The organism is Caballeronia sp. RCC_10, from assembly GCF_041360715.1.
In the GTDB taxonomy this organism is placed as follows: Bacteria; Pseudomonadota; Gammaproteobacteria; order Burkholderiales; family Burkholderiaceae; genus Caballeronia; species Caballeronia grimmiae.
On record NZ_JBFUPT010000003.1, the window covers coordinates 170,238 to 226,225 of the forward strand.

A 55,988-nucleotide genomic window follows, 5' to 3' on the forward strand; every position below is an offset into this window, starting at 1 on the left:
TGATCGCATCGACCTGATCTTCGGTGATGAGCTTCTTCGTGGTCTGGACGGCTTGCGTGGTGTCGGATGCGTCGTCGAGCACGATATAGTCGACGGGCCTGCCGCCCATTTCCTTCGGCAGGAGCGCCACCGTATCGCGGGCGGGAATGCCGAGCGACGCGGCCGGCCCCGTCAGCGACAGCACGAGGCCGATCTTCACATGCGGCGTCTGCGCGAACGATGCTGTCGCCAGAACCAACGATACGGCCGCCGCCATCCACTTTCCACCGCGCATCGACATCTCCTTTGTACGTGTTGTTGTCGTCGTGCGGCATGGGCGCCGCAACGCCCGGCAAGTGTACGGTGACGCGCGCCGTCGACGCATCGGGCGAAACCCGTTGCGCCCTCGTGCTCACTCGGTGCGCGCTCAGTGCTCCAGCTGCACGACGGCCTGATCGATCGCGCCGAAGACCGACTTGCCGGCCTCGTCGAAGATTTCGATACGCACGCTGTCGCCGAACTGCATGAAGCCGGTCTGCGCCGCGCCGTGCTCGATGGTCTCGAGACACCTCTTCTCGGCGATGCAGCAGTAACCGCGCGTCGCGTCCTTGTTGGAGATGGTGCCCGAGCCGACGATCGACCCCGCGCGCAGATTGCGCGTCTTTGCTGCATGCGCGATCAACTGGCCGAAGTGGAACACCATGTCGACGCCGCATTCCGGCTGGCCGACCTTCTTGCCGTTCCAGTGCACGATCATCGGGCGATGCACGCGGCCTTCGCGCCATGCGTCGCCGAGTTCGTCGGGCGTCACGGCCACCGGCGAAAACGCGGTCGCGGGCTTGCTCTGGAAGAAGCCGAAGCCCTTCGCCAGTTCGGCAGGGATGAGATTGCGCAGCGATACATCGTTGACGAGCATCAGCAGACGCACGCTTCGCAACGCTTCGTCGGGCGTGGGCGCCATCCCGACATCCGAGGTGATCACGGCCACTTCCGCCTCGAAGTCGATCCCATAGGACTCGGACGCGCACACGATATCGTCGGTCGGGCCGAGAAAATCGTCGCTGCCGCCTTGATACATCAACGGATCTGTCCAGAACTCGGGCGGCATCTCCGCGCCCCGCGCGCGCCGCACCAGCTCGACGTGGTTCACGTACGACGAGCCATCGGCCCACTGGAAGGCGCGCGGCAACGGCGCCATGCACGACTTCGGATCGAACGAAAAGGAATGACGGGCGCGGCCCTGGTTCAGCGTGTCGTATAGCTCGATCAGTTGCGGCGCGTAAAAGGTCCAGTCGTCGAGTGCGCGTTGCAGCGTCGTGACGATCCCGTCGGGGATGACTGCCGTGCGCAAATCGCGCGAAACGACGACGAGCTGGCCGTCGCGCGTGCCGTCCTTCAGCGTGGCGAGTTTCATAAAGCGGAGTCGGTGCGTGAGATGACGTTAAGGGAAATCTATTTTACGATGGTGAATCGCCAGCCATCCGGCCGATTTCGACGCTTTCCATGCCTTCGACCCTTTCCGCCACCACCGACGACGACATCGACGCTTCCGAAGAGAAAGCGCGTTCGGGCATTCAGTCGATCGAAGTCGGCTTCCGCCTGCTCGACGTGCTGACCCGCGAGCCAGGCGCGATGATGTTGCGCGACCTCGCACAGCGCGCGGGCATGAGCCCAGCGAAGGCGCATCGCTATCTCGTGAGCTTCGTGCGGCTCGGCGTCGTATCGCAGGATCCGGTTTCGGGACGTTACGAACTCGGCGGCTTCGCGCTGCAGATGGGACTGGCGCGCCTTGCTCGCGTGGATGGCGTGAGGCTCGCGCGCATCGCACTGGCCGAGCTTCGCGACCGGCTGGATCAGACCGTGGGCATCGCCGTGTGGGGCAATCAGGGGCCGACCGTCGTGCACTGGATGGAATCGAGCTATCCGGCGAAGGCATCGCTGAAACTGGGCGATGTCATGCCGCTGCTCTCATCCGCGACCGGCCTGCTGTTCGCCGCCTATCTGCCGCGCAGCAAGACGCAGGCGATGCTCGACCGCGAACTCGCTGCCAGCAAGCAGACCATCGCCGAAATCGAACCGCTGCTCGCCGATGTCCGCGAGCAGGGCGCGGCGCGTGTCGAAGGCATGCTGCTGCCGACCATCCACGCGTTCTGCACGCCCGTCTTCGATTCGACCGGCGATCTCGCGCTCGGGCTGATCGCGCTCGGTCACGAAGGCGCGTTCGATACGCGCTGGGGCGGCGAAATCGATGCCGCGCTCCGCGAATGCGCGCGGGGCCTGTCGTATGAACTGGGGTATCGCGCCAGCGACGCCCCGGCGCACTGAGGAACATCGAATCAGCGGCGCTTGTCATAACCCATTCTCCCGTCCTGCCACGCGCGCTCGCCTTTTCTCTCCCCCGTTTCGATGCCCTTGCCTGACTTTCGCCGTCCTCGTCCCGCGCCGGGCGGGCAGTCTTCTGCCGCCCCTCCGACCGCCGCGCCCCGCCGCTGGCCGCGATGGGTGCTGGCCGCGCTCGTCGTCGCCGGCTTGCATGCCGGCGGGTTACGCTGGCTGGAGCGCGCGAAGCAGCCGGCCAATCCGCCGCCGACGGAGAAGCCGCCCATGCAAGTGGAATTGCTGACGCCGAAGCCTGTCGCGCCGCCTGCGCCAGCCACGCCAGCCACGCCCGCGAAGCCGGTTGCCGCGCCGCCTAAGCCCGCACGTCCTGCGCCGCGACCGCATCCGGTGCCTGCGCCCGCGCCTGCTGTGAGCGCCGCGACGCCTGAGCCTGACGCGCTGGCCGCCGCATCGCCGGAAGTCACGGCTTCGAGCGCCGATGCGGCAAGCGCGCCGTCGTCGGCATCGGCGTCGGCGGCGGCGGCGCAAGCGCCCGCAGCCGCATCGGGCGACAGGATCAACGTCCCGCCAACCGGCGAGTTGCGCTACGACACGCTCGTCAATGGCGTGATGAATCAGACCGGCACGATCCACTGGACCAACGACGACCAGCGCTACGAGATGGTCGTCTCGATTCCGCTGCCGTTCGTCGGGCCGTTCGTGTATTCGAGCAAGGGCCATATCGATGCGTTCGGCATCGCCCCGGAACAGTATTCGGAGAAACGCGGCCGCCGCGCCGCCGATATCGCCGTCTTCAACCGCGATACGAAGCAGATCGTCTACACGCGCACGCCGAACAGCCAGCCGCTCGCCGACGGCGCGCAGGACCGCTTCAGCGTCGTCATGCAATTGACGAGTCTCGTGCGCGGCGCACCCGACGTGTACAAGCCCGGCGTCACGCGCCAGTTCAGCGTCGCGGATAACGACAGCAGCGAAATATGGCCGATGGAAACCGTCGGCGACGAAACGGTGCAAGCGCGCGGCGGATACGTCACCGCGCGGCATTTCATGCGCCTGCCGCGCCGCGAAGGCGACCGCCGCAAGCTCGATGTATGGCTCGCTCCCGCCCTTGGCTGGCTGCCCGTGCGGATTCTGCAAACCGAGCCGAACGGCATGGAGGTCGAAATGCTGTGGGCCGGCAGGCTCCAGACGCCGACCGCTGCCGTCGAGCCGGCTCCGGGCACGCGGGATGCATCTGAGGAAACCGCGCCCGCCCCGAATCCCGAAATCCGGCCCTGAGGCGGCGCGTCGAAGCACGCATCCACACGCGGACAAGCACTTTCACCGGAGCCGATATGCAGTTGAACATCAATGGCATCGACACGCGGTACGTACTCGACAACGAAGGCGGCGGCCCCTGGCTGACGTTCATCCATCAGCTTGCGGGCGATTTGTCGGTCTGGGACCAGATGGCCGGTTATTTTCGCAACAGTTACACCGTGTTGCGTTACGACCTGCGCGGCCACGGGCACACGGCGGTGTCGCCGGATGCCTCCACCATCGACGATCTCGCCGACGATCTATCCGAACTGCTCGACCGGCTCGGCGCGCCGTCGACGCATGTCGTCGGCTTGTCCATTGGCGGAATGGTCGCGCAGAAGTTCGCGATCAACCATGCGGACAAAGTGGATTCGCTGACGGTCGTAGGCGCGCCTGCCTTCATTCGTGAGGAAGCGCGCCCGACCTTCCTGCAACGCGCGGCGTCCGTGCGCGAAAGTGGAATAGCCGGTATCGTGGAACCGACGCTCGAGCGCTGGTTCACTGCGGAGTTCCGCAAGGCGCATCCGGAAGTCATCGAGCAGATTGCGGAGACGATAGCCCACACGCCCGCTGAGGGTTTCGCGCGTGCAGCCGAGGCGCTGAGCCGTTTCGATGCGCGCGCCGAGCTTGCGTCCATAGCGAAACGCACGCTCGTCGTGGCCGGTGAACAGGACAATGGCACGCCGCATGCTGAATCCAAACTGATCGCCGACACTGTGCCGGGCGCGCAATTCGAGTTACTGAATGCGGCACATCTGTCTCCGGTCGAGGTGTCACAACGTTTTTGCGCATTGCTGGATGCGTTCTTGCGCGGACCCGCCTGAGCTTGTATCACAAGAAATAGCCTCGATAAAACCGGCATCACGTCGAGGCCACCCCTTGAATTCCCACCCCGTCGCTCCACTTAGGATGCAGGTTTGCCAGGAGCAAAAGGAATAAGGAGTGTCGCCATGCAAATGATCTACAACAGCCCTAACTATTGCGTCGTCGAATTTCCGCCGCAGGACAACCATCTTGCGATGATGTCGGGCGGTTACGAAATCGTCGACAAGAACACGCAACGGGAGATCTTCATCGACGGTGCGCTCGCCGAAAAGTTTCGCGAGCATGTGCAGAAGCTGATCGAGGAAGAACCATCGCTCGAGGATGTCGATGAATTCCTCGGCCAGTTCGACATCTTGATGACGCAACCAGTCGTGCTCCACTGATCCGCCGCCCAGGCGCTTCGTGCGCCGGGGCGCCGCCACTGCTTGCCGGCGATCGGGCAAGCCATGAAGCAAGGCAAACAAGCGACACGCCAGAAAGACCCCGTCCCTCATCGGCGGGGTTCTTTTTTTGTGCGTCGTGCACGCGCCGCACGGTGTCCCGCGCAGAGCGACCGCCCTTCGCTGCGGCTACAATGACGGACTATTTCATCATCCGGTACAGGGCCTGTCCGTCATGAACCAGAACGCCAATCCGAGTCCGTCGGGCGTGAAATCGCCCAAGCGCGAACACACGCGCGGCGCCGCGCTGCCCGCGCTTTTGCAACGGCGCATCCTCATTCTCGATGGCGCGATGGGCACCATGATCCAGCGCTACAAGCTCGATGAAGCCGCTTATCGCGGCGAGCGCTTCAAGGATTACGACCGCGATATCAAAGGCAACAACGAGTTGCTGTCGATCACGCAGCCGCAGATCATCCGTGAGATTCACGACAAGTATCTGGCTGCGGGCGCGGACATCATCGAGACGAACACCTTCGGCGCGACGCGTGTGGCGCAGGCCGATTACGGCATGGAAGAGCTCGCGGCCGAAATGAACCTCGCATCGGCGAAGCTCGCGCGCGAAGCCTGCGATGCTTTCTCGACGCCCGACAAGCCGCGCTTCGTCGCCGGCGCGATCGGACCGACGCCGAAGACCGCGAGCATTTCTCCGGACGTCAACGATCCGGGCGCACGCAACGTCACGTTCGACGAGCTGCGCAATACCTATTACGAGCAGGCCAAGGCGCTGCTCGATGCGGGCTGCGATCTGTTCCTCGTGGAAACCATCTTCGACACGCTGAACGCCAAGGCCGCGCTTTTCGCGCTCGATGAACTGTTCGAGGACACTGGCGAACTCGTGCCGATCATGATTTCAGGCACCGTCACGGATGCATCGGGGCGCATTCTTTCGGGGCAAACGGTCGAGGCGTTCTGGAACTCGCTGCGTCATGCGAAGCCGCTCACGTTCGGGCTGAACTGCGCATTGGGCGCGGCGCTGATGCGTCCGTACATCGCGGAACTGGCGAAGCTGTGCGACACCTTCGTGTCGTGCTATCCGAACGCGGGCCTGCCGAACCCGATGAGCGATACCGGCTTCGACGAGACGCCGGACGTGACGTCGGGCTTGCTGAAGGAATTTGCCGAAGCCGGTCTGGTGAATCTCGCGGGCGGGTGCTGCGGAACGACGCCGGAGCATATCGCGGAGATTGCGAAGGCGCTGGCGGACGTGAAGCCGCGCGCCTTTCCCGCTCAGTACCGCGACGCCGCCTGACATCAAAGAGACAAGACAATGACCGATCACACGATGCGTCTTTCCGGCCTCGAGCCGTTCAACGTCACCGATGGTTCGCTTTTCATCAACGTCGGCGAGCGGACGAACGTGACAGGCTCGAAGGCGTTCGCGCGCATGATCCTGAACGGCCAGTTCGACGAAGCCCTTGCCGTCGCGCGCCAGCAGGTCGAAAACGGCGCGCAGGTCATCGACGTCAACATGGACGAGGCCATGCTCGATTCGAAAGCCGCCATGGTGCGCTTTCTGAATCTGATCGCCTCCGAGCCCGACATCGCCCGCGTGCCGATCATGATCGACTCGTCGAAGTTCGAGGTGATCGAAGCGGGCCTCAAGTGCGTGCAAGGCAAGGCCATCGTCAATTCCATCTCGCTGAAGGAAGGCGAAGATGCGTTCCGCCATCACGCGAACCTGATCCGCCGCTACGGCGCAGCCGCCGTCGTAATGGCCTTCGACGAGCAAGGCCAGGCCGACACCTTCGAGCGCAAGACGCAAATCTGCAAGCGCTGCTACGAGATTCTCGTGAAAGAAGTGGGCTTCGCGCCCGAAGACATCATCTTCGATCCGAACATCTTCGCCATCGCGACGGGCATCGAAGAGCACAACAACTACGCGGTCGATTTCATCAACGCGACGCGCTGGATCAAGCAGAACCTGCCGTACGCGAAGGTCAGCGGCGGCGTATCGAATGTGTCGTTCTCGTTTCGCGGCAACGATCCGGTGCGCGAAGCCATCCATACGGTGTTCCTGTATCACGCGATCCAGGCCGGCATGGACATGGGCATCGTCAACGCGGGTCAGCTCGGCGTGTATGCCGACCTCGACGCCGAACTGCGCGAGCGGGTCGAAGACGTCGTGCTCAATCGCCGCGAAGACGCGACCGATCGTCTGCTCGAGATCGCCGACAAGTTCAAGACCGGCGCGGCGAAGAAGGAAGAGAACCTCGAATGGCGCAATCAGCCGGTCGAGCAGCGTCTTTCGCATGCGCTCGTGCACGGCATCACGAATTTCATCGTCGTAGATACCGAGGAAGTGCGCGCGAAGATCGAGCAGGCTGGCGGCCGCCCGATCAACGTGATCGAAGGTCCGCTGATGGACGGCATGAACATCGTCGGCGACCTGTTCGGCGCGGGCAAGATGTTCCTGCCGCAAGTCGTCAAGTCGGCGCGCGTGATGAAGCAGGCGGTGGCGCACCTGATCCCGTTCATCGAAGAAGAGAAGAAGCGCATGGCCGATGCCGGCGCGGACGTGCGCTCGAAGGGCAAGATCGTCATCGCGACCGTCAAGGGCGATGTGCACGACATCGGCAAGAACATCGTGTCGGTGGTGCTCCAGTGCAATAACTTCGAAGTGGTCAACATGGGCGTGATGGTTCCTTGCGCGACCATCCTGCAGAAGGCGAAGGAAGAAGGCGCGGACATCATCGGCCTGTCGGGGCTCATCACGCCGAGCCTCGAAGAGATGGCCTACGTCGCGTCCGAAATGCAGCGCGACGAATACTTCCGCGGCAAGCAGACGCCGCTTCTGATCGGCGGCGCGACGACCTCGCGCGTGCATACCGCCGTGAAGATAGCGCCGCACTACGAGGGGCCGGTGGTCTATGTGCCGGATGCGTCGCGTTCGGTGTCGGTCGCGTCGAGCCTGTTGTCGGACGAGGGTGCGGCGCGTTATCTCGACGAACTCAAGAGCGACTACGAACGCATCCGCTATCAGCACGCGAACAAGAAAGCGCAGCCGATGGTCACCTACGCCGAGGCGCGCGCGAACAAGACGAAGATCGACTGGAACGCGTACACGCCGAAGAAGCCGAGCTTCATCGGGCGGCGCGTGTTTCGCAATTACGACCTCGCCGAACTGGCGAAGTACATCGACTGGGCGCCGTTCTTCCAGACGTGGGACCTCGCCGGCCCGTATCCCGCGATTCTCAACGACGAGATCGTCGGCGAATCGGCGCGGCGCGTGTTTTCGGACGGCAAGTCGATGCTCTCGCGCATCATCCAGGGCCGCTGGCTGACGGCGAACGGCGTCGTCATGCTGCTGCCGGCCAACACGGTCAACGACGACGACATCGAAATCTACACGGACGAATCGCGCTCGCAAGTGGCGATGACCTGGCGCAATCTGCGGCAGCAAAGCGTGCGTCCGGTCGTCGATGGCGTGATGCGTCCGAATCGCTCGCTGGCCGACTTCGTCGCGCCGAAGGAATCGGGCGTGAAGGACTACATCGGCCTGTTCGCGGTCACGGCCGGGCTCGGCGTCGACAAGAAGGAGCAGCAGTTCGAAGCCGATCACGACGACTACAGCGCGATCATGCTGAAGGCCCTCGCCGACCGTTTCGCGGAAGCATTCGCCGAAGCGCTGCATGCGCGCGTGCGTCGCGAACTGTGGGGCTATGCCGCGGACGAAACGCTCGACAACGAAGCGCTGATCGCGGAAAAGTACGTCGGCATCCGGCCCGCGCCGGGTTATCCGGCGTGCCCGGATCACCTCGTCAAGCGCGATATGTTCGAAGTGCTTCAGGCGGATGAACTCGGCATGAGCGTCACCGAATCGCTGGCCATGTTGCCGGCCGCCAGCGTGTCGGGCTTTTACCTCGCGCATCCGGACAGCACGTACTTCTCGGTCGGCAAGATCGGTGACGATCAGGTGCAGAGTTTCGCCGAGCGCATGGCGATATCGTCGTCGGATGCGGAACGGGCGCTCGCTCCGCTTCGTTGATTGCGCCCACGCAACATATTCCCCGCCTGATAGCCGGAAACAGGCAGGCTTTCGGCGGGAACATTTTGATTTCCGTAGACTGGTAGCCGCGATAGGCCGTCACGACGACGGCCACGCATTCTTTCGTCACGGAGAAAGTCGCATGAAGAAGATGACGTCCGCCGTAGCCGTTTCGATCGCCGCGGCTGTGTTCGCTGCGTCGGGTTCGGCTGCCTTTGCACAGGCCAGCAGCACCGAGGCTTCGTCCTACTCGCCGCCGCAAACGGAACACAAGAAGAAGCCCAAAAAGCCGAAGAAGCCCACGACGGCCAAGCCGGCGCCGGCTGAAGGCGGCCAGTCGCAGTAAGCGCACGCTTCACAGCAGAAGAAAAAAACCCGCATCGTCCGTTGCCGATGCGGGTTTTTTTCGCGCTGCTGAATGTGCAGGCCAGGCGTCACACGCCCCAGAGAATGTCCTTGTTCTCTTTCTGCGCAAGCCGAAGCATGTCCAGAAACGGATAGGCGCGCTGCGCGAGTCCGATGGGAATCTCATGCGGATCGTGGCCCGCCTCGCCTTCATGGAAATGCCCGTCGTGTTCCGCGCGCTCTCTCTTGTCGGTCACGATGGCCACTTCGAGCTTCTGAATGGCGACGGGCAGTTCGGCCGGCGTAATGACGCCCCGCTCCGACAGAGGCTTGCCGATGATGCCAAGCAAATACTCCGCGAGGTTATCGAGCATCATGACATCGGGTGCAGCCATGGTCTTGAATGTAATCAGCATGGGAAGGTCCTTTTCCTTTTGTTGGATGACAGCCGGCTTTCTATACAAATCCTGTTGCAAGCGCCGACGAGCCTGTTCTTCGCTGACAGCCACCCTCTTTAGACAGTTTAGCATTTGCTAAACTCCCGGTTTAGCAATGTCTCACGCCCGAATCGCGCGTGGTTTCACGTCGTTTCGCGTGGCTCTTCACCAGGCGGTTGGCTCCGAAGCCGCGTCGCACGGCGCCTCGCTTCGCCTTCATCCTTCGCATCCGCACCCGCTTCACCGGATCACATTCAGCATGCTGCCCGCACACAAAGAAATCCTGGAAACGCTCATCTCCGACGCGGTCAAGCAGGTCGCGCAATCCACGCAAGGCGCGACTGAAGCCGCCTTCATCGCACCTGCGATCGTCCTCGAAAGGCCAAAGGTTGCCGCGCATGGCGACGTGGCGTCGAATGTCGCGATGCAACTCGCGAAACCGCTGCGCGCGAATCCGCGTCAACTTGCGCAGCAGATCGTCGATGCCCTGCTCGCGCATCCGGACGCGAAGGGGCTGGTCGAGAGCGCCGAAGTCGCCGGTCCGGGCTTCATCAATCTGCGTCTCGCCGCGAAGGCGAAGCAAGACGTGATCCCGGCGGTGCTCAACGATGCCGCCGCCTTCGGCCGCTCGACGCGCGACGCGGGCAGGCACGTGCTCGTCGAATTCGTGTCGGCGAATCCGACCGGGCCACTGCACGTCGGCCACGGCCGCCAGGCCGCGCTTGGCGACGCGCTGTCGAACCTGCTCGCGACGCAAGGCTACGACGTGCATCGCGAGTTCTACTACAACGACGCCGGCGTGCAGATCGGCAACCTCGCGATTTCGACGCAGGCACGCGCGCGCGGCTTCAAGCCCGGCGACGCCGAGTGGCCCGAAGCAGCGTACAACGGCGAATACATCGCCGACATCGCGCGTGACTACATGGCGGGCGCGACCGTCGCGGCGAAGGACGGCGAGCCGGTCAAGGGCCGTGGCGACGTCGACGATCTCGAAGCAATCCGCACGTTCGCGGTCGCCTATCTTCGTCACGAACAGGACATGGACCTCACCGCGTTCGGCGTGAAGTTCGATCAGTTCTATCTGGAGTCGTCGCTGTACAAGGAAGGCCGCGTCGAAGAGACGGTGCAGGCGCTGATCGATGCCGGCAAGACCTACGAGCAGGACGGCGCGCTGTGGCTGCGCACCACCGACGACGGCGACGACAAGGACCGCGTCATGCGCAAGTCCGACGGCACGTACACCTACTTCGTGCCGGACGTCGCCTATCACGTCACGAAGTGGCGGCGCGGCTTCACCAAGGTCATCAACATTCAGGGCTCGGACCATCACGGTACGATCGCTCGCGTGCGCGCCGGCTTGCAGGGACTCGGCATCGGCATCCCGAAGGGTTATCCCGATTACGTGCTGCACAAGATGGTGACCGTCATGCGCGACGGTCAGGAAGTGAAGATCTCGAAGCGCGCGGGCAGCTACGTCACCGTGCGCGATCTGATCGAATGGTCGGGCGGCATGACGCCGGGCAGCGAAGCCGCGCCCGATCAACTCGACGAAGACACGATCCGCCGCGGCCGCGACGCCGTGCGCTTCTTCCTGATCTCGCGCAAGGCGGACACCGAATTCGTGTTCGACATCGATCTCGCGCTGAAGCAGAACGACGAGAACCCGGTGTACTACGTGCAATACGCGCACGCGCGCATCTGCACGATTCTGAGCGACTGGAAGGACCGCTACGCCGGCGACATCGCGCAAGCGGCGAAGGCCGACCTGTCGCCGCTCGCGAGCGATCGCGCGATGGCGCTGCTCAACAAGCTCGCCGAGTATCCCGAGATGCTCGCGCACGCCGCCGACGAACTCGCGCCACACGCCGTCGCGTTCTATCTGCGCGACCTCGCTGGCGAATTTCACTCGTTCTACAATGCCGAGCGCGTGCTGGTCGACGAAGAGAAAGAGCGCACGGCCCGCATCGCGCTGCTCGCGGCCACGCGCCAGGTGCTCGAAAACGGTCTCGCGACCATCGGCGTGTCCGCGCCACAGAAAATGTAAGCGCATCTCCGCTCCTGTCGCGCGCCCTGTAACTTTGTGACTACAGGGCGTGCGCGGACGCGAGCATGGCGCGGGCGCGCGTGACGCGACCGCTATAATCGTCGGCCAACTCGAAGACTTTTTTGCAGGTTATTCATACGATGGCAACACCACGCCGCACGTCGAAGCAGTCGCAATCGAAGCAAACGGGGGGAACCTTTCTCGGCATCGTGCTGGGTCTGATCGTCGGACTCGCGATCGCCGTGATCGTCGCGCTGTACATCACTCGCGCGCCGACGCCGTTCGTGGCGAAGGTCGCGCCGCCGGCATCGGAAACCTCGTCCGCGCCCGCTGCGCAGCCGTACGACCCGAACCGTCCGCTGCAAGGCAAGACGCCCGGCCAGCCGGTGCCGCAGGCCGCGCAACCGACGCCGCCGAACACCGCGCCCGGCCAGAGCAACAATCAGACGCAGTCGTCGGGCATGCTCGACGAACCGCAGATCGTCGAAGTCCCACCGACCATCGGCTCGACGGCTTCCGCGCCGAAGAGCGGCAGCGCGGCCATCGCGAGAAAGCCTGAAGCGGCGCCGGGCACGAACGGCTCGACGAGTTCGCCGACGGCCGCCACCACGCCGCCGAAGGCTGGCAGCGCCCCGCCCGCCACCGCGAAGACCACGCCGCCCGCTCCCGGCGATGTGAACACCGGCTACTTCCTGCAAGTCGGCGCATACAAGACGCAATCCGATGCCGAACAGCAGCGTGCGCGTCTCGGCTTCCAGGGCTTCGAATCGAAGGTGACGCAGCGTGATGCGGGCGGCGTGACGTACTATCGCGTGCGTATTGGTCCGTTCGCGAAGTTCGAGGACATGAACACGGCGCGTCAGCGCCTGTCCGATGCAGGCGTCGATACCGCCGTGATCCGCTTCTCGAAGCAATAAGGTCGTACATGCATGACCTCGCCCGCGCCGCCGCACGAAAGCTGCGCGGGCGAGACCAAGAGCGGCGTGCAGCCTTAAGCCTGGTTTAAGCGTCGTATGTCCCACTTATGGGCCTTTTACGCGGCTGCTACGTTGCCATCACCTGCTCCTTCGCTCTCTTTCCGATCATGAAAAAACTGTTCAGCGCCTTCGCCCTTTTCCTCGGCATCGCCGCCGCATCGTTGAGCGTCGCGGACGTGGCATCCGCCGCTCCTGCCGCAGGCAAGGACTACACGGTGTTGCAGGCGCCGCAGCCGGCTGGCGCCGAAGCGGGCAAGATCGAAGTCATCGAGTTCTTCTGGTACGGCTGCCCGCACTGCAACGAGTTCGAGCCGTATCTCGAAGCGTGGGAAAAGAAGCAGGGTCCGGATGTCGTGTTCAAGCGCGTGCCGGTGGCGTTCCGTGACGACTTCATTCCGCATTCGAAGATGTATCACGCGCTCGTGGCGCTCGGCGTCGCGGAGAAGGTCACGCCGGCCGTCTTCAATGAAATCCACGTGAAGAAGAACTACCTGCTGACGCCGCAGGCGCAGGCCGACTTCCTCGCGACGCAAGGCGTCGACAAGAAGAAGTACATGGATGCGTACAATTCGTTCTCCACGCAGAGCGACATCAAGCGCGACGCCAAGCTGCAGCAGGACTACAAGATCGACGGCGTGCCGACGGTCATCGTGCAGGGCAAGTACGTCACGGGCCCGGCGCAGACGAACAGCCTGGAAGGCACGACGCAGGTGATGGACTTCCTCGTACAGCAAGTCCGCGCCAAGAAAATGTAACTACGCAAAAGCCGGTATGAACGCAGGTTCTTTGAAGGTTTTCATTACCGGCGCGTCGAGTGGAATCGGCCAGGCGCTGGCCGAAGAATACGTGAAGCGCGGGGCCGTGATCGGCCTCGTCGCCCGGCGCGCAGACGCTCTCGCGGCATTCGCCGCGCGCCATCCCGCAGCATCCCTCTCCCTCTACCCCGCCGATGTCCGCGATCCGGAAGCGATCGCCGATGCCGCGCGCCGCTTCATCGCGGAGCACGGCACGCCGGATATCCTGATTGCGAACGCGGGCATCAGCGAGGGCGCGCTGACTGGACACGGCGAACTGGAGACGTTTCGCGCGGTAATGGACGTGAACTACTTCGGCATGGTCGCGACGTTCGAGCCGTTCGTCGCGTCGATGACGGCGGCGCGGCGCGGCACGCTCGTCGGCATTGCGAGCGTCGCCGGTGTGCGCGGGCTGCCGGGCTCGGGCGCTTATAGCGCGTCGAAATCGGCGGCGGCGAAGTATCTGGAATCGTTGCGCGTGGAACTGAGGCCGCACGGCGTTGCGGTCGTCACCATCGCGCCGGGCTACGTGCGCACGGAGATGACGGCGCGCAACCCGTATCCGATGCCGTTTCTGATGGACGCCGACCGCTTCGCCGCCAAAACCGCCGATGCGATCGCCCGCAAGGTGCGTTACGCGACGTTTCCGTGGCAAATGCGCATCGTCGGCATGCTGCTGCATGTGCTGCCGCGCTGGCTTTACGACGCGGTTTTCGAGCGCGCGCCCCGCAAACCGCGCGGGAATCAGTCGGCCCAGTAACCGGCTGAATGCTCGACCGGACGAAAAAAATCCGGCCTGACGGCCGGATTTTTTTCGTCCGCCGCACGGGGCGGCTCATTCAACGCCGCCCGCGCGGAGCCTCAGAACGCCACGTACGGCGGACTGTTCGGCAGGTCGTATCCGACGTAGACGTGTCGCCCGAAGAAGAACGGCAAGCCGAAGTCGAAGTATCCGGTCATTCCGAGACGACCCGCAAGGCTGTTGAACGCATACTTGCCGCCGCCCGAAGTCAGCGTGCGCGCGCTCACGACGCTGAACGGCACCGTCGCCGTGTTGCCTTCGCTTCCCTTCACCGTCGCGGAAAGCGACTGCTCCGAACTCGGGCAATAAAACACGCTCGAACTGGAACATAGTGTGAAGTTGTCCTGGAAGAACAGGCCGTTCGATCCCGAATCGAAGAACATCTGCAGCGTCGCGCCCTTGTACGTGCCGGTGAGGTCGCCGAACGTGTCGGTGCCGAGCTTCGTCACGCCGGTCAGCGCGTTGTTGCTCTGCGTGCCGATGCCGAAGACCAGCGTGCCGGTCGCGCTCGCCGCACCGGTATCCGGCACCGGCGGCAACTGGAGAATCACGCCGTTGTTGTCGACGGGAAACTTCGTGACCGGATTCGTGACTTGCTGCACCACCGGAACCGTCGTCCCCGTGCAGTTCGTGCCGTTCGCGCACGAGAAATACATGCTGTTCTGGGCGGTGGTTGCGCAGTTCCTGCCGCAATCGTAAGTTGCCGGCCCGATGCCCAGAATGCCGTTCGCGCCGATATCGGCAGTGGAGTTTTCGTCGTTGCCGGACGGACAGCCGTTCAAGCCCGTCGGCGCCGCCGATGCATCGAGATCGCCGATGATCTGCACCGGCACTGCGCTCGCCAACTCCGTGCCCATGCGCACGTCGGCCTGACGCACCGTGCCCCACGTAAAGCCGTCGGCGAAACCGGCGCATTCGGCCAGTTGCCCGCCGTTCGCCGCGCTGATCGTCGGCAGGCTGCCGATGACCGACTGCGCCGCCGAGTTCAGGATGCGCAGGCCGAACGACGCCGTATCGAGCTGGATATGGTCAATGGTCTGGCAAACATTGGTGCCGGGCGCGCACACCGTCACGGAGACGTTCGGGATGTTGACGAACTTGGCGACGCCCGCGTCGACCGTGATCGGCACTGCGTTCGTGCCGTTCGCGGCGGTGGGCTGTGCGTTCGCCGTGCTGGACGAGCCGCCGCCCGAACCGCCCGACGAGCCGCCGCTCGAGCTGGAATGATCGTCGCCGCCGCCGCCGCATGCGGCAAGCGTCAGCGCGAGAAACAGCGCGCTGAACCAGCGGACTGCATTGCCGGTGCGCGAGGAGGAAGCCGCGCCGGGGCCGAGTGTCGTTCTACGCATGTCGGATTCTCCGGTCGCTTACTGAATGTCGCTGGCGGATACGCCGGCGGGCAAAGACTGCGGGAGGTACGCGCTTCCCACGAACGCACCCATATGGCCGCCGGAATTCACGACGAGACCGGAGTCCTGGACGCTCACCGGGCCACGTCCGCCGCGTGCGGTGCGCTGCGCGAGCAGGCCCTGCTGATACTGCGGAAAGTAGCTGCCGAGCAGCGTCGCGAGGTCCGGCATCCGCGGCCCGCGCCAGGCGATGCCGAACACCGCGCCCGCCGACGACACGTATTCGTTGACGACCGTTCCGCTCGCGAGCGTGGTCGTGCGGACGGTGTAATCGGATGCGGCCGATGCGCCCGATGCGGCGGCATGCACGACCGCCTTCGCGGTGGTCGCGCCTTGCGGCGCGTTCAGCGGGTCGCCGCCGAGTCCCGCGTGCGCGGGCACGACGGCGCATACGCCGACCACCCCCGCGATCAAGGCCAACGACGCCTTGAGATGCCCATGACGAGCCTGCTTCAGTGCCTTCACTGGGCCTCCTGTCTGTTCCTGTGAATGTGTGCCTCGCGCGGCCCCTCGGGGCGGCGCGGCCATGACGTTTCGGCGACGTTTCCGCCGCTTTTCTGCGCACCGGTGATGGACGCTGTAGCCATCAGTATGCCAAACCCGCGAGATTGGCTTCCGGGCGGGTGTCGAGCGGTGGCTGAGAATGGAATCGTAAGACCAGGAAAAGTTCCGAGTATATCGATCGTTTGCGAAAAGCAACCATCGACGGAACGAGCAGACGCGACAAAGCGGAACGCATCGAACGATGCGCTCCGCTTGGCTCCGGCTACAGCCGGCAGGAAGCCTCAGAAGCCGAGGCTGGCGAGCAGATCGTCGACTTGCGACTGATCCTGCACGACGTCGCTGCGTCCCTGCGGATTGATTTGCGGGCCGTTCAGCAGCGATTCCGGGTTGCCGGCGCTCGCCGACACCAGCGCCGCCGCCGATGCCGCGAACTGCTCCCGGCGCTCCGGCGCGATGTTTTCCAGCAGAACGCCGAGCAATTGCTGCTCGATCAGATGCACGACATCCGTGATCTTCTTGATGACCTGTCCCGTCAAGTCCTGGAAATCCTGCGCGAGCATGATCTCCAGCAGTTGCGCGTTGGTCGCCTGCGTCTTTTCCGGCACGCCTTGCAGAAAACTGCGCGTCTGCGCGAGCAGCTCGGCTGCCTCGCCCTGCGCGAGCGGCGCGCCGTACCATTGCGCCCAGCGCGCATCGAGCGCCTGCGCTTCGGCCTGCATCGCTTCCTGCATCGGCTTGGCGAGTTCGATCGCATTCAGCGCGCGGTCCGCCGCCTGCTCGGTCATCGTCGCGACGTACTTCAGGCGATCGCGGGCGTCCGGCACGGCTTCCGCCGCCGCTTCGAGCTGCTTGTCGAGCCCAAGCTCGCGCATCGAGTCGCGCAGCGTGCGCGTCAGCTGGCCGATGCGCGCGAGAATGCGGTCGCTCGACTGATCGCCGTCACTCTCGACACTCGCCGCAGCGAATTCAGTGGTCAGATCGTTCACGATCAGCTCCCCGTTTTGGCCATCTTCTCGAGAATCTTGCTGAGCTTCTCGTCGAGCGTGGCCGCCGTGAACGGCTTCACCACATAACCATTCGCGCCCGCCTGCGCCGCCGCGATGATGTTCTCCTTCTTCGATTCCGCCGTGACCATCAGCACCGGCAGATGCGACAGCGCCGCGTCGGCGCGAATCTGCTGCAGCATCGAGAGGCCGTCGAGGTTCGGCATGTTCCAGTCGGAGATCACGAAGTCGAAACCGCCGCCGCGCAGACGCGCGAGGCCCGCTGCGCCGTCTTCGGCTTCGTCGACGTTCGAATAGCCGAGTTCTTTCAGCAGATTGCGCACGATACGGCGCATCGTCGGAAAGTCATCGACGACGAGGATCTTCATGTTCTTGTCCATCACTACTCCCTTGTGTTCTTCAACGCGGCGACGCCGCACATTCAATCGAAAAATCAGACGCGCTGTACGCGGTCGCCCATCGATGCCAGCCGCGCCATCACGCGGCGGCTCATTTCAGAAAGCGGCGCGATATCACTCGCGCCGCCCATTGCAATCGCTTCGCGCGGCATGCCGAACACCACGCAACTTGCTTCGTCCTGTGCAAGCGTGTACGCGCCCGCCTGCTGCATCTCCAGCAAGCCCGCCGCGCCGTCCCGGCCCATGCCGGTCAGGATCACGCCGATCGCGTTCTTGCCCGCGTGCTGCGCCGCCGAGCGGAACAGCACGTCCACCGACGGCCGATGGCGGTTCACCGGCGCCGCATCCGAAAGATGCGCGACGTAGTTCGCCCCGCTTCGCGCGAGCACCAGATGCGCGTGGCCCGGCGCGATATACGCATGGCCCGGCAACACCCGCTCGCCGTGCTCCGCTTCCTTCACCGTGATGCGGCACAGCCCGTTCAGGCGCTGCGCGAACGACTTCGTGAATCCCGGCGGCATGTGCTGCGCGATCATCACGGCGGGCGCATCGGGCGGCAACGGCACGAGCACTTCGCGAATCGCCTCCGTGCCGCCCGTCGATGCGCCGACGATCACGAGCTTTTCCGTCGAAACGAGCGGATTGTTCAGATGCGGCGTTACCTTCGGCGCCGCATGCGCCGATGCGGCGGCCACGTGCGTCATCTGCCGCACGCGCGCCCGGGACGCCGCGCGCACCTTGTCGGCGAGCTTTTCGGCGTAGTCGAGCATGCCGTCGCGGATGCCGACCTTCGGCTTGGTCACAAAGTCGACCGCGCCGAGTTCCAGCGCGCGCAGCGTGATTTCATTGCCGCGCTCCGTCAGCGACGACACCATCACGACCGGCATCGGCCGCAGGCGCATCAGCTTTTCGAGGAAGTCGAGGCCGTCCATGCGCGGCATTTCGACGTCGAGCGTCAGCACATCGGGGTTGTGCAGCTTGATCAGTTCACGCGCGACGAGCGGATCGGGTGCGGTCGCGCAGACGTGCATGTCCGGCTGCGCGTTGATGATCTCGGTCATCAGGCTGCGCACGAGCGCCGAATCGTCGACGCACAGCACCTTGATTTTTGGGGTGTTCGGCGTGCTGCTCATGCTTCCTCCGTCGTCTTGATGCCGCGCAGCGCGCCCGGCGCGCCGAACAGTTCCACGCGCGGCTTGCGCAGCGTGGCGCTGGACGCACCCGCCGTGCCGGCGCCGAACAATTCGACACGCGGCTTCCCGTTCGCCGGGGCCGGGGCCGCCGCCTTCGCGCGATCGACATTGAACAGCTCGACACGCGCCCGTGCCCGCGCGAGCCGGTCGGCGCGCTCTTCCGGCGTGCGCGTGACGAGCGCCTGCTCGCGTTCGACGACGACCGGATCGTGCTGCGTCTTCAGCTTCTTGACCATCACCTGTCCGGTGCGCGGCATGAACGCGACCTTGCGCGGGTACATGCCCTGCAAGTCTTCCGCGACGATGCGGATCTTCTCCAGCGCGAGATAGCGGCGCACGAATTCCGAATTGCGATCGCCGATGTTGATCGTCGTCATGCCCGCGAGCACCGCGCCGCCGCCGAACACTTTCGCTTCGAAACGCTCACGGCGTCCGCCGCGCTTGATGAGCTCGTTGATGAGCACTTCCATCGCGTACGCGCCGTAGCGCATCGAATCCGAAGAGGCATGCGACGGGTCCGAGCCGTCGTCGGGCAGCATGAAGTGGTTCATCCCGCCGATACCCGCCGTGCGATCGTTGATGCACGCCGCCACGCACGAGCCGAGCACGGTCACGAGCACCATGTCTTCGCTCGTCATGTAGAACTCGTTCGGCAGCAGCTTCACGCCCGGCTTCTTGAAATGATTGTCGAAATAGAGATTCGACGCGATCGGCAGTCCGCTCATGCCGGCTCTCCCGCGAGCGTGCGAGCGGGCTTCGCCGCGCCGGCCGGCTTCATGTCGCGCGTCAGTTCGTAGACGGTCTGTCCGCGCAGCCTGAACGCCTGCGACACATACGTGAAGTTCTCCGAATGTCCGGCGAACAGCAGCCCGCCCGGTTTCATCAGCGGCTCGAAGCGCGAGAGCACCTGGCCCTGCGTCGGCTTGTCGAAATAGATCATCACGTTGCGGCAGAAGATCGCGTCGAACGGGCCTTTCACGTCGTAGCGCGCGTCGGTCAGGTTGACGCGGCCGAACTGCACCATTGCGCGCAATTCAGGGCGCACCTTGACGAGGCCCGCTTGCGCGCCCTTGCCCTTCAGGAAGAAACGCTTGAGGCGCTCCACCGGCATCCCCTTGACCTGATCGAGCGAGTACACGCCCGCGTCGGCCTTGGCGAGCACCTGGCTGTCGATATCGCTTGCGAACACCGTGCAGTGGCGCGCGGCCTGTTCGCCGAGCGCTTCGACGAGCGTCATCGCGATCGAATACGGCTCCTCGCCCGTCGATGCCGCCGAGCACCATACCGACACCGGCTGCTGACGGCGCTTGACGAAGTCCGCGAGAATCGGAAAGTGATGCGACTCGCGGAAAAACGCGGTCAGATTGGTCGTCAGCGCGTTGACGAAGGCTTCCCACTCGGCGCTGTCGTCGTTCGATTCGAGGCGGTCCAGATATTCCTTGAAGGTATCCAGGCCGCATGCGCGCAGGCGTCGCGCGAGCCGGCTGTAGGCCATGTCGCGCTTGTGATCCGACAGGGAGATGCCCGCGCGGCGGTGAATCAGCTCGCGGATGCGAGCGAAGTCCGTTACGGTGAATTCGAAGTCGCGCTCGACTTCCGGACCGCGTATGCCCCCGGCGAGTTCGACGCGTGCCTTGTGTGCGTTCGGCGTTGCCATGATGATGTCTCGTGCTTTACTGGCGTCGTCATTGACGCTTGCTTGAGGCTTGCTCGACGCTCGCCTCTTTACCGCGCGCCGGGGTCATTCGCTTGCTGGCTGTCCAGCGGTGATATGCCTAGAAGGTTTCCCAGTCGCCGTCATCGGCGGTGGTGGCCTTCGCGCGCGGCGCGATTGCAGCCGGTGCGCTTGCTCGCGGCGCGGCTTTCGCGACGCTCGCGGGCTTGCTTGCTTCGCGGCTCTTATCCTTGATAACGGCCGTATCCGGCGCGACGTTAGGCTCTTCTGAAACTTTTGCGGCGACCGGCGCTTTCACCGGCTTTGCGGCCACGACGGGCGCGGACGCCGCCGACACCGGCTCCACGCGCGCTTCCTTCGTACCCTTGATGGCAGCCGATGCCAGCCGCGACGCCGCCACCGATGCGCTCGGACGCGCCGGTGCCGCCACCGCCGCGCCGTCGATGCGCCATTGCCCGACGACGCCCTTCAGCTGCCGCGTCTGCTCTTCGAGCGATGCCGCCGCAGCCGCCGCCTCTTCGACGAGCGCCGCGTTCTGCTGCGTCACGCTGTCCATCTGCGTGACCGCGCGATTGACCTGCTCGATGCCGTCGGACTGCTCCTCCGACGCCGCGCTGATCTCGCCCATGATGTCGGTCACGCGGCGCACGGCCTGCACGATCTCGCCCATCGTCTCGCCGGCGCGCGTGACCAGTTCCGATCCGCTTTGCACCTTGTCGGCCGAATCGCCGATGAGCGCCTTGATTTCCTTCGCTGCCGCCGCGCTACGTTGTGCGAGCGAACGCACTTCTCCCGCGACGACCGCGAATCCGCGTCCTTCCTCACCGGCCCGCGCCGCCTCCACCGCCGCGTTCAACGCGAGGATGTTGGTCTGGAACGCGATGCCCTCGATCACGCCGATGATGTCCACCACCTTGTTCGAACTGGAGGCGATCGCGTTCATCGTATCGACGACCTGCTCGACGACCTGGCCGCCGCGCGACGCGATATCCGATGCGTTCACCGCAAGCTGGCTCGCCTGACGCGCGTTGTCCGCGTTCTGCTTCACCGTGCTCGTGAGTTCTTCCATGCTCGACGCGGTTTCCTGCAGCGACGCGGCCTGCTCTTCCGTACGCTGCGACAAATCCGTGTTGCCGCTGGCGATTTCATGCGCGCCCACGTCGATGGATTCCGCGCCGCGATGCACCGCGCCGACCATGGTCGTCAGGCTCGCGCGCATGTGCTCGATGCCCGCGAACAGACGGCCGATTTCGTTCTGGCTGTCCGAATGTGCGGGCTTCGTCAGATCGCCGCGCGACATGCGCTCGAAATGCTCGACGGCTTCGTTGATCGGCCGCACGATGAGTCCGCCCAGCGCGTAGCGCGTGCCGAACAGGATCAGCACCGACAGGCCGAGCAGCCCGCCGATGACGCCGATCAGCGTCGAGTTCTGCGCCGACGCGCTCGACTGCGACTGCTCCGCATGCTTCTGCTGGAACAGGACCGCGGCGGTCACGGCCTGATCGAACGCGACGAACATCGGGCTGATCTTCGTGTCGGCGATCGCGTGATACGCGGCCATGTCGTTCGCGCGGATCGCGGCAAACTCCGGTTCGACGCCGCTCTTCACCAGCGTGTCGTGCTGCGCGACGAGCGCATCGAGCGTCTCTTTCGGCAGCATCGGCTTGTTCGTGTTCAGGTAGAGCTTCCAGTTCTCATCGCTCTTGTCGAGCAGATACTGGCCGCGGTCCAGCGCCTTCTTCGCTTCGGCTTCGTTACCCGCTTCGGCGAGCGAACGCACGCGGTCCAGCGTGATGCGCGCGCGCAGCAGATACGACGACGTTTCCGACAACGCGCGCATCGCAACCATGTCTTCATGCGCGAGCGACGCGAGCGAGGCGCTCGCGGAACTCAGGCCGACGAGCGACAGCGCGCCGATGACGGCCGCGCAACCGACGAACAACAGACCGACGAGCGTGAGCGTCGTGCGGATCGACAACTTCTTGAGCATGGCTTCCTTCCTTGGCCGGCGACGCGTGCGAGCGCTTTCTTAGGCGGCGACGGAGTCGATCAACTCCATCTCGCGGCTGGTCATCAGCTTTTCGATATCCATCAGGATCAGCATGCGGCCGTCCACCGTGCCGAGGCCGGTGAGATATTCCGAAGTGAGCGTCGCGCCGAATTCCGGGGCCGGCATCACTTGCTCCTGCGTGAGCGTGAGCACGTCGGACACGCCATCGACGACCATGCCGACCACGCGATGCGCGACGTTCAGGATGATGACGACGGTCTGGTTGTCGTACTCGACGCGGCCCAGGTTGAACTTGATGCGCATGTCCACGATCGGCACGATGATGCCGCGCAGATTGATGACGCCCTTGATGAACGCCGGCGCATTCGCGATGCGCGTGACGCTGTCGTAGCCGCGAATCTCCTGCACCTTCAGGATGTCGATGCCGTATTCCTCCGCGCCCAGCGTGAAGACGAGGAATTCCTGCCCTGCTGCTTCGGCGTGCTGTGCATCGCGGCGCGAAAGCGCGGCTTGAGTCGATTGGATGTCTGCCATGGGAATCCCCAAAGTCGGTCGTTGGTTTAGTGGGTATGCGAGTGCTGCGCCCGCGATTCGCGGTTGAGCGCGGCTACGTCGACGATCAGCGCGACGCTGCCATCGCCCAGAATGGTTGCGGCGGAAATGCCGTGCACCTTGCGGTAATTCGTTTCGAGGTTCTTCACGACCACTTGCTGCTGGCCGACGAGTTCGTCGATCAGCATGGCCATGCGCCGCCCTTCGGTTTGCAGGATCGTGACGATGCCCTGCGTCGGCTCGGTGCGCGCGCCTTCGACGTCGAACACGGAATGCAGCGCGACGAGCGGCAGGTATTCACCGCGCACGCGCACCACGCGTTCACCGTTGGCGACCGTGTAGATGTCCTCGGCGACGGGTTGCAGCGACTCCATCACGAAGTTCAGCGGCAGAATGAAGATCTCGTTGCCGACCTTCACCGACATGCCGTCGAGAATCGCGAGCGTGAGCGGCAGCACGATCTTCGTGGTGGTGCCCGCACCCTGCCGCGACATGATTTCGACGTGACCGCCCATCGACTGGATGTTGCGCTTCACCACGTCCATGCCGACGCCACGGCCGGAAATATCGGTGACTTGCTCCGCCGTCGAAAAACCCGGCATGAAGATGAGCTGCCACACTTCTTCGTCGCTCATCGATTCGCTGACCTGCATGCCCTGCTTCTGCGCCTTCGCGAGAATCTTGTCGCGGCGCAGGCCGGCGCCGTCGTCGCTGACTTCGATGACGATGTTGCCGCCGTGATGCGCCGCCGACAGCACGAGCTGCCCGGTCGCGGGCTTGCCGGCCGCGCGGCGCGCTTCCACGGTCTCGATGCCGTGATCGAGCGAATTGCGCACGAGGTGCGTGAGCGGATCGATGATGCGCTCGATCAGGCTCTTGTCCAGTTCGGTCGCCTGACCGAACGTGACGAGTTCCACTTCCTTGCCGAGCTTGCCCGCGATATCGCGCACGAGGCGCGGGAAGCGGCTGAATACGTAGTCCATCGGCATCATGCGGATGGACATGACGGCCTCTTGCAGATCGCGCGCGTTGCGCTCGAGCTGCGCCATGCCGTTGAAAAGACGGTCGTGCAAGGCGGGATCGAATGCGCTCGTGGTTTCCGCGAGCATTGCCTGCGTGATGACGAGCTCGCCCACCAGATTGATGAGCTGATCGACCTTCTCCACGCCGACGCGAATCGAGCTGCCTTCCGCCGATGCCGCCGCGGCCGGGCGCGCCTTCTTCTCGGCGTCGCCCGTTGCGGTCTTCTGTTTTTCATTCGATGACGGGATGGCGGCGGCCACGTTCACCGCCGCCTTCGCCGTGTCCTCGTCCTTCTGCTGAGCCGCGGATGCGGGCGCGTCCTGCGCCTGCGATACGACCGGCCGAGCCTGCGGCGTCTGTTGCTCCGGCGCCGGAGCCGCGCCTCGTTGCGCGTCGCCCCGGCCGATCGTGATCTGCGATTCATCGATCACGAAGCAGCAAACAGCCACGATGTCGTCGGCGGAGACGTCCGAATCGAGCCAAAGCACGAGTTCGGCGTCCGTCTTTTTCTCTCCGACGATGCTGCCCAGGTTCCCCAGCTCCTCGGTTAAGGTCGCCAGGTCCTTCTCGCCCACCCCCCGTAGCGTAATTTTCAGGTGGGGTCCTGCTTCCGCAGCCGACGCATCGGTTGCGGTTCCTTCGTTCTTTGCTTCAGTCGCGCCGTCGGCGATTTCGAATGCGCCATCCCAGTTGCCGTCGTCTTCGATGGCTTCGGCGGCCTGCGAGAGCACGTGCGCCGGCGGCGCGTTCGGGCCTTCGTAGGCCGGCGCCGGTGCGGCTGCGGCTGGCTTGATCACCGCCGGCGTCGCCGGCTCAGCGACCGCGACGGCCTGCTGCGCCGCGTCTTCGTTCTTGAGCCGTTCGAGCTTCGCGCAGATCGCGGCGGCGGCGGCTGCATCCGGTTCCTCGCTCGCGCGATACGCGGCGAGCTGATCGGAGAGGACGTCCTTCGTCGCGAGAAACGTGTCGATCATGTCGGGGCGCAGGACCAGCTCGTTGTTGCGTGCGCGATCCAGCAGCGATTCGAGGATGTGCGTCGTTTCGGTCAGCGCCGTGAAGCCGAAGGTCGCCGCGCCGCCCTTGATCGAATGCGCCGCGCGGAAGATCGCCGCGAGGTCTTCGGGATCGGGATTCGCGATATCCAGAACGAGCAGCAGTTGCTCCATCTGCGCGAGCAGTTCATCGGCTTCGTCGAAGAAGGTTTGATAGAACTGGGTAATGTCGAGTGTCATGCTTGTATCACCGCGAGAATGCTGTTGTGTTCCGTAATGCGTCGCCGCGTCCGTGCTTCAGTGCTGCGCCTGCTCTTGCGAGTCCGCGATCGCCGCGACCACTTCGGTCAGCAGGTCCGGATCGAGCGGCTTTTCGATCCAGCCGGTCGCGCCCGCCGCCCGCGCCGCGTCCTTGAACGGCTCGCCGTCTTCGGTCGTGAGGACGAGGATCGGCGTGGCCTTGTAGGCCGGATTCGCCCGCAATTCGACGATCAGGTCGAGCCCGCTCTTGCTGGGCATGTGATGGTCCGTGAGCACCAGATCGAAGCGCTCGGCGAGCGCCCATTCGAGTCCTTCGTTACCGTCCGACGCCACGGTCACCTCGTAGCCCGCTGTCGTCAGCGTGGCGGAGAGGATTTGCCGCATGGCGGCGGAATCGTCGATTGCCAGAATGTTCTTGATCATGTGTGTGTCTCGCGGTCTTGCCCTGATGACGGCCAAAACGTGTGCAGTCTTGAGCGTTTTTTTGACGCGATGCCGCTTAATTTGCGAGCTTGTTGAAAAGCGGCGCGGCGTCAGCCTTCACGGGCGCGTTGTCGAACACCGCGCCGCGCGTGCCGTCCTCGCGCAGCATCGCTGCTTCGGATCGCTGATTGAGCACGATCACGCTGATGCGGCGGTTCTCGGGATCGAGCGGATTCTGTTTGTTGAGGTTCTGCGTCGACGCGAGGCCGAGCACGCGCAGCACTTTCGCTTCGTCCATGCCGCCCGCGATCAGCTCGCGCCGCGACGCGTTCGCGCGGTCCGCCGACAGCTCCCAGTTGCTATAGCCCTTCTCGCCGCCGGCGTACTTCACGGCGTCGGTGTGTCCCTGCACGACGATGCGGTTCGGCACGTCGTTGAGCGTGCGGCCTATCTCGCGCAGGATGTCGCGCATGTAGGGCTGCACCGTATCGCTGGAGAGCGCGAACATCGGGCGCTTCTGCGTATCGACGATTTCGATGCGCAAGCCCTGTTGTGTCGACTCGATGCGAATCTGCTGCTTGAACTGCTGCAGCGTCGGGTTCGCTTCGATCGCCGCCATCAGCTTCACTTGCAGGTCGTGCAGGCGCACCTGCTCGCGGCGCTCTAGTTCGGTTGTCGCTTGCCTGAGCGCTTCGTCGTCGACTTCGTTGCGCGGGGTGCGCGCGTCGGTCATGCGGGTGGTGCCGGGGTCGGGGCTCGAAATGTCGCGCCCGCCGCCGGTGATGATGCTCGAATCCATGCCGACCGTTTTCCCGCCGACCATCGCGGCTTTCAGCGGCATGTTGAAGTATTCGGCGATGCCGCGGCGCTGCACCGGCGAGGTGGACGACAGCAGCCACATCAGCAGGAAGAACGCCATCATCGCGGTCATGAAGTCGGCATAGGCGAGCTTCCACGCGCCGCCGTGATGCCCCTTCGCGCCCCTGCCGACGACACGCTTGATGAAGATCGGCCGATCCTTTTCGCTGCTCATGTCGTCACTTCGCCTTCACGCGGCGCACGTGTTCTTCGAGTTCCGAGAACGACGGACGCTCGGTCGAGAACAGCACCTTGCGGCCGAACTCGACCGCGATCGCGGGCGCATAGCCGTTGAGGCTCGCGAGGATCGTCACCTTGATGCACTGGAACATCTTCGTCTGCTCGGCGACACGCTGCTCCGCGATGTTCGCGAGCGGCGCGATGAAGCCGTACGAAAGCAGGATGCCGAGGAACGTGCCGACGAGCGCCTGCGCGATCATCTCGCCGAGCACCGCGGGCGGCTGGTCGGCGGACGCCATCGTGTGCACGACGCCCATCACTGCGGCGACGATGCCGAACGCGGGCATCGCATCGCCCACTTTCGAAAGCGCCTGCGCGGGCGCTTCGCCTTCGGCGTGATGCGTTTCGATCTCCTCGTCCATGAGGCTTTCGATCTCGAACGCGTTCATGTTGCCGCCGACCATCAGGCGCAGATAGTCCGTCAGAAATTCGACGATGTGATGGTCCGCGAGAATCTTCGGGTACTGGCTGAAAATCGGGCTCTTGTTGGGATCTTCGATGTCGGCTTCGAGCGTCAGCGTGCCTTCCTTGCGCGCCTTGGCGAGCAGCACGTAGAGCAGCCCCATCAGTTCCATGTACACGTCCTTGTTGTACTTGGAGCCTTTGAAAAGCGTGGGGATGACGAGCAGCGTCGCCTTGATCGTCTTGATTCCGTTGCCGAGGATGAATGCGCCGATGCCCGCGCCCGCGATCATCAATATTTCGACCGGCTGCACGAGCGCGCCAAGGTGGCCGCCTTCGAGCGCGTAACCGCCGAAAACGGACAGCAAGGTCACGAGCGTTCCAACAAAGATCAGCACGGGCAAGTCCTCGGGTTTTGTTGCGGATGACCGGCCTGAGCGCGCGGTTAAGGATGTTTACGGCATGCGGGGAGAAAACTTTTAGGCGGGCGCCGTGGGGGGCTTGCGGCGTAATGGCGCAATGGCGTAATACCGCGCGCCGTCTTGCGGTCGACGCGGCAAAGCGTTCAGACGATCTGCGCGACCGGCACGTCGGCGGTTTGCGTGATTGCCGCCGCCTTGCCCTTGTCCGCGAGCGAGGAAAGAATCGCGTGATCGTCGAACCGGAAGCGGCACAGCAGATGGCTCGATGAAGCCACCCTCAGCGCCTGCGTCGGCGTCAGCGTAGACACGACTTCCGCGACGCGCTCGGACAGTCCGAGGCGGAACATCGCCGCAACGCGGTCTTCCTGCAACAAGCGCTGCGCGAGAAGCAAGTACGACAGATTCACCTCGCGGATTTCCGCGAGCACGCCTGTAATCGTGGCCGTCATCTTTCCCCCGAGTCGATTCTTGGCTGGTCAGGCCGTGCGGGAAACGTTTGCTCGAATGCGCCAAAAAAAGCCGCATTCGGCCCCGCATATGTCGGCTGATTGTCGCCCAGTGCGGTATGCGCGCCTATCGGATGAACACACCGACTCGCCGACGGAAATCCGCCCGCGGTCGTGTAGGAAAAAGTCGTACACGCGCCCGATGCCTGCTGCTCGGCAGAGGCTTTATCGGCGAAAAGTGGCGTGACTTTAGGAGCGACGCCGAAGGAACGATTTTTGCTGTGAAACGATTTACCGCGCTGATTGCGTGTCGGACGGTTCCGACCGTTTTCGCCCCGGTGCAATTTCTCACTTCGTAACAGCCGTTGTTTCGCGCTGTAACAACGTTAAGCGATTGAAAATTGACGTGTAATGCGGCTCTCGATCCCGATAATGAACGTAAGGGATAACCCGGTCGAGGGCCGGAACCGACCTTGGGCGGCCTGAGCGACGAACTCGCTGCACGCGCGCTGCCCGTCCGAATGGCATGCGTCGATCGTTCAACCGGCTTCACCGCATGTTCACACGAATGCTTTGCACAGGGCCGGAGTCACGTCAGAAACGCCGCTCCGCCGCTGAATTGCAAGGACCGCAAAGGCGTCGAACCGCCACTCGCGGACCACACTGGAGAACCACGTTATGCGAATCGCACAAATTGCACCGTTGCACGAAGCAGTCCCTCCGAAGTTTTACGGCGGCACTGAGCGCGTGGTGTCTTATCTGACGGATGCACTCGTCGATCTCGGCCACGACGTAACCTTGTTTGCAAGCGGCGATTCGCAAACCCGTGCGACTCTCGAAGCGGCCTGGCCACGCGCGCTGCGGCTCGACCCGACCATCCGCGATCCGCTCGCCCCGCACATGCTGCTGCTAGAAACGGTTCGCCGCCGCGCGCATGAGTTCGACGTGCTGCACTTCCACCTCGACTACATGCCGTTCCCGCTGTTCTCGCAAATGGATACGCCTTTCGTCACGACGCTGCACGGCCGTCTCGATCTGCCCGAACTGCAACCGATGTTCAACACGTTCACCGACGCGAACGTCATCTCGATTTCGAATAACCAGCGTGGCCCGCTGCCGCAGGCGAACTGGCTGAACACGGTCTACCACGGGCTGCCGGACGATCTGCTCACGCCGCAACCGGAGAAGAAGCCGGAATATCTCGCGTTTCTCGGCCGCATCTGTCCTGAAAAGCGCGCGGATCTCGCCATCAAGATTGCGGCGCAAAGCGGTCTTCCGCTGAAAATCGCGGCGAAGGTCGACAAGGCCGACCAGGACTACTTCAAGTCGACGATCGAGCCGCTGCTGTCGCAGGCGCACGTCGAATTCGTCGGCGAAATCAACGAGGCGCAGAAGCCGGAATTCCTGTCGGGCGCAAAGGCGCTGCTGTTCCCGATCGACTGGAACGAGCCTTTCGGTCTCGTGATGATCGAAGCGATGGCGTGCGGCACCCCGGTCATCGCGTTCAATCGCGGATCGGTGCCGGAAGTCATCGATCATGGCGTGACCGGGTTCATCTGCGAGGACGTGCAGGGCGCGGTGGGCGCACTGCATCGGATCGACGAACTGTCGCGCACCGAAATCCGCGCGCAATTCGAACGCCGCTTCAGCGCAAAGACGATGGCGCAAAACTATGTCGACACCTACACGTCGATGCTCCAGGCCGCGAAGCGCCCGGTGCTGCGTCAGGTTGCAGTGGGCTAATACCTTCCCTTCTCGCTGCCACTTTGGAATGCCGCCCAATCGGGCGGCATTTCTTTTTGTGCCGCCGAAGCTGCGCGCCCCGTGAAACGCGCAACGATCGACCATTTTTGACAGTTCAGGAAATGAGCCGCGCTTAAACTGCGCTCCGCAGAAGCAAACGGCTTTCTCGCGTCAAATCAACGATCTTCATCTTTTCTCGGGGCTGGATCATGCAATTGTCGAAGCGTCTCGGCGCTGAAATTTTCGGTACCTTCTGGCTCGTGCTGGGCGGTTGTGGCAGCGCGGTTCTGGCCGCTGGATATCCCGGACTGGGCATCGGGTTCGTCGGCGTTTCACTCGCCTTCGGCCTCACCGTGCTGACGATGGCCTATGCCATCGGCCACGTGTCCGGCTGTCACCTGAACCCGGCCGTGAGCATCGGGCTCACGGTCGCGGGACGCTTTCCGGTGCGCGATCTCGCACCGTACATCATCGCGCAGGTGGTCGGCGCGACGCTCGGCGCGTTCGCGCTCAAGCTGATCGCGACCGGCGCGCCGGGCTTCGACCTCTTCGCAAGCGGCTTTGCGGCGAACGGTTTCGGCGATCACTCGCCGGGCCACTACACGATGATCGCGGTGCTCGTCTGCGAAGTCGTGATGACGTTCTTCTTCCTGTTCGTCATCCTCGGCGCCACCGACGACCGTGCGCCGAAAGGCTTTGCACCGATCGCCATCGGCCTGTGCCTGACGCTCATCCACCTGATCTCGATTCCGGTCACGAACACGTCGGTAAACCCGGCGCGCTCGACGGGTCAGGCGTTTTTCGTCGGCGGCTGGGCGCTGGATCAGCTTTGGCTGTTCTGGATCGCGCCGATCGTTGGCGCGGCCATCGCGGGCATCGTTTATCCGCTGCTGACTTCCGAACCGCAAGCGCGCAAGGTCGCTGCCGTCACACAGTAAGCGGCTCTACGCAGTCAAAGAAACGGGCGCCTGATGCGCCCGTTTTGTTTTTCCGCGCCGCGTGCGCGCGCCCCGCATTAAAAACGCGCGACAGATGTAATGGCGCATTACGCAATCCGCTTAATAACGTCACTGCACCGATGGCGCTTCTCCGCTAAACCCTCGCCATATAAGGCTTTCCCGGTTTCACCACCGAGAGCATCGCCCTTACTGGCGGCTTGCACCCCGTAACAAGTCGTCGAAGCGTGTAAGACAGCGGGCGCTTACATTGGACTCATGCGACACACGTCGCCTTCCAGGAGAAACAGCATGAAGCGCATCGTCATTCAAACGCTTGTCGCGACCGGCCTTGTGGCAGGCGCTATCGGAGCGGCTCAGGCTCATACCGATCTGCACGTCGGCGTTTCGCTCGGCTCGCCGGTTTATGCGGCCCCGGCCCCGGTGTATGTGCGTCCTGCTTCGCCGGTGTACCGCTCGCCGGCGTGGCGGCATGAGGCGCCGCGCTGGCGCGGTGACTACGGCCCCTATGGCCACGACAACGGGCGCTGGAACCGCGCGCGCTGGGATCATGACCGCTCGGACAACTGGGGGCGTCGCGGCTAATCGCGCGAGGTCGGAAGCGGGCGGCGCGATGCCGCCCGCTTCCCGCAACATCAGCGCGGCGAAGCGATTTCGTCGCGAATATCGAACAGCTTGCGCAGTTGATGCGCGACGCCCGCCTCGAAGTTGTTGCCGATGAGCGGCACGTTCGGCAAGCGCGTGATGAGGTCCGGATTGGCGTTGTTCATCATGAACGGATGCCCGGCCGTTTCCAGCAGGTCGATGTCGTTCATGTTGTCGCCAAACGCGACGCAATGCGCGGGATCGATGTCCAGCCGCTCGAGCACGTAACGCAGCGCGCGGCCTTTCGATACATCCGACGTCATCACTTCCAGGCAGTCCGGCAGCGAGTACGTGACGTACAGCGAATCACCGAATTCCCGCTTCAGATTTTCGGCGGTGTACGCGAGATCCGCCGGCTCGCCGATATAGAGCACTTTCGCGATGTTCTCGCCATCGTGCTCGCACAGATCCATCACTTCGTACTTGAAGCCGGAGTCCTGATGGAAGACGAGCAGTTCCGGCGCGTGGCGGTCGATGAGCCAGGCGTCGTCGGCGAACAGGTTGACGATCACGCGTCCGTGCTCGCCCACGACGTCCGGCTGCACCAGACGGCGCACGAACGCGGGCGCGAGGTCGCGCGAGTAGATATGTTCGTCGCCGGGGGCGTGCACGCGCGCGCCGTTCGACGTGATCAGGTACGCGTCGACGCCGAGCAGGTCGCGAATGCCGGCGACATCGCGATAATGCCGCCCCGTCGCGATAATGATCGGTACGCCGCGCGACGCGAGCGTGCGCAGCGTGTGGGCGGTGAAGGGATCGAGCTGGTGGTCGCTGTTGAGGAGCGTACCGTCGAGATCAGTTGCGATGACCGAATACATGGCTGCCCTGTTTGAGCGCGAAGCTGCCTATTTTATCCCGGCGCGGTCGCCTGTCCGCGCAACCGCGCCCGGCGACGCCGACGCGCGCCGCGCCAGTTCCAGCGCTCCGGCGGCGGAATCGGCGCGTGGCTTGCGCAGACATTCGCGCACGGACATCGGCACGAAGGGTTCGTACGGCGCGGCCAGTCCGCCGCATAGCGCAACCGGTAGCACGCCCGCCGGATCGAGCGCGGCGACGAGCAGTTCGATCTCGCGCCCCGCCTGTTCCAGCAATGCAGCGGCAGCCGGATGACCGCTGTACTCGAATACGCTCGGCGCGAGCGTCGCATACGCCGTCTGATTCGACGCGCACAGCCAGACGACGAGACTGTCGCGGTCCGTTGCGCCGGTCAGCGCGAGCAGCGCGCGAGACCAGTCGTCGGCGGGCGCGCGGCCGTCCAGGACGCGCTGCAAGTGGACGACCGCACGCAGGCCGAGCCATGCGCCGCTGGCTTCGTCGCCACTCGGAAAGCCATAGCCCCCGGCGATCCGGCACACACCGTCCGCGTCCAGCGACGCCGCGATGCTGCCCGTCCCCAGCGCGACGACGACACCCGGCTCCCCCGCGTGCGCTCCGATGACGGTCGTGTACGCGTCGCTTTCGACGCTCAGCGCCTGAACCGGCGGCGCCATGTCGAGGAACGCCGATAGCCATTCCGCGTTGTTGACGCCCGCGAGCCCGCAGCCGAGCGCGCACGCCCGCCAGTCGAAGGGCAGCGCGGCGGCCTGAAACGCGCGCTCGCACGCATCGCCGATGGTTTGCCACGCCCGCTCGACACCGAGCCCCAGACCCGACGGGCCGCCGCTCGCGCGGGCCAGTTCGACGCCGTTCGCATCGGCGAGAATCACGCGCGTGCCGCTTCCGCCGCCGTCGATGCCGAGCAGAAAGCCGTTGAAATTCGAAGTCGTGAATGTGTTCATGGCCGCAAGGATAACGGTGCAAACGCGGCACGCCAATTAGCCGAATGGCAGAGGGTGGACGACGACGGCGTTCCGCTATGCTGGCGCATTCGAAATCGAGGATTCCCAATGACCGACACCGAACCGATCCGCTGCGCCTGGGCCACGACGCCGGCGATGGCGCACTACCACGACACCGAATGGGGCGTCCCGTCGCGCGACGACCGTCACCTCTTCGAAATGCTCGTGCTGGAGGGCGCGCAGGCCGGGCTTTCCTGGTCGACCATTCTCAACAAACGGGACGGCTACCGCACGCTTTTCGCGGGCTTCGACATCGAAAAGGTCGCGCACTTCACCGAGTCTGATGTCGAGCGGATCGTCGGCGACGCGCGGATCGTTCGCAATCGCGCGAAGATCCAGTCCGCCGTTCTCAATGCGCGCGCCGTGCAGCGCATTCAGGCCGACCACGGATCGTTTGCGGCGTTCGTCTGGTCGTTCGTCAACGGCCAAACGATCGACACCCCGCGCGATGCGAACAATCCGACGCCGGCATCCACGCCCCAGTCCGACGCCCTGAGCCGCGCGCTCAAGGCATACGGCTGCAAGTTCGTCGGCACCACCATTTGCTATGCCTTCATGCAGGCGACCGGCATGGTCAACGACCACGCCGCCAACTGCGTATCCCGCGCCACTCCCAAGACGAAACGCAAAGCGGCAGCGAAGGCGGGACTTTAAGCAGCCTCCGATGCCACAGATTTTTGCTTTTTGGCAACATGCAAGCCGCGTAACCGTGCTGATGCGGGAAAGTCCCGATACCAGGGAATTTATTGCAGTGAAGCACGGCGCAAGCCGCGTGCGATCAAGCGGTCTGCCTTCTTCTGCGGCGCTGCACGATCGTGCGTGCCGTGTAAAAATGGCGTCCTCGCGTGCGCTGCCGCACCTTTTTACCGAGCCGAACCGTTATAACTGACGGTGTGCGGATCGTTCACTGAGTGGAGAGATCCGCCGCGAGTACAGGACGCTGCCAGTCGTCAGTGTCCATAGGCCGGGAAAACCATCGTGCTCGAAGCAGTAGCCGGACGGCGAATTACGCCGCCGAACACCGCAAGTGCAGGTTGCTCGTAACTCAACGCATGGCCGCTGCGCAGGGGCGCAGGGGAGAAAGATCATGAGAAGCTTGAACTTCCTGACGCATCAGGAGATCTTCAACAACGCGGTAGCGCATCTTTTCGCGCAGGGGCAGGCCGCTTTGCTGCCCCACGGCGGCGGCGCTTACCGCGGATACTGCGGCGGCTGCCCGGTCGGCACCTACATCAAGCCGCGCGACTACGTCACGGCAATGGAAGGCGTTCCCATCCGCTACCTCGCCAAGCCGCCCGAAGCGGTGCCGGCCTACATGGACGTCGGCATCGTGGCGCTCAAGCGTGCGCTGCTGCGCGCGCGCATCAACGTCTTCGATCCCAATACCGTCGAACTTCTTTCCTGCCTGCAGAACGTGCACGACGTGTTCGGCAAATGGGAATGGCGCGAGCGCCTCGCGTCGATCGCGCGGCAATTCGGTCTGTCGGCCGAGCTTCTGAAAACCGCTGCCTAAGCGTACGGGTGCCGTATGTTGAGCCCAATCAGAATGCTGAGCCCGCAAGACATCTACGAACGCGTCGCCGCGCATTTGCTCGCGCAGCGGGCGGTATCGGAAGATGACAACGGCTCTTGCCGCCTGCGCAGCCCGCAAGGTCACAAGTGCGCGATCGGCTCGCTCGTCCGCGACGAAGTCTACGAGGCCGGCCTCGAAGGCGTCGGCATCTCGTACTATCGGCACGCGCAGGACGGCAAGCTGCTGCGCGCGCTGTATGCATCGAATGTGAATGCGTACGATCCCAACGTCATCGATCTGCTGATCGAACTGGAGCAGATTCACGACGACGCGAGCGTCGAAGAATGGCCGCATCTGCTCGCCACGCTGCGCAAGCGGCACGCGTTCGTCTAACGCGCTGAATCAAGCGCAAGACGCCGCAAAAACGAAACGGCGGTGCGCCCTCTCGGGTCGCACCGCCGTTTTGCCTTCCGGGGCCAGGCTACTCGCTCCGGCCCAGGCGATGACGCTTTAGTGCATCTTCTTCGGCAGCATCTGGCTACGCAGACGCTTGCGCAGACGCGAAACAGCTGCAGCCTTCTTGCGCTTGCGCGCGGTGGTCGGCTTTTCGTAGGACTGGCGCTCACGCAGTTCTGCGATCAGGCCGTTCTTTTCGATCGTGCGGCGGAAGCGACGAATCGCGACATCGAACGGCTCGTTTTCTTTGAGGACGATAGTGGTCATGTAAATCCTGTTTGCTAAACGTATTTTCAAGTGCGCAACGGAAATCCGCCGCGCGCCGGCACTCCGATCGTCCGCCGGACATGACGCACCTTGAAGGCGCGACGGGCGGACACGAGCAAAGCGGCCACGGAGGCCGGAAAAGAGAGAGTTGAGATTCGACCGCGAGAGCGGCATGCGTGTTCGCGAGAGACACCTGAACGCGCAATTCTGAGCCATTCGCCGCCAGCTTTTGACGTTGTCATATTTAGCGGCGAAGGCAAGAAACCGGGCACATTTCTCGATTCGGGCGCGATGTTACCAGAACATCGCGCCCCTGCCAACTCTTCGAGACACGCCAAGCCTTTGATGCAACAGATTTATTTCTGCCAGGCGCTGGCTTCGTCGAGGATTTTCAGGTCTTCGGCGGAAAGCTGGAGTTGCGTCGCGGCGGCAAGGCTTTCGAGTTGCTTCACCGATGTCGCGCTGGCGATCGGCGCGGTCACGCTCGGCCGCGCGATGATCCACGCCAGCGCGACGGTCGCGGGCGTCGTGCTGTTGCGCGTAGCCACTTCGACGAGCGCATCGACGATATTCAGCCCGCGATCGTTCAGATACTTCTCGACGCGCGAGCCGCGCGCCGCCTGCGTCGTGTCGTCTTTCGAGCGGTACTTGCCCGACAGAAAGCCGCTCGCCAGGCTGAAATAAGTGACGACCGCAATCTTGTGCTTCTCCACGACGGGCTCGAGATCGGTCTCATAGCCTTCGCGGTCATAGAGGTTGTACTCCGGCTGAAGAACCTGATACGCCGGCAATCCCGATTCCTTTGAGACCCGCAATGCTTCTTCCAGCCGCTCGCCCTTGTAGTTCGACGCGCCGATCACGCGCACCTTCCCCGCCGCGATGAGCTTCTGATATGCGTCGAGCGTCTCGTCGAGCGGCGTCTTGTCGTCGTCGAGATGGGAGAAGTAGACGTCGATGTAATCGGTTTTCAGGCGGCGCAGCGAATCGTCGACTGCAGCCGCGATGTTAGCCGCCGATAGCCCCGCGCGCGTACTGAGCATGCCGACCTTGGTCGCGAGCACGATCTTGTGACGCTTGCCGCTTTCCTTGAACCACTTGCCGATGATCGCTTCGGACTCGCCGCCCTGATGCCCGTCCACCCAGGCGGAGTACACATCTGCCGTGTCGACGAAGTTGAGGCCGTGATCGACGAAGGCGTCGAGGATGGAGAACGACGTGCGCTCGTCGGCCGTCCAGCCGAACACGTTGCCGCCGAACACGAGCGGCGCGATTTTAAGATCTGATGTGCCGATAGTGCTTTTTTGCATGGTCCTAGGTCCATTCGAGGGTGCAACTTGTAGCATACGCCGAGCCGGCACTATCGCCTTGAGCCCCTTGCGCGCCGCGCCGCATCATCGCCGGACATATTCGTCACATTCAAGTTCCGCGTGCGTCTGGCTCCGCTACATTCAAAGGAAATCAGTCAGCCCAGGATAAAGTTTCTCCGCGCGCTGCCGAAAACTTAGGAACCGGCAAACGCACGCTGGAACAGGCGAGCAACGCCCCTCGAACGAACCTAAAGTTTCGGGGCCGACCGCCGAAAACCAGGAAAGGCGGTCAGTGCTCCTCTAAAGCGCGACGCTTTGTCCGAACCGGCGCCAATCGGCGCACTAATTGAACAAGGTAAATCATGCTGAATATCAATACAAATATCCTGTCGATGGCCACTCAAAAGAACTTGAGCGGCTCGCAAAGCGTACTTTCGTCGGCCATTAACCGACTCTCTTCGGGTAAGCGCATCAATAGCGCAGCAGACGACGCTGCCGGCCTGGCTATCTCGACGTCGATGAAGTCGTACACCAACGCTTTGAACCAGAGCGTTTCGAACGCGAACAACGCTGTCTCGATGCTGCAGACCGCATCGAGCGGCCTGTCCTCGATCACAGATAACCTCCAACGCATTCGCCAACTCGCGGTGCAGGCGTCCGACGGTTCCTTGAGCACCAACGACCGCGCCAAGATCGATGCTGAAGTACAACAGCGGATCGGAGAAATTACGCGCGTCGGAACCGATACGACGTTCAACGGCGTCAAGGTTCTCGACGGGACGGCAGGTGCGGCCGTCGATTTCCAGGTCGGTGCAACGGCAGGCCAGAAGCTCACGCTCGACCTCAGCAATGACTATTCGACAGTCCTGACAGCGGGCACGGACACGGTTGCAGGCGCGAACGCAACCGCTGCACAAGCCTTGATGACCAAGGTCGACACCACCCTGGACAGCATCAACACGCAACAAGCCACGTTCGGCGCCCAGTTGAACCGCTTCCAATCGGCCATTTCGGACCTCCAATCGCAATCGACCAACCTGAGCGCCGCTTCCGCGCAGATCACCGACGCAGACTTCGCCCAGGAAACGGCGAACCTGTCGAAGGGTCAGGTTCTGCAGCAAGCAGGCATTTCAGTGCTCGCACAAGCGAACTCGATGCCGCAGCAGGTTCTGAAGCTTCTCGGCTAACTGTTTTAGGGCACTGCGCAGCTTTCAGAATCAAGCGCGTAACGCCGTTGAATCAGCGGCAGGCGGGTAAGCGCATCATGGGAGACTAGTCTCCCATGATGCGTCTCTGGATTTTTCCGTCACCTGACGCTTAACACGCGGTTGTCGCGTTGGAAAGTCCACAGACGAACATCCTCATGACGACATCTTCGAGCACCTCCGTAAGCAGCACCCTTTCGCAGGCGGCGCAGTCCATCATTAGCGGGGTGACGAATTCGACGACCGATACGTCGACGGTCGTGGCGGCGCTCGTCTCAGCGAAAACAGCCGCACAGTCCTCGACGCTTGCTTATCGCCAGAGCCTCGACAATACAAAGCTGTCCGCGATCGGACAGCTCAAATCGTCGCTGTCCGCACTTCAGACCGCACTGGCGGGTCTTGCGGATGCATCAGCTATCTCCACATTGACCGCAAGATCGAATGGCAACGGCGTGACTGCCACCGCGACAACCGGAACGGTCCCCGGCAGCTACGCACTTGACATCACGAACGTCGCGACTGCGCAGAAGATCGTGTTGCAGACTGGCATCGGCGCGAGCGCGTCGGTCGGCACCGGTGATCTGTCGATCGCAGTCGGAGGCAGCGCGGCAATGACGATCGCGGTCGGATCCGGAAACAACACCCTCGCCGGTATCGCTTCGGCGATCAACTCTGCAAAGGACAACCCCGGCGTGACGGCGACGGTTATTGCTGGCGTAGACGGCTCGCACCTCGTCCTCAGTTCCAATTCGACGGGCGCTGCCAATACGCTCAGCGTGACGACCAATTCTACGGACGGGCTCGGCGCACTCGCCTTCGACGGGTCGATCCCCAACACCAACTACACGCAACAATCCGCGGCTCAGGACGCCAAGCTCAAGATCGATGGAATGGCCGTCACAAGTCCGAGCAATACTATCGCGGACGCTATCAACGGCGTAACGCTCTCCCTTTCTGCGGCGGCGAGCAACACGAGTCAGACACTGTCCGTGGCCGTCGACGACGACGCCGCGACAAAAGCCATCAATGGTTTTGTCGCGGCCTATAACGCCTTCGTCAGCACCGCCAGTTCGCTGTCGAGTTTCGACTCGACAGCGAGCGCCGGCAGCCAGGGAGGCCCGCTTCTCGGCGACCCAATGCTGGATTCGATCAAGAGCGCGCTGGCAACGACGCTTGCAAAGGGCGTACCGAGCGGCAGCACGACGCTTTCTCTCAACGCGATTGGCATCGATCTGCAGACGGACGGCACCCTGAAGCTGGACAGCGATAAGCTTTCGAGCGCGTTAAGTTCGAATCGTAGCGCGGTTACCGCATTGTTCAACTCGACGGATGGCGTGGGCGCCACCCTGAACACTACCGCGACGAGTTTTCTGCAAACCGGCGGCGTTCTTGACACGCGAGCCACTGAGCTGACCAAGGACTTGGCCGACATCACCAAGCAAAGCACGGCATTGCAGGCGTATGCGGACAAGCTTACGGACCAGTACAACACGCAGTTCACCGCGCTCAACAAGCTAATGGCACAGATGCAAAGCAACTCGCAATACCTGACCCAGTTGTTCGGCGGCGAGAAGACCGCGGGTGCACTTGCCACCAACAAGTGAACTGCAGAGCGTATCGACCTATGACTGACATAAACCAGGACGAAGTGGCCTTCCGCGTGTGGGAACTGTCTCAAGCGATCGAAGTTGCTGCGGTGGAGGGCAACTGGGCCCTGGCGGCCAGCCTCGCGGAGACGCGCTCGCCGCTATTGATGACGTTCGCGCCCGAGCAATCTGCCGAAGCGCTCGCGGCGATCCGCAAGATCCACTCGAGCATCGCTGCGGTGACGCAGGCGGCCGGAATCGCGCGCGACGCGCTCGTCGCAAGCCATCGCCAGTCGATGGAACGAGCCAACGCGGCGAGCCGTTATCAAAAGGCCGCGCGCCTCTAAAGTTTCCCCGCTCAACGCCGTTAAACAAACAACAACAAGAACAACGCGCCGATGTCCGACGCGCTGCATGAACATCAATGCCCGCCTCGCGCGGGCATTTTTCTTTGGCCGGGCGTCAGCGTCCGAGCTTTAGCGTCCGAGCGTCAGCGTCAGATAGGCGGCATACAGCACGCCATTGCCCAGCAGCGCCCAGAGCGCAACGCCATTGCCGCGCGCATGAAAGCGCAGCCACGCCGCCGCCGCGAGCGTGATCAGCACGCCTGTCAACACTTCGACTCGCGGCTCCCACGGCGTCAGCATGATGCCGATACCCGGCAGCAACGTCCCCTGAAACACCATCGCGCCGGTGATGTTGCCGAACGCGAGCGTGTCCTTCCCGCGTCGCGCCCACAGAATGCTGTTCACCTTTTCGGGCAACTCCGTCGCGATCGGAATGATGATGAGCGACAGCAGCAGCGCCGATATCCCCAGCGCCTGCGACACGCCCTCGACGCCGTGAATGAAGCCCTTCGCGCCGCCGACGAGCAGCACGATGCCGGCGAGAAACTGCAGCATGATCGAGCCGATGTTCGTCTTGAGGCCCAGTCGCGAGATGAAGAGCGTCTCGGGCGCTTCGGTGCCGTGCCCGCTCTCGACGAGATTGGCAGATGCCCGGAACGTCGCGATCACGTAGATGATGTACAGCACGACGAGTCCGCCCGCGAACAGCGCGCGCACTTGCCACGCATGATGCGGCACGAACATCGCGCCTGCCGCGATCAAGAACGCCACGAGAAAGAAATTGAGGTCACGCGTGAAGCCGCTGCGCTCCGGCATGATGACCCCGCGCAAGCCGCGCGACTTCAGGATGGCGAGGGTCATCAGGCAGGTGGAGAGCGTCGCGAGCATCAGCGGCGCACCGAGGATCGCGCCGACGCCGATCTCTTCATTGACCGTGCGGCTGGCGGTGCCGCCGAGAAGCGCGATGATCGGCACGGTCGTCTCCGGCAATGCGGTGCCGACCGCCGCGAACAGCGATCCGGTGACGCCTTCGGAAATGCCGAGCCGCTCGCCGAGATGTTCGAGCGCGTTGGTGAAAAGCTCCGATGCGATCAGGATGATCGCGAGCATGAACGCGAGTTCGATGAAGAGCATCGTCATGCGGCACCCCGCATCGAACGATAAACAGCGAACGCCGCGCCAACGCGAATGGCAGCGCGAGAGGGAGACGAATATTGTGATTGTGGGGACACGACGATGATTCCACGGCCGGACGTCAGCGAACCATGATGCGCCACGCCCGTCCGACCAGGAACGACATAGCGCATCAATGGTCTCGCCAAACCGGACCGGTCGAACGCGCCACGGCAGCAGAGCCGAGGATGTTGACGCGTTCTCCTTCGAAGGACGAAGGAAGGCTACTCCCCAAAGACGGGGGCAGTGTAGCGTGATGCACACCGTTCGGCAAGCCGACCCGCTTCACGCGAGGCATACCGGTATGCGCAATGCTTCGTTGTAGCCGGTCGCGCCGTTGGATAAGCTGTCGCGCGGGCGCGCCGCTTGCACGCGTCGACGGCCCGGCATGATCCGAGCAACAAGAAAACCGATGTGTGACCGAGAGTCACGGGAGAATCCATGCCCCTCAACCGCTTCAAAGTCCGCTCCACCGCCGCGTTCGCCGCCGTCCTCATGGCCGCGCCGATGCTCGCGATGTCGAAGCCGCTCACCGTCTGCACGGAATCGAGCCCCGATGGCTTCGATGTCGTCCAGTTCAATTCGCTCGTGACGACGAACGCATCGGCGGACGTCATCTTCAATACGCTGGTCTCGTACGACGAGGCCGCGAAGAAAGTCGCGCCATCGCTTGCGCAGAAGTGGGACGTATCGAGCGACGGCCTCACGTACACGTTCCATCTGCGGCCGAACGTCCACTTCCAGACGACCGACTACTTCAAGCCGACGCGCCCGCTCAACGCGGATGACGTCGTCTTCACGTTCGAGCGCATGCTGTCGGACAGCAACCCGTGGCACAAGGTGGCGGGCGCAAGCGGCTTTCCGCACGCGCAGTCGATGGGCCTCGTGAAGCTCATCAAGGCCGTGACCAAGGTGGACGATCAGACCGTGAAGTTCGAGCTGAACGAGCCGAATGCGACCTTCGTGCCGATCCTCACGATGGGCTTCGCTTCGATCTATTCGGCCGAGTACGCCGGCCAGTTGCTGAAGGCGGACAAGCAGCTGGACATCAACAGCAAGCCCATCGGCACCGGCCCGTTCGTGCTCAAGAGCTATACGAAGGACGCGGTGATCCGCTACGACGTGAACCCTTCGTACTGGGGACCGAAGCCGAAGGTCGATCGGCTGATCTATGCAATCACGCCCGATGCCTCGGTGCGTGCGCAGAAGATCAAGGCGGGCGAATGCCAGATCGCGCTATCGCCGAAGCCGCAGGACGTGCTCGATGCGAAGAAGGACAAGGCGCTCAAGGTCAGCGAGACGCCCGCGTTCATGACCGCTTTCGTCGCGTTGAACACGCAGAAGAAGCCGCTCGACAACCCGAAGGTGCGTCAGGCGCTGAACATGGCGTTCGATCGCACGACGTACATGAAGACCGTGTTCGACAACACCGCATCGCCGGCGGTGAATCCGTATCCGCCGAATACGTGGAGCTATGACAAGAGCGTGCAGGCGTATCCGTACTCGGCGGATCGCGCGAAGAAGCTGCTCGCCGATGCGGGCTTGCCGAACGGCTTCGAGACGACGATCTGGGTGCGTCCGAATGGCAGCGTGCTGAATCCGAATCCGAAGGCGGGCGCGGAGTTGCTGCAGGCAGACCTCGCGAAGATCGGCGTGAAGGCGCAGGTGAAGGTGATCGAGTGGGGAGAGCTGATCAAGGAAGCGAAGCAGGGCCAGCACGACATGCTCTTCATGGGCTGGGCCGGCGACAACGGCGATCCGGATAACTACCTGTCGCCGCTCTTCAGTTGCAATGCGGTGAAGTCGGGCATCAACTTCGCGCGCTTCTGCGATGCCCAACTCGACAAGCTGATCGCGGACGGCAAGGCGACGCCCGATGTCGCGAAACGCACGAAGTCGTATATCGACGCGCAGAAGATCATCCACGATCAGGCGTTGTGGATTCCGCTCGTTTATCCGACGGCGGCGGCGCTTACCCGCGCGAATGTCAGCGGGTATAACGTGAGCCCGTTCGGACGACAGAACTTCGGGGCAGTTGCCGTGCAGTAACCGGTCTCAGGCCGGCGCGAACCGCAGCACGCCATCCTCGCCGGCCTGACGCTTCAACGCGCCTTCGAGCCAGAGCAGATTCAGGTGCGCGAGCGCTTCACCGAGCGCGAACGTCATCTGGTGAATATCGAGCGGGCGCTTGAACATGACCGGCACGATGTCGGCGGCGCTGCAGGGTTTCGCGGCGCACGCCTCGCGCACTTCCGCCAGCCGCGCACGATGATGCTCCCTCAGTTGCCCGATGCGCGTCTGCACGCCGCGAAACGGTTTGCCGTGCGAGGGCAGCGCGAGGACATCGGCGGGCATGGATTCATAGCGTCCGAGCGACTCCAGATACAGTGCGAGCGGATTGCTTTCCGGCTCGATCGCGAACACGGACACGTTTGTCGAGATGCGCGGCAACACCATGTCGCCGGAAATGAGCAGCTTGTCTGACGCGCAATACAACGCGCTATGTTCGGGCGAATGACCATAGCCCGTCACCACTTCCCATTCACGCGCGCCAATGCGCAGGCGATCGCCATCGCGGATACGGCGAAACTCGCCCGGCATCGAAGGCACGAGCGTCGGGTAATAGCTGTCGCGCTTTCTCAACGCATCGAGCGATGCTTCATCGGTCAGGCCATGCGTCGCGAAATGCCGCGCCGCGCGTTCTCCGCCCGCGTTGGAGCCATCGCCCGCGGCCATCACGCGGCCCATCGCGTATTCGCCGAGTGACATCCACAGCCGCACGTTCCAGCGTTGCCTGTCGCCGCCATTGCAGACCCAGTCGGCGAGGCCGAGGTGATCGGGATGGCAATGCGTGACGATCACGCGCAACACGGGCAGGCCATCCAGCACGGTATCGAATACACGCTCCCAGTTCGCGCGGATGCCGTCGTTCGCAATGCCGCAATCCACCACCGTCCAGCCTTGCACGCCGTCGATCTCATCGCGCAGCAGCCACAGATTGATGTGATCGAGCGCGAACGGCAATGGCATGCGCAGCCAGTAGACGCCGGGGGCCACTTCCTTCACGCCGCCCGGCTCCGGCAATTCTTCGGCGAATACATAATCGAGCTGATGTTCGAGTGCGTTCATCGGTAATGCCTTTGGGGTTTGCGCCGCATTGCAATCCGGCGAAGTTGACGATAACGTAAACGTCATTCTATCGTCGGACGCCCGTTCGCGCGTCGCGCTTTCCAGATGACTCAGCCCACGCATTACACGATCACTGAACTGGCGCGCGAGTTCGACGTCACGCCGCGCGCCATTCGCTTCTACGAAGATCAGGGCCTGCTCGCGCCGCGACGCGAAGGCGCGAACTTCCTGCGCCGCGTGTATTCGCCGCGCGACCGCACGCGCCTCAAACTCACGCTGCGCGGCAAGCGGCTCGGCTTCACGCTGTCGGAGATTCGCACGCTGCTCGATCTCTACGATTCGCCGACCGGCACGACCGCGCAACTGCGCGCGTTCATCGACACCATCGCGGCGCATCGTGAAATGCTGCAGCGTCAGCTAGAAGACCTGAACACCACGCTCTCCGAACTCACCGCTTATGAAGAGCAAGGCCGCGCGCTGCTCGCGGCCGGCATCGACAAGCGGGCGCGGCGGTCGAAAGCCGCCTGATGCGAGCCGACATGAACCACTTTCCCAAGCTGCTCTCGTCGCAAATCGGCTTCCATGTCGCGCAGACGCTGCTCGAAGGTTTCGACCGGCATTACCGCGTCTTTCGCGAAGCCGCCGTCAAGGCCAAGACGCTGTTCGAGCAAGGCGACTGGCATGCGCTCTCGCAGCTTGCGCGCGAGCGCATCACGTCGTATGACGAGCGTGTCGACGAATGCGTGATGCGTCTCGAAGACGAATACGATGCCGAGAACATCGACGACGAGGTATGGCAGCAAATCAAGCTGCATTACATCGGCTTGTTGACGACGCATCGTCAGCCGGAGTGCGCCGAGACTTTCTTCAACTCGGTGTGCTGCAAGATCCTGCATCGCTCGTACTTCAACAACGATTTCATTTTCGTGCGGCCAGCGATCTCGACCGAATACATCGAGAACGACGAGCCCGCCGCCAAGCCGACGTATCGCGCGTACTACCCGGACAAGGACGGACTCGCGGCCACGCTCGAGCGCATCGTCACGAACTTTCAGTTGCAGCCGCCATTCGAAGACCTGACGCGCGACGTGCAATGCGTGATGCAATCGCTGAAAGACGCTTTCGGCGACTTCGCGCCCGCGCCGAATTTCCAGATTCACGTGCTGTCGTCGCTATTCTTTCGCAACAAGGCGGCGTATATCATCGGCCGCATCATTCATGGCGATTCGCTGCTGCCGTTCGCCATCGCCGTCCGCCACACGAAGCCCGGCCTGCTCGCGCTCGATACCGTCCTGCTCGAGCGCCAGCAATTGCTCATCATCTTCAGCTTCTCGCATTCGTATTTTCTCGTCGACATGGAAGTGCCGTCGGCGTACGTGCAGTTTCTGGGCAGCATCATGCCGGCGAAGCCGAACGCGGAAATCTACACGTCGCTCGGCTTGCAGAAGCAGGGCAAGAACCTGTTCTATCGCGACCTGCTGCATCACCTGAAACATTCGAGCGATCAGTTCATCATCGCGCCGGGCATCAAGGGGCTCGTGATGATCGTGTTCACGCTGCCGTCGTTTCCTTATGTGTTCAAGCTCATCAAGGATGCGTTCCCGCCGCCGAAGGACACCACGCGCGCGAAGATCGAGGACAAGTACCTGCTCGTGAAGCGCCACGACCGGCTGGGCCGCATGGCCGATACGCTCGAGTATTCGAGCGTCGCGCTGCCGCTCGCGCGGCTCGATCATTCGCTGATCCGCGAACTGGAGAAGGAAGCGCCATCGATGATCGAATACGAAGGCGACAAGCTGGTCATTCGCCACGTCTATATCGAGCGTCGCATGGTGCCGTTGAATCTCTTCCTGCAGAAGGGCAATGCGGATGACATCGATCACGGCATCAAGGAATTCGGCGATGCGATCAAGCAGTTGATCCAGGCGAACATTTTCCCCGGCGATATGCTGTACAAGAACTTCGGCGTGACGCGGCACGGTCGCGTCGTGTTTTACGATTACGACGAGATCGAGTATCTGACCGATTGCAACGTGCGCCGCGTGCCGCCGCCGCGCAACGAGGAAGAGGAACTGTCGGGCGAGCCGTGGTATACCGTCGGGCCGCATGACATCTTCCCCGAAACGTACGGCACGTTCCTGCTCGGCGATCCGCGCGTGCGCGAAGCCTTCATGCGTCATCACGCGGATTTCTTCGACCCGGCGCTCTGGCAGCGTCACAAGGAGCAATTGCTGCAAGGCGAACTCGCCGATTTTTTCCCCTACGACGGAGCCATCCGCTTCTGCGTCCGGTATCCGGAGCGGTTCGAGAAGGCCTCCGCGCGCGCCGCCTGAACTGCAAAGTGCGGCGCATTCTTGAAACATGCAACACAGCAAACGAACATGACTGACCGAAACAACGAAGCCGCTCATCCCCTCGCCCATCTCTTCGACAACAACCAGAGTTGGGTCACGCGCAAGCTCGCCGAGGACGCGGATTTCTTCGAGCGGCTCGCGCATCAGCAGGCGCCGGAATATCTGTGGATCGGCTGCTCCGATTCCCGCGTGCCGGCGAACCAGATCATCGGCTTGCCGCCGGGCGAAGTGTTCGTGCATCGGAATATCGCGAACGTCGTCGTGCACTCGGACCTCAACGCGCTGTCGGTGATTCAGTTCGCCGTCGATCTGCTGAAGGTGAAGCACATCATGGTCGTCGGCCATTACGGCTGCTCGGGCGTGGGCGCGGCGCTCGTCGGACGGCGCGTCGGTCTCGCGGACAACTGGCTGCGTCACGTCGAGGACGTGCGCGAAAAGCACGCCGCGCTGCTCGACGAATGGCCGATGGGCGAAGCGCGGCATCGCCGGCTCGTGGAACTGAACACGATCGAGCAGACGCTGAACGTGTGCCGCACGACCGTCGTCAACGATGCCTGGGCGCGCGGTCAGGAACTGACGATTCACGGCTGGACCTACGGCGTCCACGATGGCCGTCTGCGCAACATGGGCATGATGATCAGTTCGCAGGAAGCCGTGGACGAGACGTATCAATCGTGCCTCGCCGCGTTGACGCGCGACGGCGCATACGCAGCGGAGAACGACGTGATCGCGTCCGATGCGGCGCGGCTCGGCGATGTTCCCGCCGTCATTCAGGGCGTCATCAAGGAGCTAAAACATGAGTGAGACACAACGCGATGCGGTCGTCATCGTCTCGGCTGCACGCACGCCGATGGCCGCGTTTCAGGGCGATTTCGCCGCATTGACCGCGCCGCAACTCGGCGCGGCGGCGATCCGCGCGGCGGTCGAACGCGCGGGCCTGACACCGGAGCGGATCGACGAAGCGATCATGGGCTGCGTGCTGCCTGCAGGCCAGGGCCAGGCGCCCGCGCGTCAGGCGGCGCTCGGCGCGGGCTTGCCGCTGTCCACCGGCTGCACGACGATCAACAAGATGTGCGGCTCCGGCATGCGCGCCGCGATGTTCGCCCACGACATGCTGCTCGCCGGCTCGGCGGAAGTCATCGTCGCGGGCGGCATGGAAAGCATGACGAACGCGCCCTATCTGCTGCCGAAGGCGCGCGGCGGCATGCGCATGGGGCACGGCCAGGTGATGGATCACATGTTCCTCGACGGCCTCGAAGACGCCTACGAGAAAGGCCGTCTGATGGGCGCGTTCGCGGAACAGTGCGCGTCGTCGTATGCGTTCTCGCGTGAATCGCAGGATGCGTTCGCGGTCGAATCGCTGCGCCGCGCGCAACGCGCGAACGAGAATGGATCGTTCGAATGGGAAATCGCGCCGGTCACCGTGCAGGGCAGAAAAGGCGAGTCGCGAATTGCGCGCGACGAGCAGCCGTTCAAGGCGAACATCGAGAAGATTCCGTCGCTCAAGCCGGCGTTCGCGAAGGACGGCACCGTGACGGCGGCGAATTCCTCGTCGATATCGGATGGCGCGGCGGCGCTCGTGATGATGCGCGAATCGACCGCGAAACGCCTCGGCGTGACGCCGATTGCGCGCGTCGCCGGGCATAGCACGTTCGCGCAGCAGCCGGCGCTGTTCACCACCGCGCCCGTCGGCGCGATCGCCCGACTCTTCGACAAGAACGGCTGGCGCGCGGGCGATGTCGACCTGTACGAAATCAACGAGGCATTCGCCGTCGTGACGATGGCCGCCATGCGCGAACACGACCTGCCTCACGACAAGGTGAACGTGAACGGCGGCGCTTGCGCGCTGGGGCATCCGATCGGCGCTTCCGGCGCGCGGATTCTCGTCACGCTGATCGGCGCGTTGCGCTCGCGCGGGTTGAAGCGCGGCGTCGCCTCGTTGTGCATCGGCGGCGGGGAAGCGACGGCAATGGGCGTCGAACTCATCTGAAGCCAACAGGAACGACGACATGAAAACCGCTCTGATCATCGGCGCATCGCGCGGCATCGGCCACGAGTTCGCGCGTGAGTACTGCCGCGACGGCTGGCGCGTGCTCGCCACCGCCCGCGACAAAGCCGCGCTTTCGTCACTCGACGCGCTCGGCGCGCAGACCTTCTCGCTCGACGTCACGCAGCCGGAGCAGATCGCCGCGCTCGGGTGGCAACTCGAAGAGGAGCGGCTCGACGTCGCGATCATCGTGTCGGGCGTGTACGGCCCGCGCACGGAAGGCGTCGAAGCGCCGAGCAACGACGACTTCGACGATGTGATGCACACCAACGTGCGCGGACCGATGCAGCTCATCCCGCTGTTGCTGCCGCTCACCGATGCCGCGCAAGGCGTGCTCGCGGTCGTGTCGAGCAAGATGGGCAGCATCAGCGAGACGAACGGCGCGACCGGCTGGCTGTATCGCGCGAGCAAGGCGGCGCTCAATTCCGCGATCAAGGTGGCGTCGATCGAATCGCGGCATTCGGCGTGCATCGCGCTGCATCCGGGCTGGGTGCGCACCGAGATGGGCGGACCGTCGGCGGCAATCGACGTGGCGCGCAGCGTCACCGGCATGCGCGCCGTGATCGCGGCAGCGCGTGCGTTGCGCGACGACTTCAACGGCCGCTTCATTCAGTACGACGGCACGCAACTCGACTGGTAATCCGACTCGAAAAGGAACGCAAAGAATGACCTATCACGTGCATGGCGTCTCGGCATCCGGCAACTGCTACAAGGTGCGTCTCGCGCTCGAACAACTGAAGCTGCCGTACGTCTGGCATGAAGTCGACATGATGCACGGCGCGACGCGCACGGATGCGTTCCGCAAGCTGAATCCGAACGGCAAGGTGCCAGTGCTGTGCATCGACGAGACGACGACGCTCTCCGAATCCGACGCCATTCTCTGCTATCTCGCGGACGGCACATCGCTGATGCCGGACGATCGCCTGCAACGCGCGCAAGTGCTGCAATGGATGTTCTTCGAGCAGTACGGCCACGAGCCGTATGTGGCAGTCGCGCGCTTCATCCGCCAGTTCCTGAAGCAGCCCGACGATCCGCGTCTGCCCGAGAAGACCGCGGGTTCGTATCGCGCGCTCGACGTGATGGAGCAGCATCTCGCGACGCGCAGCTTTCTCGTCGGCGAGCGCTACACCGTCGCGGATATCGCGCTTTTCGCGTACACGCACGTCGCCGATGAAGCCGGTCTCGACCTGTCTCGCTATCCGGGCATCCGCGCGTGGCTCGACGGCGTGCGCGCCCAGCCGGGGCACGTCGAGATGCCGGGAGTCGACGCTTGAAGCCGGTGGAGTGTCCTTGCGGCGGGGCATCGCCGGCGGCGAAGCCGAATGCGCGCGCGCCGCGTTATGCCGAGTGCTGCGGGCGTTTCATCGACGGTCACGCTGCGCCCGCCAACGCGATGGAACTGATGCGCTCGCGCTACACCGCCTACGTGCTCGGCGACACGTCCTATCTGCGCGCCACATGGGACGACGCGACCTGCCCGCCCGATCTCGATGCCTCCGGCACCAGCACGCGCTGGCTCGGCTTGCAGATCAAACGCCATACCGCGATCGACGCGGATCACGAGGAAGTCGAGTTCGTGGCGCGTTACAAGGTCGACGGTCGCGCGCATCGGCTGCACGAGGCGAGCCGATTCAGGCGAAATGCAAACGGCCGCTGGATTTATATCGACGGTGAACAAAAAGAAAAGTAAATGCTTTCTTAATACAACCGCCGATAAAGACGGTATTAATTTCCTTAAAAATCCCTTCCAGATTAAGCTGTTACGGGGTTTCCTTTATTGTGCAGTGCAATTTTGAACGGGTAATCTCTCTTTACGCCAGCGCATTGTCATTTACGCGCCTGGCAAAGAGCGGCGCTCCGTTTCAACGCCTGTTCGAAGCCATTCGTCGTGCCTCGCCGGGGCAGGACTCCCGAAACCAGTAATCGATACTGCTCCTCGCGAGCAGCGCGACAGGTTTGTGACTTCGATCAGCGCAGTGTCCGGGCCACGCCGCATCAACATCGATGGGATGCAGTCGGAGTTCACGGATGGCGATCACAAACTGGTTGGTCGGATGCAGCATGGTGTGCTCGCTGGCGACGGCGTTCGTCACGTCCGCCGCCCGCGCCGAACCGATCGGCGGCGTGCGTCAGTCCGAGGGGCTGTCGGCCCCGGTCTTCGGCAAGATTCCCGATGCGCTCGATCCCAGCCTGCCTGTCGTCGCCAACGGTCTGAACGAGACCGTCATCGGCGTGCCGGAAGACGACATCGTGCTCGAAACCACTGTCTTCAAACCGGACGGCGCGGGCCCGTTCCCGATGGTCGTCTTCAATCACGGCAAGCTCCCCGGCAACGCGCACGCGCAGCCGCGCAATCGCCCCATCGCGCTCGCGCGTGAGTTCGTGCGTCACGGCTATGTCGTTGTCGTGCCGAATCGTCGCGGCTTCGCGGGTTCGGGCGGCGACTACACGGGCCACGGCTGCAACGTCGAGGCAAACGGCTTCGGGCAGGCGCGCGACGTCGCTGCAACCGTCGCCTACATGAGCCAGCAGCCGTACGTGGACAAGACGCATATCGTCGTGGCCGGCACGTCGCACGGCGGCCTGACCACGATGGCCTACGGCGCACGCGATGCCATCGCCGCGCCGGGCGTGCGCGGCCTCATCAACTTCTCGGGCGGGCTGCGTCAGGACGAATGCGCGGGCTGGCAGAAAAATCTCGTCAGTGCCTTCGGCGCCTACGGCGAACACGTGCGCCTGCCGTCGCTGTGGCTCTATGGCGACAACGACTCGGTCTGGCAAGGCGACCTCTCCGCGCAGATGTACAGCGCATTCGTCGCGCACGGCGCGCATGCCGACATGCTGGACTTCGGTTCCTATAAGAGCGACGCCCACCGGCTCGTCGGCGATCGCGACGGCGTGCAGGTCTGGTGGCCGCGCGTGAAGGCGTTCCTCGCGCAGATCGGCATGCCGACGTCGGTGCAGTATCAGGTCGCCGAGCCGCGTGCGCCGCAGGCTTCCGGCTATGCGACTCTCGATGCGGTGCAGTCGGTGCCGTTCGTGGACGAGAACGGGCGCGCCGGGTATCGCAATTTCCTGAACCAGTATTCGAGCCGCGCGTTCGCCGTATCCGATTCGGGCGCGTGGTCGTGGGCCGAAGGCGGCGACGATCCGATGTCCGTCGCCATCGCGGGATGCCAGAAGCAAAGCGCCGATCCGTGCAGGCTCTACGCGGTCGATGACGCCGTTGTTTGGAAGGGCGCCGGCGCGGAAACGCAGACAGCATCGCGCTGAACGTCCCGCACGCACGCATTGAACAGACGCCGGCCCGCGCGCCGGCGTTTTCGCATCTTGCGCCGCGATCTTTCGTGTACGCATCAGGATCGACGAAGATGCGCGCGATAACGCGTTGCCGCCCATTTGATGGGCACGTCCGCTCGCCGCAAATGTCCGTCGAAAAGGGAAGCGCGCGCTCATTTTCGGGATAATTGGAGCGCGCGATGTCTCGCGCGTTTTCCTGAGAATGCGCAGGCCCCACGGCCTGACCGATGTACCGGCTCGCGTCACGCGCGGGCCTGGGAGCCGTTTTTGAACACAGAAGCGAATCAAGACTGGGTCGCGCGCTCGCTCGCCGCGGTGTGGCATCCGTGCACCCAGATGAAGCACCACGAGCGCGTGCCGCTCGTGCCGATCGCGCGCGGCAAGGGCGCGTGGCTCTACGACCACGAAGGCCATCGCTACCTCGACGCCATCAGTTCGTGGTGGGTCAACCTCTTTGGCCACGCGAACGGCGATATCAACCGCGCGCTGAAGGATCAGCTCGACACGCTCGAACACGCGATGCTCGCGGGCTGCACGCATGCTCCCGCCGTCGAACTGTCCGAACGTCTTTCCGCGCTCACGCAGCACACGCTCGGCCACGCGTTCTTCGCGTCCGACGGTGCGTCGGCGGTCGAAATCGCGCTGAAGATGAGCTTTCACTATTGGCGCAATCGCGGGCAAAGCGAGAAGCGCGAGTTCGCGTGTCTTGCGAACAGCTATCACGGCGAAACCATCGGCGCGCTCGGCGTGACGGATGTCGCGCTCTTCAAGGACGCTTACGATCCGCTGATCCGTCACGCGCATGTGGTCGCATCGCCGGCTGCGGCGGGCGTCGACGAAGCCATCGCTGCGATGCGCGCGCTCTTCGAAGCACGCGCGGCGCAGCTTGCCGCCGTGATCGTCGAGCCGCTCGTGCAGTGCGCGGCGGGCATGGCGATGTACGACGCGTCGTATCTCACCCGCCTGCGCGCGCTCTGCGACGAATTCCGCGTGCACCTGATCGCCGATGAAATCGCGGTCGGCTGCGGGCGCACGGGCACGTTCTTCGCGTGCGAGCAGGCGGCCGTGTGGCCGGACTTCGTGTGCCTGTCGAAGGGCATCAGCGGCGGTTACTTGCCGCTTTCGATCGTCCTCACGCGCGACGACATCTACGCCGCCTTTTACGACGACGACGTGACGCGCGGCTTCCTGCATTCACATTCGTACACGGGCAACCCGCTCGCATGCCGCGCGGCGCTGGCGACGCTCGATCTGTTCGACAGCGCGAACGTGCTTGCGGAGAACCGGCGCAAATCCGCGTTGCTGCGTGACGCCTTGCAGCCGCTTGCGAAGCATGATCGCGTGCGCAATCTGCGCGAGCGCGGGACGATTTTCGCGTTCGATGTCGATATCGACGACAAGACGTTCTCGCGCCGCTTCTTCGCCAACGCCTTGCAGCGCGAACTGCTGATGCGCCCGATCGGCAAGACCGTGTACATGATGCCGCCGTACATCCTGACGGACGACGAGCTTGCGCTGCTCGCGGCACGCACGCGCGAAACGCTCGATGCGACGCTCGCGGAGGCCGCATGACGCCCTCGTCCGACGCCCTCTTCGACGCGCTGAAACAAGGTCTCGCCGATATCGATGCACGCGGCCTGCGCCGTCGCCGCCGCACCATCGACGGGGCGAATTCCGCGCACATGACGGTCGATGGCCGCGCGATGATCGGCTTCGCAAGCAACGACTATCTCGGCCTCGCCGCCCACGAAGCGATTCGCGCGGCGCTGGCGGAAGGCGCGTCGCGGTATGGCGCGGGCAGCGGCGGATCGCATCTGCTCGGCGGCCATTCCCGCGCGCACGCGCAGCTCGAAGACGATCTGGCCGCGTTCTCGGGCGGCTTCGTCGACGATCCGCGCGCGCTCTACTTCAGCACCGGCTACATGGCGAACCTTGCCGTGCTGACGACGCTTGCCGGTCGCGGCACGCTCGTGTTCTCGGATGCGCTGAACCACGCGTCGCTGATCGACGGCGTGCGGCTTTCCCGCGCGCAGACGCAGATTTATCCGCATGCGGACATCGACGCGCTCGACGCCATGCTCGACGCGTCGCGCGATGAGACCGCGACCAAGCTGATCGTCACCGATTCGGTGTTCAGCATGGACGGCGATATCGCGCCGCTCGCGCGCCTCGTCGACGTGGCGGAGAAGTACGGCGCGTGGCTCGTCGTCGACGACGCGCACGGCTTCGGCGTGCTCGGACCGCAAGGACGCGGCGCGCTTAGCGCTTATGCGTTGCGCTCGCCGCACCTCGTTTATGTCGGCACGCTCGGCAAGGCGGCGGGCGTCGCGGGCGCGTTCGTGTGCGCGGACGCGACCGTGATCGAATGGCTCGTGCAGCGCGCGCGGCCCTATATTTTCACGACGGCGTCGCCGCCGGCGGTCGCGCATGCGGTATCCGCGAGCGTCAGGATCATTGCAAGCGACGAAGGCGATCAGCGGCGCGCGCATCTGGCTTCGCTGATAGAAACAACGCGCGCGATGCTGAAACGTACGCGCTGGCTGCCGGTCGAATCGCGGACTGCGGTGCAACCGCTCGTCATCGGCGGCAACGATGAAACCGTCGCGCTCGCCGCCGCGCTCGATGCGCAAGGGCTGTGGGTGCCGGCGATCCGTCCGCCGACGGTGCCTTCGGGCACGTCGCGTCTACGCATTTCGCTTTCGGCCGCGCATAGCGATGACGACCTCGCACGCCTCGATCACGCTCTGACTACGCTATGACCGCTTTATCCTTATTCGTTGCCGGAACCGATACGGAGATCGGCAAGACCTTCGCTTCTTCCGCGCTGTTGCACGGCTTTGCTCGCGCCGGCCTGCGCGCCGCCGCGATGAAGCCGATCGCCTCGGGCGCGGCCGAACGCGACGGCGTGCTGCATAACGACGACGCCGATCAGCTCGACGCCGCCGCCAACGTCGCGCTGCCGCCCGGGATTCGCACGCCGTTCATGATGCGCGAGCCGATTGCGCCGCACATCGCGGCGGCGCGCGAAGGCATCGCGCTGGAAATCGGGCGCATCGTGGAGGCGCATCGCTTCGCGGTGACGCAGGCGGATATCGTCGTGGTGGAAGGCGTCGGCGGCTTTCGCGTGCCGCTCGACGATACGCACGACACCGCCGATCTCGCCGTCGCGCTGAACGTGCCGGTGGTGCTCGTCGTCGGCATGCGGCTCGGCTGCATCAGCCATGCGCTGCTGACCGTGGAAGCGATTGCATCGCGCGGACTGACGCTCGCGGGCTGGGTCGCGAACCGCGTCGATCCAAACATGCTGTATCCCGACGAAAACATTCGAACGCTTGAACAACTCATCGATGCGCCGCTCATCGGCGTCATTCCTCATCTCGCACCGGCCGATGCGTCGCGCGCCGCCGATCATCTCGACGCGCGCCTTCTGCTCGACCGGCTCCAACTCAAGGACTGAACTCATATGACGCAGACCATTACTGCCGAAGCCGCAACGCCTGTCAACGTGCCGACGCCCGCGCGCTGGCGCGTCGCGGATGTCGTCGCGCTCTACGACTTGCCGTTCAACGATTTGCTGTATCGCGCGCAGACGGTGCATCGCGAGCATTTCGATCCGAACGCGGTGCAGTTGTCCACCTTGTTGTCGATCAAGACGGGCGGCTGCGAGGAGGATTGCGCGTACTGTCCGCAGTCGGTGCATCACGAAACGGGCGTGAAGGCCGACAAGCTGATGGAAGTCGATGCGGTGCTGAAGGCCGCCGAGACCGCGAAGGCCAACGGCGCGACGCGCTTTTGCATGGGCGCGGCATGGCGCAATCCGAAGGATCGGCATCTCGAGCCGATCAAGGAAATGATTCGCGGCGTCAAGGCGATGGGCATGGAAACGTGCGTGACGCTCGGCATGCTGGAAGCGCATCAGGCGCACAGCCTGCGCGATGCGGGGCTGGACTACTACAACCATAACCTCGATACGTCGCCGGAGTTCTACGGCCAGATCATCTCCACGCGCACGTATCAGGACCGGCTCGATACGCTCGAG

Annotated in this window: 57 protein-coding genes and 1 riboswitch (2 of these 58 cut by a window edge); of the genes, 34 read left to right on the forward strand and 23 right to left on the reverse strand. The window is 63.7% G+C overall.

Features of this window, described 5'->3' with window-relative positions:
• Together AB6804_RS08400 and AB6804_RS08405 are read right to left on the reverse strand one after the other, a co-directional pair.
• Positions 1–256: the 5' end (the start) of an ABC transporter substrate-binding protein gene (locus AB6804_RS08400; RefSeq protein ID WP_229753844.1), read on the reverse strand. 884 nt of this gene lie to the left of the window's left edge; the window shows 256 of its 1,140 coding nt (coding positions 1–256); it begins with the start codon at positions 254–256; the stop codon falls past the left edge of the window.
• A gap of 150 nt (positions 257–406) precedes the next feature.
• Positions 407–1,393, reverse strand: coding sequence for a fumarylacetoacetate hydrolase family protein (locus AB6804_RS08405; protein ID WP_370886064.1), 987 nt, complete (start codon positions 1,391–1,393; stop codon positions 407–409).
• Positions 1,394–1,482: 89 nt separating this feature from the next.
• Here AB6804_RS08405 and AB6804_RS08410 point away from each other — a divergent pair, with 89 nt between their 5' ends.
• From AB6804_RS08410 to AB6804_RS08440, 7 genes are all read left to right on the forward strand, one after another.
• Positions 1,483–2,304, forward strand: a complete 822-nt coding sequence (locus AB6804_RS08410; protein WP_370886065.1) for an IclR family transcriptional regulator — start codon at positions 1,483–1,485, stop codon at positions 2,302–2,304.
• Positions 2,305–2,385: 81 nt separating this feature from the next.
• Positions 2,386–3,597, forward strand: coding sequence for a DUF3108 domain-containing protein (locus tag AB6804_RS08415; protein WP_370886066.1), 1,212 nt, complete (start codon positions 2,386–2,388; stop codon positions 3,595–3,597).
• A gap of 56 nt (positions 3,598–3,653) precedes the next feature.
• On the forward strand, positions 3,654–4,442 hold the full coding sequence (locus AB6804_RS08420; protein WP_370886067.1) for an alpha/beta fold hydrolase: 789 nt from the start codon (positions 3,654–3,656) through the stop codon (positions 4,440–4,442).
• Between the two features lie 126 nt (positions 4,443–4,568).
• Complete coding sequence (locus AB6804_RS08425; protein WP_035967089.1) at positions 4,569–4,826, forward strand: DUF3567 domain-containing protein; 258 nt, start codon at positions 4,569–4,571, stop codon at positions 4,824–4,826.
• Positions 4,827–5,058: 232 nt separating this feature from the next.
• Complete coding sequence (locus tag AB6804_RS08430) at positions 5,059–6,135, forward strand: homocysteine S-methyltransferase family protein (protein ID WP_370886068.1); 1,077 nt, start codon at positions 5,059–5,061, stop codon at positions 6,133–6,135.
• Between the two features lie 18 nt (positions 6,136–6,153).
• Entirely contained in the window at positions 6,154–8,871 is a 2,718-nt protein-coding gene (gene metH, locus AB6804_RS08435) for a methionine synthase (RefSeq protein WP_370886069.1), read from the forward strand.
• Positions 8,872–9,013: 142 nt separating this feature from the next.
• The gene (locus AB6804_RS08440) at positions 9,014–9,217 is read left to right on the forward strand and encodes a hypothetical protein (protein WP_052005886.1); all 204 of its coding nucleotides are present in this window, start codon (positions 9,014–9,016) and stop codon (positions 9,215–9,217) included.
• A gap of 88 nt (positions 9,218–9,305) precedes the next feature.
• Here the strand turns inward: AB6804_RS08440 and AB6804_RS08445 are convergent, their stop codons facing one another.
• Positions 9,306–9,632: a DUF1840 domain-containing protein gene (locus AB6804_RS08445; protein ID WP_035967092.1), complete on the reverse strand. Its 327-nt coding sequence runs from the start codon at positions 9,630–9,632 to the stop codon at positions 9,306–9,308.
• A gap of 280 nt (positions 9,633–9,912) precedes the next feature.
• Between AB6804_RS08445 and argS the strand changes: the two genes are divergently transcribed.
• The 4 genes from argS (at position 9,913) to AB6804_RS08465 (ending at position 14,228) form a co-directional block, all read left to right on the forward strand.
• Positions 9,913–11,697 (forward strand): arginine--tRNA ligase, encoded by a 1,785-nt coding sequence (argS, locus tag AB6804_RS08450; protein WP_370886070.1) that lies wholly within the window; start codon positions 9,913–9,915, stop codon positions 11,695–11,697.
• A gap of 140 nt (positions 11,698–11,837) precedes the next feature.
• Positions 11,838–12,614, forward strand: coding sequence for an SPOR domain-containing protein (locus AB6804_RS08455; RefSeq protein ID WP_370886071.1), 777 nt, complete (start codon positions 11,838–11,840; stop codon positions 12,612–12,614).
• Positions 12,615–12,781: 167 nt separating this feature from the next.
• Positions 12,782–13,429, forward strand: coding sequence for a thiol:disulfide interchange protein DsbA/DsbL (locus tag AB6804_RS08460; protein ID WP_370886072.1), 648 nt, complete (start codon positions 12,782–12,784; stop codon positions 13,427–13,429).
• A gap of 16 nt (positions 13,430–13,445) precedes the next feature.
• The gene (locus AB6804_RS08465; RefSeq protein WP_370886073.1) at positions 13,446–14,228 is read left to right on the forward strand and encodes an SDR family oxidoreductase; all 783 of its coding nucleotides are present in this window, start codon (positions 13,446–13,448) and stop codon (positions 14,226–14,228) included.
• A 101-nt stretch (positions 14,229–14,329) separates the two neighbouring features.
• Here the strand turns inward: AB6804_RS08465 and AB6804_RS08470 are convergent, their stop codons facing one another.
• From AB6804_RS08470 to flhD, 14 genes are all read right to left on the reverse strand, one after another.
• A complete protein-coding gene (locus tag AB6804_RS08470; protein WP_370886074.1) occupies positions 14,330–15,619 on the reverse strand; it encodes a DUF3443 domain-containing protein in 1,290 nt (429 codons plus the stop codon).
• Positions 15,620–15,637: 18 nt separating this feature from the next.
• On the reverse strand, positions 15,638–16,144 hold the full coding sequence (locus AB6804_RS08475; RefSeq protein ID WP_370886075.1) for a DUF2844 domain-containing protein: 507 nt from the start codon (positions 16,142–16,144) through the stop codon (positions 15,638–15,640).
• Positions 16,145–16,464: 320 nt separating this feature from the next.
• Positions 16,465–17,169, reverse strand: coding sequence for a protein phosphatase CheZ (gene cheZ / locus AB6804_RS08480; protein WP_035967101.1), 705 nt, complete (start codon positions 17,167–17,169; stop codon positions 16,465–16,467).
• A 2-nt stretch (positions 17,170–17,171) separates the two neighbouring features.
• Entirely contained in the window at positions 17,172–17,567 is a 396-nt protein-coding gene (gene cheY, locus AB6804_RS08485) for a chemotaxis response regulator CheY (protein ID WP_035967103.1), read from the reverse strand.
• A 53-nt stretch (positions 17,568–17,620) separates the two neighbouring features.
• Entirely contained in the window at positions 17,621–18,718 is a 1,098-nt protein-coding gene (locus AB6804_RS08490) for a chemotaxis response regulator protein-glutamate methylesterase (protein ID WP_370886076.1), read from the reverse strand.
• The gene (cheD, locus tag AB6804_RS08495; protein ID WP_370886077.1) at positions 18,715–19,503 is read right to left on the reverse strand and encodes a chemoreceptor glutamine deamidase CheD; all 789 of its coding nucleotides are present in this window, start codon (positions 19,501–19,503) and stop codon (positions 18,715–18,717) included. The genes AB6804_RS08490 and cheD overlap by 4 nt, the downstream gene beginning before the upstream one ends.
• Positions 19,500–20,435 (reverse strand): CheR family methyltransferase, encoded by a 936-nt coding sequence (locus AB6804_RS08500; RefSeq protein WP_370886078.1) that lies wholly within the window; start codon positions 20,433–20,435, stop codon positions 19,500–19,502. The genes cheD and AB6804_RS08500 overlap by 4 nt, the downstream gene beginning before the upstream one ends.
• A 118-nt stretch (positions 20,436–20,553) precedes the next feature.
• The gene (locus AB6804_RS08505) at positions 20,554–22,443 is read right to left on the reverse strand and encodes a methyl-accepting chemotaxis protein (protein WP_370886079.1); all 1,890 of its coding nucleotides are present in this window, start codon (positions 22,441–22,443) and stop codon (positions 20,554–20,556) included.
• A 39-nt stretch (positions 22,444–22,482) separates the two neighbouring features.
• Positions 22,483–22,998 carry a chemotaxis protein CheW gene (cheW, locus tag AB6804_RS08510; protein ID WP_035967113.1) on the reverse strand — a complete coding sequence of 172 codons (516 nt, stop codon included), beginning with the start codon at positions 22,996–22,998 and terminating at the stop codon, positions 22,483–22,485.
• 26 nt (positions 22,999–23,024) lie between these two features.
• Entirely contained in the window at positions 23,025–25,271 is a 2,247-nt protein-coding gene (cheA, locus tag AB6804_RS08515) for a chemotaxis protein CheA (protein ID WP_370886080.1), read from the reverse strand.
• A gap of 57 nt (positions 25,272–25,328) precedes the next feature.
• A complete protein-coding gene (locus AB6804_RS08520) occupies positions 25,329–25,715 on the reverse strand; it encodes a response regulator (protein ID WP_035967116.1) in 387 nt (128 codons plus the stop codon).
• Positions 25,716–25,791: 76 nt separating this feature from the next.
• Positions 25,792–26,748 carry a flagellar motor protein MotB gene (gene motB, locus AB6804_RS08525; protein ID WP_370886081.1) on the reverse strand — a complete coding sequence of 319 codons (957 nt, stop codon included), beginning with the start codon at positions 26,746–26,748 and terminating at the stop codon, positions 25,792–25,794.
• A 4-nt stretch (positions 26,749–26,752) separates the two neighbouring features.
• Positions 26,753–27,613 (reverse strand): flagellar motor stator protein MotA, encoded by an 861-nt coding sequence (motA, locus tag AB6804_RS08530; protein WP_370886082.1) that lies wholly within the window; start codon positions 27,611–27,613, stop codon positions 26,753–26,755.
• A gap of 167 nt (positions 27,614–27,780) precedes the next feature.
• A complete protein-coding gene (gene flhD, locus AB6804_RS08535; RefSeq protein WP_370886083.1) occupies positions 27,781–28,086 on the reverse strand; it encodes a flagellar transcriptional regulator FlhD in 306 nt (101 codons plus the stop codon).
• A gap of 675 nt (positions 28,087–28,761) precedes the next feature.
• Here flhD and AB6804_RS08540 point away from each other — a divergent pair.
• From AB6804_RS08540 to AB6804_RS08550, 3 genes are all read left to right on the forward strand, one after another.
• Positions 28,762–29,826, forward strand: coding sequence for a glycosyltransferase family 4 protein (locus AB6804_RS08540; RefSeq protein ID WP_370886084.1), 1,065 nt, complete (start codon positions 28,762–28,764; stop codon positions 29,824–29,826).
• Between the two features lie 209 nt (positions 29,827–30,035).
• The gene (gene aqpZ, locus AB6804_RS08545) at positions 30,036–30,764 is read left to right on the forward strand and encodes an aquaporin Z (RefSeq protein WP_370886085.1); all 729 of its coding nucleotides are present in this window, start codon (positions 30,036–30,038) and stop codon (positions 30,762–30,764) included.
• A 309-nt stretch (positions 30,765–31,073) separates the two neighbouring features.
• On the forward strand, positions 31,074–31,367 hold the full coding sequence (locus AB6804_RS08550) for a hypothetical protein (RefSeq protein ID WP_370886086.1): 294 nt from the start codon (positions 31,074–31,076) through the stop codon (positions 31,365–31,367).
• Between the two features lie 50 nt (positions 31,368–31,417).
• Here the strand turns inward: AB6804_RS08550 and AB6804_RS08555 are convergent, their stop codons facing one another.
• Together AB6804_RS08555 and AB6804_RS08560 are read right to left on the reverse strand one after the other, a co-directional pair.
• Positions 31,418–32,245 carry a Cof-type HAD-IIB family hydrolase gene (locus AB6804_RS08555; protein ID WP_370886087.1) on the reverse strand — a complete coding sequence of 276 codons (828 nt, stop codon included), beginning with the start codon at positions 32,243–32,245 and terminating at the stop codon, positions 31,418–31,420.
• A 27-nt stretch (positions 32,246–32,272) separates the two neighbouring features.
• Entirely contained in the window at positions 32,273–33,205 is a 933-nt protein-coding gene (locus tag AB6804_RS08560) for a BadF/BadG/BcrA/BcrD ATPase family protein (protein ID WP_370886088.1), read from the reverse strand.
• A 108-nt stretch (positions 33,206–33,313) separates the two neighbouring features.
• Here AB6804_RS08560 and AB6804_RS08565 point away from each other — a divergent pair, with 108 nt between their 5' ends.
• The 4 genes from AB6804_RS08565 to AB6804_RS08580 all read left to right on the forward strand — a co-directional run bounded on the left by AB6804_RS08565 (position 33,314) and on the right by AB6804_RS08580 (position 35,171).
• Positions 33,314–33,919, forward strand: coding sequence for a DNA-3-methyladenine glycosylase I (locus AB6804_RS08565; RefSeq protein WP_370886089.1), 606 nt, complete (start codon positions 33,314–33,316; stop codon positions 33,917–33,919).
• A gap of 10 nt (positions 33,920–33,929) precedes the next feature.
• Positions 33,930–34,154, forward strand: a complete 225-nt coding sequence (locus AB6804_RS08570; RefSeq protein WP_370886090.1) for a hypothetical protein — start codon at positions 33,930–33,932, stop codon at positions 34,152–34,154.
• A gap of 198 nt (positions 34,155–34,352) precedes the next feature.
• A complete protein-coding gene (locus AB6804_RS08575; RefSeq protein ID WP_370886270.1) occupies positions 34,353–34,778 on the forward strand; it encodes a hypothetical protein in 426 nt (141 codons plus the stop codon).
• Between the two features lie 33 nt (positions 34,779–34,811).
• A complete protein-coding gene (locus AB6804_RS08580; protein WP_370886091.1) occupies positions 34,812–35,171 on the forward strand; it encodes a hypothetical protein in 360 nt (119 codons plus the stop codon).
• Positions 35,172–35,288: 117 nt separating this feature from the next.
• On the opposite strand, the gene rpsU is transcribed toward AB6804_RS08580, so the two are convergent.
• The gene (gene rpsU, locus AB6804_RS08585) at positions 35,289–35,501 is read right to left on the reverse strand and encodes a 30S ribosomal protein S21 (protein WP_035942296.1); all 213 of its coding nucleotides are present in this window, start codon (positions 35,499–35,501) and stop codon (positions 35,289–35,291) included.
• Positions 35,502–35,857: 356 nt separating this feature from the next.
• Complete coding sequence (locus tag AB6804_RS08590) at positions 35,858–36,808, reverse strand: aldo/keto reductase (protein ID WP_370886092.1); 951 nt, start codon at positions 36,806–36,808, stop codon at positions 35,858–35,860.
• Positions 36,809–37,170: 362 nt separating this feature from the next.
• On the opposite strand from AB6804_RS08590, the gene AB6804_RS08595 reads away from it, so the two are divergent.
• From AB6804_RS08595 to AB6804_RS08605, 3 genes are all read left to right on the forward strand, one after another.
• A complete protein-coding gene (locus tag AB6804_RS08595; protein WP_370886093.1) occupies positions 37,171–37,995 on the forward strand; it encodes a flagellin domain-containing protein in 825 nt (274 codons plus the stop codon).
• 176 nt (positions 37,996–38,171) lie between these two features.
• Positions 38,172–39,617 (forward strand): flagellar filament capping protein FliD, encoded by a 1,446-nt coding sequence (gene fliD, locus AB6804_RS08600; RefSeq protein ID WP_370886094.1) that lies wholly within the window; start codon positions 38,172–38,174, stop codon positions 39,615–39,617.
• A 44-nt stretch (positions 39,618–39,661) separates the two neighbouring features.
• Positions 39,662–39,946 (forward strand): flagellar protein FliT, encoded by a 285-nt coding sequence (locus AB6804_RS08605; protein WP_370886095.1) that lies wholly within the window; start codon positions 39,662–39,664, stop codon positions 39,944–39,946.
• 129 nt (positions 39,947–40,075) lie between these two features.
• Here the strand turns inward: AB6804_RS08605 and AB6804_RS08610 are convergent, their stop codons facing one another.
• Positions 40,076–41,086 carry a sodium:calcium antiporter gene (locus AB6804_RS08610; protein ID WP_370886096.1) on the reverse strand — a complete coding sequence of 337 codons (1,011 nt, stop codon included), beginning with the start codon at positions 41,084–41,086 and terminating at the stop codon, positions 40,076–40,078.
• A gap of 106 nt (positions 41,087–41,192) precedes the next feature.
• Positions 41,193–41,364: riboswitch (yybP-ykoY riboswitch) on the reverse strand.
• A 196-nt stretch (positions 41,365–41,560) separates the two neighbouring features.
• On the opposite strand from AB6804_RS08610, the gene AB6804_RS08615 reads away from it, so the two are divergent.
• Positions 41,561–43,168, forward strand: coding sequence for an ABC transporter substrate-binding protein (locus tag AB6804_RS08615; RefSeq protein WP_370886097.1), 1,608 nt, complete (start codon positions 41,561–41,563; stop codon positions 43,166–43,168).
• A gap of 6 nt (positions 43,169–43,174) precedes the next feature.
• Here AB6804_RS08615 and AB6804_RS08620 read toward each other — a convergent pair whose 3' ends face one another.
• Positions 43,175–44,248, reverse strand: coding sequence for an MBL fold metallo-hydrolase (locus AB6804_RS08620; protein WP_370886098.1), 1,074 nt, complete (start codon positions 44,246–44,248; stop codon positions 43,175–43,177).
• Between the two features lie 105 nt (positions 44,249–44,353).
• Between AB6804_RS08620 and AB6804_RS08625 the strand changes: the two genes are divergently transcribed.
• The 12 genes from AB6804_RS08625 to bioB all read left to right on the forward strand — a co-directional run.
• Positions 44,354–44,776, forward strand: a complete 423-nt coding sequence (locus AB6804_RS08625; RefSeq protein WP_370886099.1) for a MerR family DNA-binding transcriptional regulator — start codon at positions 44,354–44,356, stop codon at positions 44,774–44,776.
• Between the two features lie 11 nt (positions 44,777–44,787).
• A complete protein-coding gene (aceK, locus tag AB6804_RS08630) occupies positions 44,788–46,581 on the forward strand; it encodes a bifunctional isocitrate dehydrogenase kinase/phosphatase (protein ID WP_370886100.1) in 1,794 nt (597 codons plus the stop codon).
• Between the two features lie 48 nt (positions 46,582–46,629).
• On the forward strand, positions 46,630–47,406 hold the full coding sequence (can, locus tag AB6804_RS08635) for a carbonate dehydratase (protein ID WP_370886101.1): 777 nt from the start codon (positions 46,630–46,632) through the stop codon (positions 47,404–47,406).
• Positions 47,399–48,592, forward strand: coding sequence for an acetyl-CoA C-acetyltransferase (locus AB6804_RS08640; protein ID WP_370886102.1), 1,194 nt, complete (start codon positions 47,399–47,401; stop codon positions 48,590–48,592). The genes can and AB6804_RS08640 overlap by 8 nt, the downstream gene beginning before the upstream one ends.
• Before the next feature lie 19 nt (positions 48,593–48,611).
• Positions 48,612–49,289, forward strand: a complete 678-nt coding sequence (locus AB6804_RS08645) for an SDR family oxidoreductase (protein WP_370886103.1) — start codon at positions 48,612–48,614, stop codon at positions 49,287–49,289.
• Between the two features lie 25 nt (positions 49,290–49,314).
• The gene (locus tag AB6804_RS08650; RefSeq protein ID WP_370886104.1) at positions 49,315–49,923 is read left to right on the forward strand and encodes a glutathione S-transferase family protein; all 609 of its coding nucleotides are present in this window, start codon (positions 49,315–49,317) and stop codon (positions 49,921–49,923) included.
• Complete coding sequence (locus AB6804_RS08655; protein WP_370886105.1) at positions 49,920–50,339, forward strand: YchJ family protein; 420 nt, start codon at positions 49,920–49,922, stop codon at positions 50,337–50,339. The genes AB6804_RS08650 and AB6804_RS08655 overlap by 4 nt, the downstream gene beginning before the upstream one ends.
• Positions 50,340–50,677: 338 nt before the next feature.
• On the forward strand, positions 50,678–51,922 hold the full coding sequence (locus AB6804_RS08660) for a dienelactone hydrolase family protein (RefSeq protein ID WP_370886106.1): 1,245 nt from the start codon (positions 50,678–50,680) through the stop codon (positions 51,920–51,922).
• Between the two features lie 294 nt (positions 51,923–52,216).
• Complete coding sequence (locus AB6804_RS08665; protein ID WP_370886107.1) at positions 52,217–53,521, forward strand: adenosylmethionine--8-amino-7-oxononanoate transaminase; 1,305 nt, start codon at positions 52,217–52,219, stop codon at positions 53,519–53,521.
• On the forward strand, positions 53,518–54,708 hold the full coding sequence (gene bioF, locus AB6804_RS08670) for an 8-amino-7-oxononanoate synthase (RefSeq protein WP_370886108.1): 1,191 nt from the start codon (positions 53,518–53,520) through the stop codon (positions 54,706–54,708). Before AB6804_RS08665 ends, bioF begins: the two co-directional genes overlap by 4 nt.
• Positions 54,705–55,406: a dethiobiotin synthase gene (gene bioD / locus AB6804_RS08675; RefSeq protein WP_370886109.1), complete on the forward strand. Its 702-nt coding sequence runs from the start codon at positions 54,705–54,707 to the stop codon at positions 55,404–55,406. The genes bioF and bioD overlap by 4 nt, the downstream gene beginning before the upstream one ends.
• 6 nt (positions 55,407–55,412) lie before the next feature.
• Positions 55,413–55,988: the 5' portion of a biotin synthase BioB gene (gene bioB, locus AB6804_RS08680; RefSeq protein WP_370886110.1), read on the forward strand. 432 nt of this gene lie beyond the right edge of the window; the window shows 576 of its 1,008 coding nt (coding positions 1–576); it begins with the start codon at positions 55,413–55,415; its stop codon lies off the right edge, out of view.

What these genes read in the sequence shown, in the direction of transcription:
- aqpZ (WP_370886085.1), top strand. Translation starts at nt 30,036, where the DNA reads ATGCAATTGTCGAAGCGTCTCGGCGCTGAAATTTTCGGTACCTTCTGG.
- AB6804_RS08470 (WP_370886074.1), bottom strand. Translation starts at nt 15,619, where the DNA reads ATGCGTAGAACGACACTCGGCCCCGGCGCGGCTTCCTCCTCGCGCACC.
- cheD (WP_370886077.1), bottom strand. Translation starts at nt 19,503, where the DNA reads ATGAGCGGACTGCCGATCGCGTCGAATCTCTATTTCGACAATCATTTC.
- AB6804_RS08590 (WP_370886092.1), bottom strand. Translation starts at nt 36,808, where the DNA reads ATGCAAAAAAGCACTATCGGCACATCAGATCTTAAAATCGCGCCGCTC.
- AB6804_RS08460 (WP_370886072.1), top strand. Translation starts at nt 12,782, where the DNA reads ATGAAAAAACTGTTCAGCGCCTTCGCCCTTTTCCTCGGCATCGCCGCC.
- AB6804_RS08540 (WP_370886084.1), top strand. Translation starts at nt 28,762, where the DNA reads ATGCGAATCGCACAAATTGCACCGTTGCACGAAGCAGTCCCTCCGAAG.
- cheA (WP_370886080.1), bottom strand. Translation starts at nt 25,271, where the DNA reads ATGACACTCGACATTACCCAGTTCTATCAAACCTTCTTCGACGAAGCC.
- AB6804_RS08640 (WP_370886102.1), top strand. Translation starts at nt 47,399, where the DNA reads ATGAGTGAGACACAACGCGATGCGGTCGTCATCGTCTCGGCTGCACGC.
- fliD (WP_370886094.1), top strand. Translation starts at nt 38,172, where the DNA reads ATGACGACATCTTCGAGCACCTCCGTAAGCAGCACCCTTTCGCAGGCG.
- AB6804_RS08415 (WP_370886066.1), top strand. Translation starts at nt 2,386, where the DNA reads ATGCCCTTGCCTGACTTTCGCCGTCCTCGTCCCGCGCCGGGCGGGCAG.
- AB6804_RS08595 (WP_370886093.1), top strand. Translation starts at nt 37,171, where the DNA reads ATGCTGAATATCAATACAAATATCCTGTCGATGGCCACTCAAAAGAAC.
- AB6804_RS08575 (WP_370886270.1), top strand. Translation starts at nt 34,353, where the DNA reads ATGAGAAGCTTGAACTTCCTGACGCATCAGGAGATCTTCAACAACGCG.
- AB6804_RS08465 (WP_370886073.1), top strand. Translation starts at nt 13,446, where the DNA reads ATGAACGCAGGTTCTTTGAAGGTTTTCATTACCGGCGCGTCGAGTGGA.
- AB6804_RS08420 (WP_370886067.1), top strand. Translation starts at nt 3,654, where the DNA reads ATGCAGTTGAACATCAATGGCATCGACACGCGGTACGTACTCGACAAC.
- AB6804_RS08615 (WP_370886097.1), top strand. Translation starts at nt 41,561, where the DNA reads ATGCCCCTCAACCGCTTCAAAGTCCGCTCCACCGCCGCGTTCGCCGCC.
- AB6804_RS08660 (WP_370886106.1), top strand. Translation starts at nt 50,678, where the DNA reads ATGGCGATCACAAACTGGTTGGTCGGATGCAGCATGGTGTGCTCGCTG.
- AB6804_RS08445 (WP_035967092.1), bottom strand. Translation starts at nt 9,632, where the DNA reads ATGCTGATTACATTCAAGACCATGGCTGCACCCGATGTCATGATGCTC.
- AB6804_RS08620 (WP_370886098.1), bottom strand. Translation starts at nt 44,248, where the DNA reads ATGAACGCACTCGAACATCAGCTCGATTATGTATTCGCCGAAGAATTG.
- cheY (WP_035967103.1), bottom strand. Translation starts at nt 17,567, where the DNA reads ATGGACAAGAACATGAAGATCCTCGTCGTCGATGACTTTCCGACGATG.
- AB6804_RS08650 (WP_370886104.1), top strand. Translation starts at nt 49,315, where the DNA reads ATGACCTATCACGTGCATGGCGTCTCGGCATCCGGCAACTGCTACAAG.
- AB6804_RS08625 (WP_370886099.1), top strand. Translation starts at nt 44,354, where the DNA reads ATGACTCAGCCCACGCATTACACGATCACTGAACTGGCGCGCGAGTTC.
- bioD (WP_370886109.1), top strand. Translation starts at nt 54,705, where the DNA reads ATGACCGCTTTATCCTTATTCGTTGCCGGAACCGATACGGAGATCGGC.
- AB6804_RS08580 (WP_370886091.1), top strand. Translation starts at nt 34,812, where the DNA reads ATGCTGAGCCCGCAAGACATCTACGAACGCGTCGCCGCGCATTTGCTC.
- AB6804_RS08560 (WP_370886088.1), bottom strand. Translation starts at nt 33,205, where the DNA reads ATGAACACATTCACGACTTCGAATTTCAACGGCTTTCTGCTCGGCATC.
- AB6804_RS08645 (WP_370886103.1), top strand. Translation starts at nt 48,612, where the DNA reads ATGAAAACCGCTCTGATCATCGGCGCATCGCGCGGCATCGGCCACGAG.
- rpsU (WP_035942296.1), bottom strand. Translation starts at nt 35,501, where the DNA reads ATGACCACTATCGTCCTCAAAGAAAACGAGCCGTTCGATGTCGCGATT.
- AB6804_RS08505 (WP_370886079.1), bottom strand. Translation starts at nt 22,443, where the DNA reads ATGCTCAAGAAGTTGTCGATCCGCACGACGCTCACGCTCGTCGGTCTG.
- AB6804_RS08440 (WP_052005886.1), top strand. Translation starts at nt 9,014, where the DNA reads ATGAAGAAGATGACGTCCGCCGTAGCCGTTTCGATCGCCGCGGCTGTG.
- AB6804_RS08520 (WP_035967116.1), bottom strand. Translation starts at nt 25,715, where the DNA reads ATGATCAAGAACATTCTGGCAATCGACGATTCCGCCGCCATGCGGCAA.
- AB6804_RS08490 (WP_370886076.1), bottom strand. Translation starts at nt 18,718, where the DNA reads ATGAGCAGCACGCCGAACACCCCAAAAATCAAGGTGCTGTGCGTCGAC.
- AB6804_RS08610 (WP_370886096.1), bottom strand. Translation starts at nt 41,086, where the DNA reads ATGACGATGCTCTTCATCGAACTCGCGTTCATGCTCGCGATCATCCTG.
- AB6804_RS08550 (WP_370886086.1), top strand. Translation starts at nt 31,074, where the DNA reads ATGAAGCGCATCGTCATTCAAACGCTTGTCGCGACCGGCCTTGTGGCA.
- AB6804_RS08405 (WP_370886064.1), bottom strand. Translation starts at nt 1,393, where the DNA reads ATGAAACTCGCCACGCTGAAGGACGGCACGCGCGACGGCCAGCTCGTC.
- can (WP_370886101.1), top strand. Translation starts at nt 46,630, where the DNA reads ATGACTGACCGAAACAACGAAGCCGCTCATCCCCTCGCCCATCTCTTC.
- aceK (WP_370886100.1), top strand. Translation starts at nt 44,788, where the DNA reads ATGAACCACTTTCCCAAGCTGCTCTCGTCGCAAATCGGCTTCCATGTC.
- AB6804_RS08565 (WP_370886089.1), top strand. Translation starts at nt 33,314, where the DNA reads ATGACCGACACCGAACCGATCCGCTGCGCCTGGGCCACGACGCCGGCG.
- bioF (WP_370886108.1), top strand. Translation starts at nt 53,518, where the DNA reads ATGACGCCCTCGTCCGACGCCCTCTTCGACGCGCTGAAACAAGGTCTC.
- AB6804_RS08555 (WP_370886087.1), bottom strand. Translation starts at nt 32,245, where the DNA reads ATGTATTCGGTCATCGCAACTGATCTCGACGGTACGCTCCTCAACAGC.
- AB6804_RS08430 (WP_370886068.1), top strand. Translation starts at nt 5,059, where the DNA reads ATGAACCAGAACGCCAATCCGAGTCCGTCGGGCGTGAAATCGCCCAAG.
- flhD (WP_370886083.1), bottom strand. Translation starts at nt 28,086, where the DNA reads ATGACGGCCACGATTACAGGCGTGCTCGCGGAAATCCGCGAGGTGAAT.
- AB6804_RS08570 (WP_370886090.1), top strand. Translation starts at nt 33,930, where the DNA reads ATGCCACAGATTTTTGCTTTTTGGCAACATGCAAGCCGCGTAACCGTG.
- cheW (WP_035967113.1), bottom strand. Translation starts at nt 22,998, where the DNA reads ATGGCAGACATCCAATCGACTCAAGCCGCGCTTTCGCGCCGCGATGCA.
- motB (WP_370886081.1), bottom strand. Translation starts at nt 26,748, where the DNA reads ATGAGCAGCGAAAAGGATCGGCCGATCTTCATCAAGCGTGTCGTCGGC.
- argS (WP_370886070.1), top strand. Translation starts at nt 9,913, where the DNA reads ATGCTGCCCGCACACAAAGAAATCCTGGAAACGCTCATCTCCGACGCG.
- AB6804_RS08455 (WP_370886071.1), top strand. Translation starts at nt 11,838, where the DNA reads ATGGCAACACCACGCCGCACGTCGAAGCAGTCGCAATCGAAGCAAACG.
- AB6804_RS08500 (WP_370886078.1), bottom strand. Translation starts at nt 20,435, where the DNA reads ATGGCAACGCCGAACGCACACAAGGCACGCGTCGAACTCGCCGGGGGC.
- metH (WP_370886069.1), top strand. Translation starts at nt 6,154, where the DNA reads ATGACCGATCACACGATGCGTCTTTCCGGCCTCGAGCCGTTCAACGTC.
- AB6804_RS08425 (WP_035967089.1), top strand. Translation starts at nt 4,569, where the DNA reads ATGCAAATGATCTACAACAGCCCTAACTATTGCGTCGTCGAATTTCCG.
- AB6804_RS08410 (WP_370886065.1), top strand. Translation starts at nt 1,483, where the DNA reads ATGCCTTCGACCCTTTCCGCCACCACCGACGACGACATCGACGCTTCC.